This window comes from Kitasatospora sp. NPDC056138, assembly GCF_042264695.1.
Taxonomy (GTDB): Bacteria; Actinomycetota; Actinomycetes; order Streptomycetales; family Streptomycetaceae; genus Kitasatospora.
In genome coordinates this window covers 228715-284160 of sequence record NZ_JBHJVK010000001.1, presented here as the reverse complement: position 1 = coordinate 284160, position 55446 = coordinate 228715, and the positions used below count along the sequence as shown (strand labels likewise).

The window sequence follows — 55446 nt, the reverse complement described above, 5'->3', positions numbered from 1 at the left end:
GCGCCGGCGGCGAGCAGAAGTCCGGCAAGCGGGCCAAGAAGGGCCTGTTCGCCAGGATCGGGCTGTTCTACCGCCAGATCATCGCCGAGCTGCGCAAGGTCGTCTGGCCGAGCCGGACCGACCTGATCCAGTACACCAGCGTCGTGGTGACCTTCGTCGTCGTGATCATGGGCCTGGTGTACGGCCTGGACACCGGCTTCGGCAAGCTCTCGTTCTGGGTCTTCGGCTGATCCGTCGCCCCCCGACACCACCCCCGACCCGGGTCGCCCGCCACTGTGCAGGGTGCCCGGGTCGAGCTGTCGGCGCCGACCGGACGAGCCCGCTACCGTTGACTCGGTACTGTTGAGGTATCCGAGACTTCATCCGCGCGGGCCCGCGAGGGCGCCGGGTGGCCCCGGAGCCGTTCCATCTCCACATCCCAGGAAAGAAGCAGCCACCGTGTCTGAGTCCCCCCTGTACGACGCCGCCGAGCTGGACGCGGCCGATGCCGCCGACGCCGAGGCTGCCGAGCAGATCCTCGACGCGGCGGACGCCGATGCGGACGAGGTCGAGGCTGCGGACGAGACCGAGGCGGGCGTGGCGGCCGAGAGCGCCGCGATGCACGAGGTGACCGAGGACGAGACCGCGGCGGACGAGGCGTTCGCCGAGGCCGTGGCTGAGGCCGGGACCGCCGAGGCCGACGCTGCCGAGGGCGAGGCCGCCGAGGTCGAGACCGCCGAGGCCGTCGAGGTCGAGACCGTCGAGGTCGACCCGGTCGCCGAGTTCCGCGAGAAGCTGCGCTACGCGCCGGGTGAGTGGTACGTCATCCACACCTACGCGGGCTACGAGAACCGGGTCAAGCAGAACCTGGAGCAGCGCGCGGTCTCCCTGAACGTCGAGGAGTACATCTTCCAGGCCGAGGTGCCGCAGGAAGAGGTCGTCCAGATCAAGAACGGCGACCGCAAGACCATCCGCCAGAACAAGCTCCCCGGCTACGTCCTGGTGCGCATGGACCTCACCCCGGAGTCCTGGGGCGTCGTCCGCAACACCCCGGGTGTCACCGGCTTCGTCGGCAACGCGTACGACCCGTACCCGCTGACCCTGGACGAGGTCGTCAAGATGCTCGCCCCCGACGTGGAGCGCCAGGCGGCCAAGGAGGCGGGCAAGCCCTCGCCGGTCAAGCCGAGCGAGATCCAGGTCCTCGACTTCGAGGTCGGCGACTCGGTCACCGTCACCGACGGCCCGTTCGCGACCCTGCAGGCGACCATCAACGAGATCAACCCCGACTCGAAGAAGGTCAAGGGCCTGGTCGAGATCTTCGGCCGCGAGACCCCGGTCGAGCTGTCGTTCGACCAGATCCAGAAGAACTAGAGCGTCAGACCTTCGGGTTCGGGGCGGGGCTTCGGCTCCGCCCCGAATCCGTTTTGGCCCAGCGGCGCATCCGCGTTAGCCTGGTCCGATGTGTGTACTCCCGGCCGGGTGTCGCCCTGGCCGAGCACACATCAGCAATCACCTCTCGGAAGGACCCGGAGAGACATGCCTCCCAAGAAGAAGAAGGTCACGGGGCTTATCAAGCTCCAGATCAAGGCCGGCGCGGCCAACCCGGCTCCGCCGGTCGGCCCGGCGCTGGGTCAGCACGGCGTCAACATCATGGAGTTCTGCAAGGCCTACAACGCTGCGACCGAGTCGCAGCGCGGCATGATCGTGCCGGTGGAGATCACGGTCTACGACGACCGCTCCTTCACCTTCATCACGAAGACGCCGCCGGCCGCTCGCCTCATCCTGAAGGCCGCGGGCATCGAGAAGGGCTCCAGCGAGCCGCACAAGACCAAGGTCGCGAAGCTCACCAGCGCCCAGGTCCGCGAGATCGCCACCACCAAGCTCCCCGACCTCAACGCCAACGACATGGACGCGGCGGAGAAGATCATCGCCGGCACCGCCCGGTCGATGGGCATCACCATCGAGGGCTGAAAGCCCAAGTCCTCACGTGGTAGGGCCAGCGCGGCCCGTACACACCACGACTCCTCCATTCACCTTCAGGAGAAGCAGTGAAGCGCAGCAAGGCTCTCAAGGCCGCGGACGCCCAGGTCGACCGCAGCCGCATCTACGCCCCGCTCGAGGCCATCCGCCTCGCCAAGGCGACCTCCACCACCAAGTTCGACGGCACCGTTGAGGTTGCCATGCGCCTGGGCGTCGACCCGCGCAAGGCCGACCAGATGGTCCGCAGCACCGTGATCCTCCCGCACGGCACCGGTAAGACCGCTCGGGTCCTGGTCTTCGCGACCGGCGAGCGTGCCGAGGCCGCGCGTGCTGCCGGCGCCGACATCGTCGGTGCCGACGAGCTCATCGACGAGGTCGCCAAGGGCAAGCTGGACTTCGACGCCGTCGTCGCCACCCCGGACCTCATGGGCAAGGTCGGCCGCCTCGGCCGCGTGCTCGGTCCCCGTGGCCTGATGCCGAACCCGAAGACCGGCACCGTCACCCCCGATGTCGCCAAGGCTGTCAACGACATCAAGGGCGGCAAGATCGAGTTCCGCGTCGACAAGCACTCGAACCTGCACTTCATCATCGGTAAGGCCTCCTTCACCGACGAGCAGCTGGTCGAGAACTACGCCGCCGCGCTGGACGAGGTCCTCCGGGCCAAGCCCGCCGCCGCCAAGGGCCGCTACATCAAGAAGACCGCGGTCTCCACCACCATGGGCCCCGGCATCCAGGTGGACCCGAACCGCACCCGCAACCTCCTGGTCGAGGAGGACCCGGCGTCGGTCTGACGCTGAGGTAGCTTGCGAGCGAGGCGACAGGACGGCCCGACGGCGCAGCCGCCGCCCGAGCCCACGGGCTCCGGGCGGCCGCGTTCCGGGCACCACTGAAGTCCGTCCGACGGGCCCGTACCCCTCCGGGGGTGCGGGCCCGTCGGCGTACCCCTTGTCCCGCTCTCGGGGGTATCGGTTAGAGTCCGACCCAATCCGATGAGCACGAGATATGAGGGGGGACCACTGTGCGCACCCTGCGCCTTGCCTCAGCCGTTGCCGCCACCGCGCTCCTGGTGGGCGGACTGACCGCCTGCAGCAGCTCCGGGAGCAGTGACGGCAAGGACGCCGCCGCTCCCGCCGGCGCGACGTCCCCGGGCACCGGGGGCCCGGGCACCGCGGCCCAGGGCGGTGGCGGCCCCTCGGCGAGCGCGGACGCCGGCGCCGCCGCGGGGGCGGTGAAGCCGGATCAGAACCAGGACCCGAAGGCCGCCCTGCTGGCCTCGGCCGCCGTGATGGAGAAGGCCAAGGGCGCCAAGCTGACCCGGACCACCGGGGACGGCGGCTCGGGCTCCTACGTCTGGCAGCCGGGTTCGGCCGCCCTCGACCTCTCGCTGAAGGAGAAGGGCACGGAGAGCAGGATGCTGGTCGTCGGCAGCGCGCTCTACACCGGCCTGGACGCCGAGACCGCCGCGCTGATGGACGGCAAGAAGTGGCTGAAGCTGGACCCGAAGTCGGCCGGGGGCGACGGCAAGGCCGGGGGTGCCGAGGACTACGGCTCGATCGCCGGCATGCTCGTGGCCCTCGACCCGGGTGCCCAGCTGGCGGCCAATGCCGGGGCGGGCAGGCTGAGCAGGGTCGGCGAGGAGAAGATCGACGGGGTGGACACCGTCCACTACCGCAGCGAGGCCCCGATCGACCAGGTGGCCAAGCTGCTGCCGATCGGCAAGGACCGGTTCGACCTGGTGTCCGGCCTGCTGAAGAAGGACGGCGACACCTCCACCGTCGACTTCTGGATCAACGGCAAGGGCGAGCTGGTCCAGCAGACCAACACCAACACGGGGGCCGGGCTGGGGGGCCCGCAGACCTTCAAGTACACCGAGATCGGCAGCACCCCGGCGGTCAAGGCGCCCGCCGACAGCGAGGTCATGGACTTCGCCGACATGCTGAAGAGTCCGGGCAACTGACCCGGTCCGACCGCGGGGTGCGGTCGAACGAGCGGAGGAGTACGGGGATGGCACTGGTACGGCGGGCGGTGATCACAGGGCTGGCCGCCGCCCTGCTGGCCGGGTGCGGCACCGGTACGGGCGGCGCGGGGAGCTCCCCGCCGCCCGCCCCGGCCGCCAGCCCGTCCGCCACGGCCACGCCGACCGATCGCTCGCCGCACGGCGTGCTGCTCTCCGCCAAGCTGCAGATGGACACCGCGCGCCGGGCCAGGTTCAGCTACCAGCTGGGTGCCCAGAGTGCGACCGGGATGCTCTTCTGGGCACCGAAGACCGTCCTGGTGCTCAACCGGCTCGGGGTCGCCGAACAGCTGATAGTGCTGGATACCACCGCGTACCTGGGCGGTGACCAGGCCGCCGCGGCCCGGCTGGGCGGCCGGCACTGGGAGAAGTTCACCACCGCCCCGGGCGCGGACGGCCGGCGGGAGATCCCGTACTCCGCCCTGGTGGACCGGCTCAGCCCGATGGTGGCGCTGACCGCGGCGGCGTCCGCCCCCGACCCGGTACTGGTGGGGGAGCAGAAGGACACCGAGGGAACGCTCAAGCACTACCGGGTGACCCTCTCCGCCGAGGCGTACGCCGCCGCGCAGACGCAGCTGAGCCCGGCCCGGCGGACGGCGCTCGGGGCGGCGCTGGGGCCCGGCCCGGTGGTGCTCGACCTGCTGCTGAACGACAAGGACCAGCTGACCGAGGTGCACCGGTCCGGCCCGGGCCCGTCGGGCGGGGCGAACGACACCGTCCGGTACAGCGAGTTCGGCGGCCCGCTCTCGGTGCAGGCCCCCGCCGACGAGGACACCGTGGACGTGGGCACGAAGGGCCTGCCGCCGCTGAATCCATAGCGGGTCATGGCGGGATCGGGCGGATTTGGTGGTTTTCCCGCTGGTCCAGTACGGTGGTGTCTGCCAAAGACCGCTGGCTGTTGCTCTACTTCCGCAAGGAGGCCGGGCAGCCGAAGGATCTGCGACTCGTCGCAGACGGCCCGCGCAGGAGTTTATGGAGCTTGGACTTCCGGTCCGTACGGTTCGCCGTGCGACCGTCGAGGTCTCTACTGGGCCCCGTGCGACTGCGCACTGGGGCTCTCACTGTTTCTGCAGGGCTTCCTTCTCGCCAGCCGGTCCGAGGCGTTGGATGGTCGACTTCGCGGTCGGCCCGACTTCGACATCACGGAAGGAGGCGTAAGCCTATGGCAAGGCCCGACAAGGCTGCTGCCGTCGCCGAGGTCACGGACATGTTCCGTGCTTCGAACGCGGCCGTGCTGACCGAGTACCGCGGTCTGACGGTGAAGCAGATGAAGAATCTGCGTCGCTCGCTGGGTGACAACGCCCAGTACGCCGTGGTGAAGAACACGCTGACCAAGATCGCGGCCAATGAGGCCGGGATCTCCGAGCTGGACGACCTGTTCGCGGGTCCGACGGCTGTCGCCTTCGTCACCGGTGACCCGGTGGAGTCGGCGAAGGCTCTGCGTGACTTCGCCAAGGAGAACCCCGCTCTGATCATCAAGGGCGGTGTCCTTGACGGCAAGGCGCTGTCCGCCGATGACATCAAGAAGCTCGCGGACCTCGAGTCCCGCGAGGTGCTGCTCGCCAAGCTGGCGGGTGCCCTGAAGGCCAAGCAGTCCCAGGCTGCCGCGCTCTTCCAGGCCCTGCCGTCGAAGCTCGTCCGCACCGTGGACGCGCTGCGCGACAAGGTCGAGCAGGGCGGTGCCGGTACGCCGGCTCCCGCCGCCGAGGACGAGGCCGCCGAGTAATTCGGCAGGCTCACGCCTCGCTGCGGGCCCGTGCCCGCCCAACCCGTACATACGGCACCACCTGCCGATTTAGTGGAAGGACGCCATCATGGCGAAGCTGACCCAGGACGAGCTGCTCGCGCAGTTCGAGGAGCTCACCCTCATCGAGCTCGCCGCCTTCGTGAAGGCCTTCGAGGAGAAGTTCGACGTCACCGCTGCCGCCCCGGTCGCCGTGGCCGGCATTGCCGCCCCGGGCGCCCAGGCCGAGGCCGTCGAGGAGCAGGACGAGTTCGACGTCATCCTCGAGTCCGCTGGTGACAAGAAGATCCAGGTCATCAAGGAGGTGCGCGCCCTGACCTCCCTCGGCCTGAAGGAGGCCAAGGACCTCGTTGACGGCACCCCGGCCACCCTCCTGGAGAAGGTTGCCAAGGACGCTGCCGAGAAGGCCAAGGCCCAGCTCGAGGGCGCTGGCGCCAAGGTCACCGTCAAGTGACTCCTCGCCCCCTCTGAGGGGGCGTACGGGCCGGGCCGGCCACCCTTCGGGGTGGCCGGCCCGGCCTGTTTCGTACCCGCGTCCGTCCTGACGGGGTCGGGCCCGGTCGGCTGTGCACTCGGCCACTGTCGGCGGGGACCGGTATGGTGATCGCTGTCGTCACGGACGGCCCCACCACGGGTTCTGTAACGCCCGGGGGGTGCCGGACGATGAGCAGACCGAGGTCCACGCTCTGGCGCGGGCCTTGACGAACGGCACCGGGCGCGCGATTCTCAAGGCGCGCGCCCAGCGTGGAGTGCACGCTCCAAGTCGGAGCGGCCCTGGATGCATATTCAGTGGCCCCGACGGGAAGTGACTGCATGTGAGGTGCGGTGGCCCGGCGTAGTCCGGGCCAAGGTTGTGCGAGGCAGGCGCCGCCCTGCGGCACGGCTCCCCCGTGGGGCCGAGCCGGTTGGGTGGCTACCGGAGGGAGCGTCCGATTCGGTCTCCGAATCAGGGCTTGTCAGCAGTGTGCCTTTTGGCTACACTGTCCCTTTGCGCTGCCTGTTAGCTGCTCCGTGACTCGTCGCCCGGAGTCTGCGTTGCCCTGAAGGGGTCTGGCACCGCCTCCGCAAAGCGGCTCTGACCTGGGATTTCCTTCCCGGCTGAGACCCACGGCGACGGAGGTGGCTCCAAGCCTTTGCAGGCCCGGCTGGTACGCGCGTAGTGAGCTCCGAGCCCTCGGAAGGACCCCCCTCTTGGCCGCCTCGCGCAACGCCTCGAACAATTCCGCCGCATCCACCGCCCCGCTTCGCGTTTCGTTCGCGAAGATCAAGGAGCCCCTTGAGGTCCCGAACCTCCTGGCCCTGCAGACCGAGAGCTTTGACTGGCTGCTCGGCAACGCGGCCTGGAAGTCTCGGGTCGAGGCGGCCCTGGAGAGTGGTCAGGACGTCCCCACCAAGTCCGGTCTGGAGGAGATCTTCGAAGAGATCTCGCCGATCGAGGACTTCAGCGGGTCGATGTCGCTGACCTTCCGCGACCACCGTTTCGAGCCGCCGAAGAACTCCATTGACGAGTGCAAGGACCGCGACTTCACGTACGCGGCTCCGCTCTTCGTCACGGCCGAGTTCACCAACAACGAGACCGGTGAGATCAAGTCTCAGACGGTCTTCATGGGCGACTTCCCGCTCATGACCCACAAGGGCACGTTCGTGATCAACGGCACCGAGCGCGTCGTCGTGTCGCAGCTGGTCCGTTCCCCCGGCGTGTACTTCGACTCCACCCTGGACAAGGTGTCCGACAAGGACATCTACTCCTGCAAGGTCATCCCCTCGCGTGGTGCCTGGCTGGAGATGGAGATCGACAAGCGCGACATGGTCGGTGTCCGCATCGACCGCAAGCGCAAGCAGTCGGTCACCGTGCTGCTCAAGGCCCTCGGCTGGACCAACGAGATGATTCTCGAGGAGTTCGGCGAGTACGAGTCGATGCGCGCCACCCTGGAGAAGGACCACACCCAGGGCCAGGACGACGCACTCCTCGACATCTACCGCAAGCTGCGCCCGGGCGAGCCGCCCACGCGTGAGGCCGCGCAGACGCTGCTCGAGAACCTCTACTTCAACCCGAAGCGCTACGACCTCGCCAAGGTCGGCCGCTACAAGGTCAACCGGAAGCTGGGCAACGCCGAGTCCCTGGACTCCGGCGTGCTCACCGAGCCCGACATCATCGGTGCGATCAAGTACCTGGTGAAGCTGCACGCGGGTGAGACCGAGTGGAGCGACGGCGAGGGCCGCGACATCGTGGTCGAGGTCGACGACATCGACCACTTCGGCAACCGTCGCCTGCGCAACGTCGGCGAGCTGATCCAGAACCAGGTCCGTACGGGTCTCGCCCGTATGGAGCGCGTCGTGCGCGAGCGCATGACCACCCAGGACGTCGAGGCGATCACGCCGCAGACCCTGATCAACATCCGGCCGGTCGTCGCCTCCATCAAGGAGTTCTTCGGCACCAGCCAGCTGTCGCAGTTCATGGACCAGACGAACCCGCTGTCGGGCCTGACCCACAAGCGTCGTCTGTCCGCCCTCGGCCCCGGTGGTCTCTCCCGTGAGCGCGCCGGCTTCGAGGTCCGTGACGTGCACCCCTCGCACTACGGCCGCATGTGTCCGATCGAGACCCCGGAAGGCCCGAACATCGGTCTGATCGGGTCGCTGGCCTCGTACGGCCGGGTCAACGCCTTCGGCTTCATCGAGACCCCGTACCGCAAGGTCATCGACGGTGTGGTCACCGAGCAGGTCGACTACCTCACCGCCGACGAGGAGGACCGCTACGTCATCGCGCAGGCCAACGCCCCGCTGACCGCGGAGCTGACCTTCGCCGAGCCGCGTGTCCTGGTCCGCCGCCGTGGCGGCGAGATCGACTACATCCCCGGCACCGAGATCGACTACATGGACGTCTCGCCGCGCCAGATGGTGTCGGTCGCGACCGCCATGATCCCGTTCCTCGAGCACGACGACGCCAACCGCGCACTCATGGGCTCGAACATGATGCGCCAGGCGGTGCCGCTGCTGAAGAGCGAGGCTCCGCTGGTCGGTACCGGCATGGAGTACCGCTGTGCGGTCGACGCCGCCGACGTGATCACGGCCGAGAAGCCGGGCGTGGTCCAGGAGGTCTCCGCCGACTACGTCACGGTGGCCAACGACGACGGCACCTACACCACGTACCGCGCCGCCAAGTTCACCCGCTCCAACCAGGGCACCTCCTTCAACCAGAAGGTGCTCGTGGACGAGGGCTCCCGTGTGGAGGCCGGCCAGGTCCTGGCCGACGGCCCCTGCACGGACGAGGGCGAGATGGCGCTCGGCAAGAACCTCCTCGTGGCGTTCATGTCGTGGGAGGGCCACAACTACGAGGACGCGATCATCCTGTCGCAGCGCCTCGTGCAGGACGACGTCCTCTCCTCGATCCACATCGAGGAGCACGAGGTCGACGCCCGTGACACCAAGCTGGGCCCCGAGGAGATCACCCGGGACATCCCGAACGTCTCCGAGGAGGTCCTCGCCGACCTCGACGAGCGCGGCATCATCCGGATCGGTGCGGACGTCGTCACCGGCGACATCCTGGTCGGCAAGGTCACCCCGAAGGGTGAGACCGAGCTGACCCCCGAGGAGCGCCTGCTCCGCGCGATCTTCGGTGAGAAGGCCCGTGAGGTCCGCGACACCTCGCTGAAGGTGCCGCACGGTGAGTCCGGCAAGGTCATCGGCGTCCGCGTCTTCGACCGCGAAGAGGGCGACGAGCTGCCCCCGGGCGTGAACCAGCTGGTCCGCGTCTACGTGGCCCAGAAGCGCAAGATCACCAACGGTGACAAGCTCGCCGGCCGCCACGGCAACAAGGGTGTCATCTCCAAGATCCTCCCCGTCGAGGACATGCCGTTCCTCGAGGACGGCACCCCGGTCGACATCATCCTCAACCCGCTGGGTGTCCCGTCCCGAATGAACCCGGGACAGGTCCTGGAGATCCACCTCGGGTGGCTCGCCAAGCAGGGCTGGGACGTCTCCGGCCTCGCCGACGAGTGGGCCAAGCGCCTGCAGGCGATCGGCGCCGACCAGGTCACCGGTGGCACCAACCTCGCCACCCCGGTCTTCGACGGCGCCCGCGAGGACGAGATCACCGGCCTGCTGGACAACACCACCCTCACCCGTGACGGTGAGCGCCTGGTGAACTCCACCGGTAAGGCCCGGCTGTTCGACGGCCGCTCCGGCGAGCCGTTCCCGATGCCGATCTCGGTCGGCTACATGTACATCCTCAAGCTGCACCACCTGGTCGACGACAAGCTGCACGCCCGTTCGACCGGCCCGTACTCGATGATCACCCAGCAGCCGCTCGGTGGTAAGGCGCAGTTCGGTGGTCAGCGCTTCGGTGAGATGGAGGTGTGGGCCCTGGAGGCGTACGGCGCTGCGTACGCACTGCAGGAGCTGCTCACCATCAAGTCCGACGACGTCCTCGGCCGAGTCAAGGTCTACGAGGCCATCGTCAAGGGCGAGAACATCCCCGAGCCCGGCATTCCCGAGTCCTTCAAGGTCCTCATCAAGGAAATGCAGTCGCTCTGCCTCAACGTGGAGGTGCTGTCCTCGGACGGCCAGTCCATCGAGATGCGGGACTCCGACGAAGACGTGTTCCGCGCTGCCGAGGAGCTCGGCATCGACCTGTCCCGGCGCGAGCCGAGCAGCGTCGAAGAGGTCTGACGGAGGTTGGGCCGGCCTGGAGGAACCCAGGCCGGCCCGCCCCCAGGCCCCCTCAGACCACAGATAAACCTCGACTTACGAAAGAGGGCTTGACGACCAGTGCTTGACGTCAACTTCTTCGACGAGCTCCGTATTGGCCTGGCCACGGCCGACGACATCCGCCAGTGGTCGCACGGCGAGGTCAAGAAGCCGGAGACCATCAACTACCGCACCCTGAAGCCGGAAAAGGACGGGCTCTTCTGCGAGAAGATCTTCGGCCCCACCCGGGACTGGGAGTGCTACTGCGGTAAGTACAAGCGCGTCCGCTTCAAGGGCATCATCTGCGAGCGCTGCGGCGTCGAGGTCACCCGCGCCAAGGTGCGCCGTGAGCGGATGGGCCACATCGAGCTGGCCGCCCCGGTCACCCACATCTGGTACTTCAAGGGTGTCCCGTCCCGTCTCGGCTACCTGCTGGACCTGGCGCCGAAGGACCTCGAGAAGGTCATCTACTTCGCCGCCTACATGATCACCTGGGTGGACGACGAGCGTCGCCAGCGCGACCTCCCGTCCCTGGAGGCGCACGTCTCGGTCGAGCGCCAGCAGATCGAGAACCGTCGCGACTCCGACCTGGAGAACCGCGCGAAGAAGGCCGAGTCCGACCTCGCCGAGCTGGAGGCCGAGGGCGCCAAGGCCGACGTCCGCCGCAAGGTGCGTGAGGGCGCCGAGCGCGAGATGAAGCAGCTGCGTGACCGTGCGCAGCGCGAGATCGACCGCCTCGACGAGGTCTGGGCCCGCTTCAAGAACCTCAAGGTCCAGGACCTGGAGGGCGACGAGCTGCTCTACCGCGAGCTGCGCGACCGCTTCGGCACCTACTTCTCCGGCTCGATGGGTGCCGCGGCCCTCAAGGACCGCCTGGAGACCTTCGACCTGGCGGAGGAGGCCGAGCGCCTCCGCGAGATCATCCGCACCGGCAAGGGCCAGAAGAAGACCCGTGCGCTCAAGCGCCTCAAGGTCGTCTCCGCCTTCCTGCAGACCAGCAACAAGCCCAACGGCATGGTGCTGGACTGCGTCCCGGTCATCCCGCCGGACCTGCGTCCGATGGTGCAGCTGGACGGTGGCCGCTTCGCGACCTCCGACCTGAACGACCTGTACCGCCGCGTGATCAACCGCAACAACCGCCTGAAGCGCCTGCTCGACCTCGGTGCCCCCGAGATCATCGTGAACAACGAGAAGCGCATGCTCCAGGAGGCCGTCGACGCGCTCTTCGACAACGGCCGTCGTGGTCGCCCGGTCACGGGCCCCGGCAACCGTCCGCTGAAGTCGCTGTCCGACATGCTCAAGGGCAAGCAGGGTCGTTTCCGTCAGAACCTGCTCGGCAAGCGAGTCGACTACTCGGCCCGTTCGGTCATCGTCGTCGGCCCGCAGCTGAAGCTGCACCAGTGCGGTCTGCCCAAGGCCATGGCGCTGGAGCTCTTCAAGCCGTTCGTGATGAAGCGCCTGGTGGACCTGAACCACGCGCAGAACATCAAGTCGGCCAAGCGCATGGTCGAGCGTGCCCGCCCGGTCGTGTGGGACGTCCTCGAAGAGGTCATCGCCGAGCACCCGGTTCTGCTGAACCGTGCGCCCACCCTGCACCGCCTCGGCATCCAGGCCTTCGAGCCGCAGCTGGTCGAGGGCAAGGCCATCCAGATCCACCCGCTCGTCTGCACCGCGTTCAACGCGGACTTCGACGGTGACCAGATGGCCGTCCACCTGCCGCTGTCGGCAGAGGCGCAGGCCGAGGCCCGCATCCTGATGCTGTCCTCGAACAACATCCTGAAGCCGGCCGACGGTCGCCCCGTCACCATGCCGACCCAGGACATGGTGCTGGGCCTGTTCTTCCTCACCTCGGACCGCGAGAACGTGAAGGGCGCCGGCCGCTCCTTCTCGTCGACCGCCGAGGCGATCATGGCCTTCGACGCCCGCGACCTGGACGTCCAGGCCCCGATCGACCTGCGTCTGCCGGTCGGTACCGTGCCGCCGCGCGGCTGGAGCGCCCCGGTCGACGAGGAGGGCCAGTCCACCTGGTTTGAGGGCGAGTCGTTCCGGCTCACCACGACCCTGGGCCGTGCGCTCTTCAACGAGCTGCTGCCCGAGGACTACCCCTTCGTCGACTACGAGGTCGGCAAGAAGCAGCTGTCGGCCATCGTCAACGACCTGGCCGAGCGCTACCCCAAGGTCGTCGTCGCCGCGACGCTGGACAACCTGAAGGCGGCCGGCTTCCACTGGTCGACCCGTTCCGGTGTCACCGTCTCGATCTCGGACGTCGTCGTCCCGCCGAGCAAGCCCCAGATCCTCGAGGGCTACGAGGCGCAGGCGGAGAAGGTCCAGCGGCAGTACGAGCGCGGTCTGATCACCAACGAGGAGCGCAAGAGCGAGCTCATCGGCATCTGGACCCGGGCGACCAACGAGGTCGCCGAGGCCATGAACGCGAACTTCCCGAAGACGAACCCCATCTTCATGATGGTCGACTCGGGTGCTCGTGGAAACATGATGCAGATGCGTCAGATCGCCGGTATGCGTGGTCTGGTGTCCAACGCGAAGAACGAGACCATCCCGCGACCCATCAAGGCGTCGTTCCGTGAGGGTCTCTCCGTGCTGGAGTACTTCATCTCCACCCACGGTGCCCGTAAGGGTCTCGCGGACACCGCTCTGCGTACCGCCGACTCCGGCTACCTCACCCGTCGTCTGGTCGACGTCTCCCAGGACGTCATCATCCGCGAGGAGGACTGCGGCACCGAGCGCGGCCTGAAGCTGTCGATCGGTTCCGTCGTGGACGGCGTGCTGCGCAAGGCCGACGACGTCGAGACCAGCGTCTACGCCCGGATGCTCGCCGAGGACATCACGGTGGACGGCAAGCTCCTCGCCACCGCCAACACCGACCTCGGTGACGTCCTGATCGACGAGCTGATCCGCCACGGCGTCGGCGACGTCAAGGTCCGCTCGATCCTGACCTGTGAGTCGGCCGTGGGTACCTGTGCCCACTGCTACGGCCGCTCGCTGGCCACCGGCAAGCTGGTCGACATCGGTGAGGCGGTCGGCATCATCGCCGCCCAGTCCATCGGTGAGCCCGGTACCCAGCTGACCATGCGTACCTTCCACACCGGTGGTGTGGCCGGTGACGACATCACCCAGGGTCTGCCGCGTGTCGTCGAGCTCTTCGAGGCCCGTACCCCCAAGGGTGTGGCCCCGATCTCGGAGGCGCAGGGTCGCGCCCGCATCGAGGACACCGAGAAGACCCGCAAGATCGTCATCACCCCGGACGACGGCACCGACGAGATCGCCTACCCGGTCTCCAAGCGTGTCAAGCTCCTGGTGAGCGAGGGCGAGGCGGTCGAGGTCGGCCAGAAGCTGACCGTCGGTGCCACCAACCCGCACGACGTCCTGCGCATCATGGGCCAGCGTGCCGTCCAGGTCCACCTGGTGGCCGAGGTCCAGAAGGTCTACAACTCGCAGGGTGTGTCGATCCACGACAAGCACATCGAGATCATCATCCGGCAGATGCTCCGCCGCGTGACGATCATCGAGTCGGGCGACGCCGAGCTGCTTCCGGGCGAGCTCGTCGAGCGCGGCCGCTTCGAGCAGGAGAACCGTCGCGTGGTCTCCGAGGGCGGTCACCCCGCCTCCGGCCGTCCGCAGCTGATGGGTATCACCAAGGCCTCGCTGGCCACCGAGTCCTGGCTGTCGGCCGCCTCCTTCCAGGAGACGACCCGGGTCCTCACCGACGCGGCGATCCACGCCAAGTCGGACCCGCTGCTGGGCCTCAAGGAGAACGTCATCCTCGGTAAGCTCATCCCGGCCGGTACGGGTCTGCCCCGCTACCGCAACATCCGGGTGGAGCCGACCGAGGAGGCCAAGGCCGCCATGTACTCGGCCGTCGGCTACGACGACTACGACATGTCGCCCTTCGGCGCCGGCTCCGGCCAGGCGGTCCCGCTGGACGACTACGACTACGGCCCGTACACCGGCTGACAGTCGTTCGCACGACGCCGCAGGGCGGCCACCCCACCCGGGGTGGCCGCCCTGCGGCGTTTCGCCCGGCCTGAGGGGATGTCAGTGGCGCCGTCTAGGTTGGGCCCATCAGTCCTCCTGGCTGGCCGAGAGGGGTCGTCCGATGTCCACTGCTGCCGTTCCTGCCGAGCAGGTCACCTACCTGGAGCTGTCCGAGGAGGGCGGTGGCGCGCACAAGTTCTACGAGGTGCGGCTGGCCGGAGCCGAGGTGACCGTGACGTACGGGCGGATCGGGGAGGGCGGGCAGGCGAGGACCACCTCGTACCCGACGGCGGAGAAGGCCGTCGCGGCGGTCTCCAGGAAGGTGGGGGAGAAGGTCAGGAAGGGGTACGCGCCGGCGGTCCGGGGGGTGCGGCAGCGCCGGGCGGTGACGCGTCGGGCGATGGCCAGCAGCGGGTCGACGGCGCGTCAGGCGCCGCTGGTGTGGCGGTTCCGGTCGGGGGCGGCGGCGTTCGGGGTGTTCGTGGGGGAGGAGCACGCCTGGGTGGGGAACGAGGCGGGGGACGTCTACACGCTGACGCACGACGGGGTGGTCACCGGCCGGTACGGCCTGCCGGACGGGGTGAAGTGCATCGTCGCCGACGACTGGTGGATCTACGCGGGCTGCGACAACGGCAAGGTGTACGACCTGGGCGGGAAGGTGCCCCGGGTGGCGTACGAGATCGCCGAGGACGTGGACATCTACTGGCTGGACATCCACGACGGGGTGCTGGGGGTGGCCGACGAGCGCGGCGGGCTCACCACCGTCGACCACGAGGACGAGTTCCAGTGGCGGCGCAAGGCCGAGGGCCGCGAGGGCTGGATGGTGCGCTGCGACCGGGAGGGCGTCTACCACGGGCACACCCGCGGGGTGTCCCGGTACGCGGCGCGCGGCGGCGAGCCGGTGTGGCACACCCGGACGGAGGGCGAGGTGCTCTTCGGCTGGCAGGAGCGGGAGGAGGTCTTCGCGGGGACGTCGCGCGGCTGGGTGCACCGGCTGCGCAAGGCGGACGGCGGGGAGGTCGCCCGCTACCGCTGCGATGCGGCGGTGTTCTCCTGCGCCGCGTCCCCCGACGGCCGTTACGTCTTCGCCGGGGACAACCACTCCTCGGTCTACTGCTTCGCGGCGGACGGGACTCGGCTGTGGAAGCTGGGCACGGGCTGCGGCTCGGCCTACAGCATGCAGTACCGCGACGGACGGCTGTACCTGGTGACCACGGACGGTTCGCTGGCCTGCCTGGACGCGAGCGAGCAGGCGGTCCGCGCGGCACAGGACGGGACACTGCCGCGGACGGCCGAGGTGGACGCGGCCGGCTGGGAGGCGGTGGCCCCGGGGGCCCGGCTGGAGACGGTGACGGCGGCCCGGGCCGGTGCGGGCGTCGAGGTCGAGTGCGTGCAGGACGGCGGCCGGACGCGGGTGAGGGTGGTGTCGGCCGGCTACGACCCGTCCTGGCGGGTGCAGTTCCCGAAGGACGTCCGGGTGCCGGGCGCGCGGTACCTGGTGGCCGAGGTGCTGGAGTCGGGCTCGGGCGGTTTCTACCGGGCGCGGGGTGAGATCAAGCGCCTGCTGTGATCCGGCCCCCGGGAGACGCAAGGGGAGGGACCACCGGACGCGGAGGAGGGGGCCGCGGGCGGTGAACGGGAGGGTGGCCTCCCGGGGGCGACGTGGGGTGGGGGCGGCGGTCGGCGCTGGTCGGCGCCGGGTTCCGGTGGGTGTCGGCGGGGGAGCGCCCGGTTTTTCGGTGGCGCAGGGTGGAGGACGGCCCGTACGGTCCGGGCATGACTGGCGAGCGGCCGCTGATCGCGGTGTTGACGGGGGCGGGGATCTCCACCGATTCGGGGATTCCGGACTACCGGGGGCCCAAGGGGCTGTGGCAACGGGACCCGAAGGCGCAGGAGTTGGTGACGGTCGGGCCGTACCTGGCTGATCCCGAGGTGCGGCGCCGCTCCTGGTTGATGCGACGGGACGTCGGCGCGGTGGCGGCGGAGCCGAACGCGGGGCATCTGGCGCTGGTGGAACTGGAGCGCAGCGGGCTGCCGTTGCGGGTGCTGACGCAGAACGTGGACGGGCTGCACCAGCGTTCGGGGCTGCCGGAGCGGAAGGTGCTGGAGCTGCACGGGACGGCGCAGCAGGTGCAGTGCGTCCGCTGCCGGGAGCGCAGCCCGATGGCTCGGGCGCTGGACCGGGTGGCGGCGGGCGAGCCGGATCCGGCGTGTGCGGCGTGCGGGGGTGTGCTCAAGCCGTGCACGGTGATGTTCGGTGAGGCACTGGACCCGGTGGTGCTGGACCGGGCCGAGGCGATCGCCAAGGCGTGCGAGTTGTTCGTGGCGGTCGGGACGCTGTTGCAGGTGTACCCGGCGGCCGCCCTGCCGCAGGTGGCGTTGGACGCCGGTGCCCGGCTGGTGATCGTGAACGGTGAGCCCACGCCGTACGACCCGGTGGCGCACGAGGTGATCCGGGAGCCGATCTCGGTCGCGCTGCCCGCACTGGTGCGGCGGATCGTCGCGGGGCAGCCGGTGGGAGAGCCTGCGGCTGGGTGAGCGGGGCCGGGTGAGCGCGGCTCGTGCGGGGGAGGGAGGTACTCCCCCGCACGGGGGAGGGAGACGGACCGCTCGGTCGGGGGATCCGGGATGAGGGGGTGGTCGGGCAGTCTTTCGGTGTCGGGTCGCAGAGGCCGGTCCGGCCGGCCGAACAGGAGAACTGCCATGAACCGGATGACCTTCCGCGTACTGACCTACGCCGCCATCACCGCTGCCGTCGTGGGCGGGATGTCCTCCTGCTTCGCGTTCCAGGACGACCGGACCAGGACCGTGGGCTACGGCGTCCCGGAGGCCGTGCGGACCTTGGTGATCGAGGGCGGCACCGGAGACATCCGGGTGGTCGGCGGCGGCACCGGGGTCCAGGTGACGGAGCGCCAGACGTACCGCTCCACCCCGCCCGCCACCACGCACAGCACCGTCGGCGACACGCTCACCCTCGGCTACACCTGCCCGGACGGCGACTGCGGCGTCGGGTACGAGGTGGAGGTCCCGGCGGGCACCGAGGTACGGGTGAAGGACGGCACCGGTGACGTCCACCTGTCCGGGCTCAGCGGCCGGGTCGAGGCGAAGAGCGGTACGGGCAGCATCGAGGCCAAGCGGATGAGCGGTACCGAGGTCAGCCTGAGCACCAGCACCGGCGACGTCTCGGCCGTCTTCACCGCCCGGCCCGAGACGCTCGCGGCGACCTCGAGCACCGGCAGCATCACCGTGAAGGTGCCCGACCAGGACCAGGACCCGTACGCCGTCGCCGCGAAGACGGACACCGGGAAAACCACCGTGACGGTCGGTCAGCGGGCGGGCGCCAAGCACCGCATCACGGCGCAGACCGACACCGGTGATGTGACGGTCACCGGTGTCTGAGCACCCCGCCGGGGCCGGCGGTCGGCTCCCGGCGCCCCTCGGCCGCGCGCCCGGCCCGGCGTTACGGCAGGATCATCCCCCGGAGCACGGCGGGGGAGGAACGGACGTGGAGCGGATATCGCGTGCGCAGGCACGGATCATCGCGCTGGGGCAGCGGTGGGAGGGGCGGTTCGGCGGCGTCGATCCGCGGGTGACGGACATCGGGCTGACGGTGTTCTCGGCCCTGATCTCGGCCTGGGCGGTGTTCTTCGACAACCAGGGCTGGTCCTGGTGGGTCTACCTGCTGGCGGTCTCCACCGCCTTCCCGCTGCCCTGGCGGCGGAGGTTCCCGTGCAGCGTGTTCCTGCTCGGCGGGCTGCCGGCGCTGGCGCTGTCCTACGCCGCGCACTCGGCGCAGCCGCAGGTCTCGATCGCCGGGGTGGTCACGATGTACACCCTGGCCGACCGCGGCCGGGACTGGCAGCGCTGGCCGCTGCTGGTGATCACCGTGGTCGCCAACATCCTCGGCACCCACTCGCCGAACGGCATGCTGTTCAGCCTGATCATGACGGTCGGCAGCTTCACCTTCGGCGCACTGGTGCGCGACTGGCGCAGGCTCGCCCGGACGGAGGCCGAACGGGCCCACCAGCTGGGCCTCCGGGCCGCGAGCGAGGCGGCCCGCGCGGTGGCCGAGGAGCGCAGCCGGATCGCCCGGGAGATGCACGACATCCTGGCGCACGCGGTCTCGCTGATGGTCATTCAGGCGGAGGCCGGTCCGCTGGTGGTGCACAAGGACCCGGACCGGGCGATCCGGGCCTTCGACACCATCGCCGACTCCGGCCGCGACGCGATGGTGCAGCTGCGCCGGGTCCTCGGGGTGCTCAAGGAGGAGGGCGCGAGCCCCGAACTGGCCCCGCAACCCAGGCTGGCCGAACTGCCGGCCGTGGTCGGACGGGTGCGGCAGGCGGGCATCCGGGTGGAGCTGGAGCTGGCCGAGCCCGCGCGCACGATGCCGGCGGACGTCGAGGCGGCGGCCTACCGGATCGTCCAGGAGGCACTGACCAATGTCGTCAAGCACTCCGGGGCGGACAGCGCGGCGGTCCGGATCGTCCGGGTCGGGCGGACGCTGGAGATCGAGGTCCGTGACAACGGCGCCGGGGCGAAGGACGCCGGGCGCACCGGCGGCGCCGAGGGCGGGCGGAGCACGGCGCCCGGCTGGTCGGGCGGGCGCGGGCTGGTCGGTATCCGCGAGCGTGCGGCGGCCTGCGGCGGCAGGGCGAGCGCCGGTCCGGGGCCACAGGGCCGGGGCTTCCTGGTCACCGCGCAGCTGCCGCTGGACGCGGCCGTACTGTGAGCGGCGGCCGGCGTACGGTACGACCGGCCGGGAGAGGGGAGCCGTGGTGAGCAGGGACGCGATACGAGTGGTGGTCGCCGACGACCAGGAGCTGGTGCGGGCCGGGTTCGGGATGATCCTGGACGCCCAGCCGGACATCGAGGTGGTCGCCGAGGCGGCGGACGGCGCGCAGGCCGTCGAGGCGGTCCGGGAGCACCGCCCGGACGTGCTGCTGCTGGACGTCCGGATGCCCGTCATGGACGGCCTGGAGGCGGCCCGCCGGGTCTGCGGCGAGTTCCCCGACACCAAGGTGATCATGCTGACCACCTTCGACATCGACGACTACGTCTACGACGCCCTCTACGCCGGGGCCAGCGGCTTCCTGCTCAAGGACGTCCGCCGGGACGACCTCGCGCACGGTGTCCGGATGGTGGCCTCCGGCGAGGCGCTGCTGGCGCCCTCGGTGACGCGTCGGCTGATCGGCGAGTTCGCCGCCCGCAGGCCCTCGGGGCCGGCCGCGGTGCTGCGCGCGCCCGCGAAGCTGCTCGACCGGCTGACCATCCGTGAGCAGGAGACCCTGCGGCTGCTCGCCCGGGGCCTGTCCAACGCCGAGATCGCGGCCGAGCTGGTGGTCAGCGAGCACACCGTGAAGACGCACGTCAGCAATGTGCTGAGCAAGCTTCAACTGCGCGACCGGGTGCACGCGGTGGTCTTCGCGTACGAGGCGGGAGCGGTGGTCGCGGGAGAGGCGTAGCCGGGCGGAAATCCGGTTGTCCGGTCGAGCGGCGGGGTCTAGCCTGACGACCGCTGATCTCGCGATCACGCGGGTGCCCCGGACGGGGTGCCCGGTCCGGTACGGCCACCGACCGTGGTCCGCGCAGAAGGGAGGCCCGTGGTGTTCACCCCGAACCCGGCGCTTCCGATCGCCCCGTCCACCGCCGTCCGGCTCGCCCGGCTGCGGTAGGCCCACGCCGATCAGGTCGCGCCTCCGGCTTTCCCCGCCTCGGAGGCAACCGTGATTTTCCGTTCCACCGTCGAGTCCGACCTCGGCCGCTCCCTTCCGCTCCTCGTCGCCGACCCGGCCTGTGCCACGATGACGGCGGACGACTACACCCGGAAACTCGCCGGCCGCGAGTACCGCCCCGAATGGACCTGGATCGCCGAGGAGGGCCCCGACGGCCCGCCGCTCGCGCTCGCCGTCTGGTGGGGCGCCCCGGAGCACTCCGAGCCCGGCGCCCTGGACGGCTTCTTCGTCCACGAGTCGGTGGGGTCCGCCGTGGACCGCATCGGCCTGGCCGCCGACCTGCTCACCGCCGCGCACGCCGGGTACGCCGGGGCGGGGGTGGCCGAGGCGCCGGAGTACCACGTCTTCCTGCCCGGCGACTGGCGCGACCGGCCCGCCGTGGCGGCCGCCCTGACCTGGCGCCGGGAGGCCGCCCGGCTGGCCGGGCTCTCCACCGCCCTGGAGCGGCTGCGCTACGAGTGGACGCCGCAGGACGGCCTGCCGGAGCCCTCGGGGCGCCTGCGGTTCCGTGCCGAGCCCGACGACGAGGTCTTCGTCGGCATCCTCCGCCGGGTGCTGGAGGGCACCCTCGACTCGGGCTCCCGGAAGGGGGCCGAGCAGATCGGCGCCGAGCGGCAGGCCCGCGCGGACGTCGCGTTCTACCGGGACCGGATGTCCGGCGAGCGGTCCTGGTGGCGCCTCGCCGAGACCCCGGACGGCGAGGTGGTCGGCTTCGGCCTCCCCTCGCACAACCCCGCCTTCCCCGTGGTCGGCTACCTCGGGGTGCTGCCGGAGCAGCGGGGCCGCGGGTACGTGGACGAGATCCTCGCCGAGATCACCCGGATCCTCGCGGTCGAGGCCGGCGCCGAACGGATCCGCGCCGACACCGACCTGGCGAACGTGCCGATGGCGGCGGCCTTCGAGCGCGGCGGCTACCGCAACTTCGCCCGCCGCCTGGTCCTTTCGGCGGGCTGAACCAGCGGCTGCGGCGGCCGGCCGGCGGCCCCCGAGGCGCGGTCCGCCGAACCGGGCTCCGCGCCACGGGGGTTGCCGGTGCGGTGCGTGCTCCGGTGCGGCCGTGCTCGCCGCCGCCGGTGCTGCTCGGCCGCGCCGCCCGGCGAGCCCGTCGCTTGTCCGTACGGCCCGTACGGACAGGCAACGGGCAGGCGGTGCCCGCCCGTTCCGGGCTGCCGCCGGTCCGACTACCATGGCCACCCGACCAGCAGGAGTGATCATGGATGCTCAGTTCGACCCCTGGTCCGCCGAGTTCGTGGCGCACCCCTACGAGGCGTACGCGGCGCTGCGCGAGCAGGCACCGGTCAGTTACTACGAGCCGAGCGGCCAGTGGCTGGTCTCCCGGTACGAGGACGTCAGCGCCCTGCTCCGGGACCGCCGCCTCGGCCGCACCTACACCCACCGCCACACCCACGAGGAGTTCGGCCGTCCGGCGCCCGACCCCGCGCACGAGCCGTTCCACACGCTGAACGAGCACGGGCTGCTCGACCTGGAGGCCCCCGACCACACCCGGATCCGGCGGCTGGTCTCCAAGGCGTTCACCCCGCGGATGGTGGAGTCGCTGCGGCCCACCGTGACCCGGCTCGCGGACGAACTGGTCGGCGGACTGCTGGCGGACGGCGGCGGCGACCTGATCGCCCGGGTCGCCGAACCGCTGCCGGTCGCGGTGATCGCCGAGATGCTGGGTGTGCCCGAGGGCGACCGGGGCCTGCTGCGTCCCTGGTCCGCCGACATCACCGGGATGTTCGAGCTCAACCCGTCGGCGGAGGCGGCGGCGCGGGCCGTGCGGGCGAGCGTCGAGTTCTCGACGTACCTGCGCGGGCTGATCGCCGAGCGGCGGGCCGCACCGGGCGACGACCTGATCAGCGCACTGGTCCAGGTCGCCGACGGTTCGGACGCGCTGAGCGAGCAGGAGATGGTCTCGACCTGTGTCCTGCTGCTCAACGCCGGGCACGAGGCCACCGTCAACACCACCGGGAACGGCTGGTGGGCGCTCTTCCGCAACCCCGGCGAACTCGCCCGGCTGCGCGGTGCGGTGGACGAACTGCTGCCCACCGCCGTCGAGGAGCTGATGCGCTACGACACCCCGCTGCAGATGTTCGAACGCTGGGTGCTGGAGGACGTCGAGATCGCCGGGGTGCGCGTCCCGCGCGGCGCCGAGGTCGCCCTGCTGTTCGGCTCCGCCAACCGCGACCCGGCCCGCTTCACCGACCCCGACCGCCTCGACCTGGGCCGCAGCGACAATCCGCACATCACCTTCGGTGCCGGAATTCACTTCTGTCTCGGTGCCTCGCTCGCCAGACTGGAGCTCACCGAGTCCTACGGCGCGCTGCTGCGCCGGGCCCCCGGACTGCGGCTGGTCCGCGAGCCGCAGTGGCGGCCCGGGTACGTCATCCGGGGCCTGCGGGAACTGATCGTCGAGGTCTGAGGGGGCAGTCGACGGGCAGGGCGACCGGAGCGCTGCCGGGCCTGGCGATCGGCGACGGGCTCGGCCACCGGACCGAGTTCGAGGAGACCGAGCACATCGCGGCCTGGTGCCCGAGCTGGCGTGAACTCCCGCTGTCCGAGCCCGCGTTGGTCACCGACGACACCCGGATGACGCAGGCCCCGGCCCGGGGCCTGCGGACCGCACCGGCCGCCGGCCCGCTCGAACCGTCGGGGCTGGAGCCACCGGTCCGGGCGGAGTTCGTCGCCCGGTACCGCCCGGAGGAGAACGACCGCGCCCCGGGCCGGACCTGCCTCACGGCCTGCCGGCGCCTCGGCGAGCCCCCGCTGCGCCGGCAGCAGGCCGGCGAGGTCGGCTCCAAGCGCCGCGGTGCCGACAACATGCGGGTCGCCCCGGTCGGGTCGGTCCCGGAGCCCCGCGCCGCACGGGCTCCCGCTCCGGGGCGCACCGGCGCTCAGGAGCGGATGGCGCCCGCCCGGCCGTGCAGGGAGGCCCGGTCGGCGGCGGCCCGGCCGGCCGCCCAGCCCTCGCCGTCGCTGACCCGCACCCGCTGGGCGGTCAGCTTCGGGAACATCCGGCCGACCGCGCCGTCCACCGCCTCCTCGCGGGCGGCGAGCGCGGGCAGCAGCCGCTCGTCGGGGACCAGCTGCTCGGAGCTGCCGTCCTCGCGCAGGTGCCGCCCTGCGGCGGCGTCACTGGTGGCCTGCTCGGTGGCGGCCGCCAGCCGCTCCCGGATCCGGGCGGCGTACGCCACCAGGAACGACTGCCGGAAGGACTTCGTCCGGGAGGCGCCGTCCAGGTGCTGACGGCTGCCCGCGCGGTTCATCGCGGACGTCGCCTGGACCAGCAGCGAGGTGTAGAGCAGCTCGACCGCGTCCAGGTCCGGGTCGAAGCCGACGATGGTGCAGAAGCCGAACTCCTTCGCCCACACCACCCGGCAGCGGTTCGCCGCCGCGACGGCGTCCAGCAGCATCGTCTTCGGGCCCTCGTACGGGTTGTCCACTCCGATCCGCAGCGCCGCCGGGGCGTCCGCGGCCGGCCGGGCGGCCGCCAGCAGCGCCTCGTCGATGCTGTGCTGGGCCATCAGCTGCTGGGCCTTCGCGGTCAGCGCCTCGGCCTCCTCCGGGTACTCCGTGGACTCCGCCTTCGCCAGTAGCGCCCGGATCCGCGACAGCATCCTCGGCTCGCCCTGCACCGGGCCGCTCGGCCGCTGCGGTGCGGCCCCGGGAACGGGTCCGACCGGCGCGATCGGCGGCAGGTGGCTCCAGGCCCGCAGCAGCTCCAGGGCGGTGGTGGCCAGGGCGAAGCGGTCCAGGCGGTGGCGGTGCGCGAAGCCCGGCAGGTAGCCCTCGTCGCCCTCCCACCACACCTCGGCGGACAGCTCACGCAGCTGCTCCTGCCAGCGGCGGTCCAGGGTGGCGGCGGGGTGCCGGCGCCCCTCGGCGGCGATCAGGTCGACCGCCAGCGCCTGGTGCACCGGACCGAGCCGGCGCCGGACCACCCGGGCCAGATCCGCCGGGCGCCAGCCGCCGGCCCAGGCGCGCGCGACCGTACGCTCCGCGAAGGCCAGCACCGCCCGGCTCACCTCGGGCCACCGGTCGGCCGAGGCCGCCAGCAGCGAGGCCCCGGTGTCCAGCGCCAGGTCGAGCCCCTCTGCGGGCGCCCCGATCACCTGGTGCGCCGCCTGCTCCACCAGTCCGTCCATACCGGGACCCCGTTCGCCCTTGTGCCTGCCCACGGTGTCCCGCCTCCGCCTAGTCCGAACCTCCGGTCCATGATGCCGGACCTCCCCGGTCGGCCGACGACACCGGCCCGGCCGCCCGGCTGGCTCCTCGGTCGCCGCAGCCCGGTCGCGACGCCCTCGTCGGCACCCGGGGGACCCCTGCCGTCGCCCGGCCCCGTGGGCCGGCCTCAGCGTTCGACGGCCGTGCCGAGGATCTCCGGGAGGCGGCGGAGGAGGCGGGGAGTGGCGATGCGCAGGCCGATGGCGGCGAGGGCGGCGCCGTAGGCGGGGCCGATCGCCAGCACGGTCCAGCTCGGGCCGTGCGAGACCAGCAGCCAGGCGAGCAGGCCGCTGAGCGGCAGGTTCAGCAGGAGGACGCCGACCATCGAGCCGAACCCGTTGAGCAGGACCAGCCCGCCCTGCCCCGGTGCGGCGTTGCGCATCGGGTTGCTGTCCGCGGGCATGGCGTACGGCGCGAGGACGCTCAGGACCGCGCCGAGGCCGATGCCCGTGCCCAGGAGGGCGAAGGTGACGCCGAGGGCGGGGGCGAGGTTTGCCCAGTCGTTGTTGGCGGCGGCCAGCCCGACCCCGACGACGAGCGAGACCGGGACCGCGTACGAGAGCACGGCGCAGGCGCGCCCGAGCAGTTCGGCCCGGGCGTCGGCGCGGGTGCTCAGGGTGGCGGCGACCATCCAGAACGCGGAGCCGTCCATGCCGAAGAGGTTGACCATCTGCAGTCCGAGCATCACTCCGGCGATGGCCACCACGTAGACCGAGGCCCAGCCCTGCACCACGGACAGGACGCAGAACACCAGGGTCATGCCGATGCCAGTGAAGACGGCCGCCTTGGCCCGGGGTTCACGCCAGGCGTACCGCAGGTGACGCTGCATCACCGCACCGGTCCGGCCCCCGGGCAGCAGCCCGGCGCCGCGTGGGCGGCCGACGCTCCTGACGGTGATCTGGGTGGAGGCGTCAGCGGTCACCATCAGCTGCTGGAGGCTGCCGCGCCACCAGCGCAGCAGCAGGAACAGCAGGCCGCCGGTGAGCGCGAGCTGCAGCACGGCGGCGGCGTACGAGCCGTCCCCGGCCGAGCGGACGGCGTCGACCGAACTGATCGGCGGCACCCAGCGGAGCACCGCGGCGAAGGGCCGCAGCGGTGTGAGGTCGAGCGCGCCGTGCTCGCCGGGACGGCCGAAGACGCTCTGCGAGGCGATGTTCCCGAGCTGGACCAGCAGCGCGAAGAGCAGTCCGCCGAGCACGGCGAAGTCCTTGCCGCGACGGCTGGAGAGCAGCCGGGCGTTCCCGGCCGCGACCGCCCGGGACAGCGCGACGAAGGCCACCACCGTCAGCGGTACGCCCACCAGGGCCGCCGGGAGCGACGCCGCGCCGCCGGACGCGGCCACCGCGGCACCGGTCAGCAGCACCAGTGCCAGCAGTGGTCCCGGGCCGATCAGCGAGGCCAGCAGGGTGCCGCGGAGCAGCGGTTTTGGGCGCAGCGGCAGCATGGTGAGCCGGGTCGGGTCGGAGCTCTCGTCGGTGCTGAACAGGAAGAGCGGCAGGGCGGCCCAGCCGATGGCGAGTCCGGTGGTGAGCATCACGGCGGCGTCGCCGGCCCCCTGGCGGCCGTGCAGCAGGGACAGGGCGAATGCCATCACGAGGGCGAAGCCGAGCCCGAGCACCGTGCCGAGGACGAACACGGCCTTGCGCCGGGGGCTGCGCCTGAGCCCGTTGGCGAGCAGCCGGAGCCTGAGCGAGACGATGGCCCGGACGACCACCCTGTCCTCAGGGACGGCGGGGTTCATCGCTCGGTCCCGTCCACCGCAGCGCCGTCCACCGCAGCGCCGTCGGGCGCCGCCGCGCCGAGCCAGCCGAGGGCCCGGCCGTCGTCCTCTCGGACCCCGATCAGCTCCAGGAAGACCGTGTGCAGCGAGCGTTCACCGCGCACCGAGTCCAGCGGGCCCTGGGCTATCACCTTGCCGGCGTTCATCACGGCGACCCAGTCGCAGAGCTGCTCGACCAGCTCCATCACGTGGCTGGAGAACACGACGGTCGAGCCGGCCGCCGCGTACCGCCTGAGGACGCCCCGGATGGTCTGGGCGGAGACCGGGTCGACGCCCTCGAAGGGCTCGTCCAGGAACAGCACGTCCGGGTTGTGCAGCAGCGCGGCGGCGAGGCCGATCTTCTTGCGCATACCGGTGGAGTAGTCGGCGACCAGTTTGTCGGCGGAGGCGAGCAGGTCGAGCACGGTGAGGAGTTCCTCGGCCCGGCGGTCGACCTCGGCGCCGGGCAGTCCGCGCAGCCGACCGCTGTACTGGAGCAGTTCGCGCCCGCTCAGCCGCTCGAACATCCGCAGGCCCTCGGGCAGGATGCCGATCCGCGCCTTGACCGCGACCGGGTCGGTCCAGACGTCCGCGCCGTGGATCAGAACGGTGCCGTGGTCGGGGCGGAGCAGGCCGGTGACCATCGAGAGGGTGGTGGTCTTGCCGGCGCCGTTGGGGCCGACCAGTCCGATGAAGGACCCGGCCGGGAGTTCGAGATCGAGGCCGGACACCGCCGCCTGTCGGCCGAAGGTCTTCCACAGGTCGCGGATGCTCACGGCGGAGGTGGACGCCGGACCGGCCGGCGCGGACTGGGGGGTGGACGCCTGCATTGCGGGGGTCTCCTGCGGTGCACGGGTACGTGTGTGCCGCCAGCCTCTCACTTCCGGGGTAACAGGCCCAGGGTGCCTGGGAATCGGGCGTTTCTGGGCTGAATGAGTGATATTTCGCCCTCGTCCTCGGCATTGGGCGCGCGGATCGGCAACTAGTACGCGGCCTGGTTCGTCCTGCTCAGTGACGAAGCGGTGCGCACCCGGCGCGCCGGGTGTCGGGAGGTGGCCTGGTGGCCGTGGAGCCGTGGGAGATGAAGCAGCCGTCCGACTCGCCCTTCGCCGGTAGCCGGCCGCCCGTCGGCCATCCGCCGGAGCACCGCCAGTCCTGGCCGCAGCCCCCGGCAGCCCAGCCTGCGGCCGCCCAGCCCGCGGTCTCCGCGCAGGCCGGGATGCGCGCCGCGCACACCGACCGCGAGCGCACGGTGGACGTGCTGAAAGCGGCATTCGCGGAGGGGCGGCTGGACACCGAGGAGTACGCGCAGCGCTTCGACGCGGCGAACCGGGCGAAGACGTACGGGGAGCTGAGCCGGCTGGTCGCCGACCTGCCGGCCGGGCCGTTCGTCGCGCCGCAGGGAGCCCCGGCGCCCGCGGTGCCGTCGACCTTCCTGCCCCCGCCGGTCTTCCTGGCCCCGCCGAAGCCGCGCACCAACCCGCTGGCGGTCACCTCGATGGTCCTGGGCCTGCTCACCATCCCGACCATGGGGGCGACCGGAGTCCCCGCCGTGGTGACCGGCCACGTCGCCAGGGCGCAGCTGCGCAGCCGGGACGAGCCGGGGGACGGGATGGCCACCGTCGGGCTGGTGCTCGGCTGGCTGTCGATCGCGGCCTGGGCGCTGATGATCCTCGCGATCCTGATCGCGGCGTCCGGCCCGGCCCCCGGCTGACCGGTCGGCGGCCTCCCGGTTCGCCGCCGTGGGCCATCTGTGGTAAGACGGCAGAGCCTCGGCTACGCCGTCCGGGTGTCCAGCCCCGTTCAGGGCTGAGCTGCGGCGTTGCATTTGTTTTGACCGGCGCCGATGCGCTAGGTACGCTCTGACCTTGTGCCTGGGGTGTCCCCGGGTCCTTGTGCGTGCATGCACACCGGCCGCCGCGCCACACCGGAGCGTCGCAAAACGCTCTGTACGCGCGAGCGCCGTCGCTGCACATCAGCATCATGGGATTCCGCGATTCCTCCATCAAAGAGGCTCAACACACCCGACCGCGTGGGTCGGCCAGTTGGGGTCACCGCAGGTTAGTTTGACGCAGCCTTGGCACACAGAAAACGGAGAAACGGTGCCTACGATCCAGCAGCTGGTCCGAAAGGGCCGGCAGGACAAGGTCGAGAAGAACAAGACTCCCGCACTGAAGGGTTCCCCTCAGCGTCGCGGTGTCTGCACGCGTGTGTACACGACCACCCCGAAGAAGCCGAACTCGGCGCTTCGTAAGGTCGCCCGTGTGCGCCTCACCAGCGGGATCGAGGTCACCGCTTACATCCCGGGCGAGGGCCACAACCTGCAGGAGCACTCCATCGTGCTGGTTCGCGGTGGACGTGTGAAGGACCTTCCTGGTGTCCGCTACAAGATCATCCGCGGCTCGCTCGACACCCAGGGTGTCAAGAACCGCAAGCAGGCTCGCAGCCGCTACGGCGCCAAGAAGGAGAAGTAAGAATGCCTCGTAAGGGCCCCGCCCCGAAGCGCCCGGTCATCATCGACCCGGTTTACGGCTCCCCGCTGGTGACCTCGCTGGTCAACAAGATCCTGCTGCACGGCAAGCGCTCCACCGCCGAGCGGATCGTCTACGGCGCCCTCGAGGGCGTCCGTGAGAAGACCGGCGCCGACCCCGTGGTCGCCCTCAAGCGCGCGCTTGAGAACGTCAAGCCGACCCTTGAGGTCAAGTCCCGCCGCGTCGGTGGCGCCACCTACCAGGTGCCGGTCGAGGTCCGCCCGGGCCGCGCCAACACCCTGGCGCTGCGCTGGCTGGTCGGCTACTCGCGCGCTCGTCGCGAGAAGACCATGACCGAGCGTCTGCTGAACGAGATCCTGGACGCCAGCAACGGTCTGGGCGCCTCGGTCAAGCGTCGCGAGGACACCCACAAGATGGCCGAGTCCAACAAGGCCTTCGCGCACTACCGCTGGTAGTCCGTACCCCGTCACTAGACAGAGAGAGAACGAGCCACCATGGCTGCAACCTCCCTTGACCTCGCCAAGGTCCGCAACATCGGGATCATGGCGCACATCGACGCGGGCAAGACCACCACCACCGAGCGGATCCTGTTCTACACCGGTGTCTCGTACAAGATCGGTGAGGTCCACGATGGCGCTGCCACCATGGACTGGATGGAGCAGGAGCAGGAGCGCGGCATCACGATCACGTCGGCCGCGACGACCTGCCACTGGACGCTGGACAACAGCGACCACACCATCAACATCATCGACACCCCGGGCCACGTCGACTTCACCGTCGAGGTGGAGCGTTCGCTGCGCGTCCTCGACGGTGCCGTGACGGTGTTCGACGGTGTTGCCGGTGTCGAGCCCCAGTCCGAGACCGTGTGGCGGCAGGCTGACCGCTACGGCGTCCCGCGCATCTGCTTCATCAACAAGCTGGACCGCACGGGCGCGAACTTCTTCTTCTGCGTCCAGACCATCGTGGACCGCCTCGGCGCGACCCCGCTGGTCATGCAGCTCCCGATCGGCGCGGAGTCCGACTTCGTCGGCGTCGTCGACCTGGTGAAGATGAAGGCCCTGGTCTGGTCCGCCGAGGCCACCAAGGGCGAGATGTACGACACCGTCGACATCCCGGCCGAGCTGGCCGAGCAGGCCGCCGAGTACCGCGAGGCCCTGATCGACACCGTGTCGAACATCAGCGACGAGGTGATGGAGCTCGCCCTCGAGGGCGAGGACATCCCCGAGGAGCTGCTGGTCGCCGCGATCCGCCAGGGCACCCTGAACTCGGACTTCACCCCGATCTTCTGCGGCACCGCGTTCAAGAACAAGGGCGTTCAGCCCCTGCTCGACGCCGTCGTGAAGTACCTGCCGTCGCCGCTGGACATCGAGTCCATCAAGGGCCACAAGCCCGGCGACGAGTCGGTGGAGATCGCCCGCAAGGCCTCCGACGACGAGCCGCTGGCCGCCCTCGCGTTCAAGATCATGTCTGACCCGCACCTGGGCAAGCTGACCTTCGTCCGCGTGTACTCCGGCCGCCTGGAGTCCGGCACCTCGGTGCTGAACTCCGTCAAGGGCAAGAAGGAGCGCATCGGCAAGATCTACCGCATGCACGCGAACAAGCGTGAGGAGATCGAGTCGGTCGGCGCCGGCGACATCATCGCCGTCATGGGTCTGAAGCAGACCACCACCGGTGAGACGCTGTCGGACGAGAAGAACCCGGTCATCCTGGAGTCCATGGACTTCCCGGCCCCGGTCATTCGCGTCGCCATCGAGCCCAAGTCCAAGGGTGACCAGGAGAAGCTGGGTGTTGCCATCCAGCGTCTCGCCGAGGAGGACCCGTCCTTCCAGGTCAACACGGACGAGGAGACCGGCCAGACCATCATCGCGGGTATGGGCGAGCTGCACCTCGAGGTGCTGGTCGACCGTATGAAGCGTGAGTTCAAGGTCGAGGCCAACGTCGGCAAGCCGCAGGTCGCGTACCGCGAGACGATCCGCAAGGCCGTCGAGCGCATCGACTACACGCACAAGAAGCAGACCGGTGGCTCCGGCCAGTTCGCGAAGATCCAGATCGCGATCGAGCCGATCGAGTCCGGCGAGGGCTACGAGTTCGTCAACAAGGTCACCGGTGGCCGCGTGCCGAAGGAGTACATCCCTTCGGTCGACGCCGGTTGCCAGGAGGCCATGGAGTTCGGTGTGCTCGCCGGCTACCCGCTCCAGGGTGTCCGCGTGACCCTGCTCGACGGTGCCTCGCACGACGTCGACTCCTCCGAGCTGGCGTTCAAGATCGCCGGTTCGATGGCCTTCAAGGAAGGCGCCCGCAAGGCCGGTCCGGCCCTGCTGGAGCCGATGATGGCCGTCGAGGTCACCACGCCCGAGGACTACATGGGCGATGTGATCGGCGACATCAACTCTCGCCGTGGCCAGATCCGGTCCATGGACGAGCGTCACGGTGCCCGCGTCGTCACGGCGCTGGTCCCGCTCTCCGAGATGTTCGGCTACGTCGGTGACCTGCGCAGCAAGACCTCTGGTCGCGCAAGCTACTCGATGCAGTTCGACTCGTACGCCGAGGTTCCGCGGAACGTGGCGGACGACATCATCGCCAAGGCCAAGGGCGAGTAAGGACCGGCGCGAGCCGACTCCTTGCTTGCGGTCCGAGTACGTCCCGGCTTTCGGGACGAATCAGACCCCTTAGGCTATTAGGAGGCAAACCTGGGGGGATCCACCCAGATCCCCCCAGGGCCTCCGGCCCCAATCCGCGGGACGGCATGGAGTGCGACGAGCACTCCGTACCAAACCCGATCAAAGACCAACTGACGTCGTACGGCGTACAGAACTGTCCTCAGGAGGACTGCAGTGGCGAAGGCGAAGTTCGAGCGGACGAAGCCCCACGTCAACATCGGCACCATCGGTCACATCGACCACGGTAAGACCACGCTGACCGCGGCGATCACCAAGGTGCTGCACGACGCGTACCCGGAGATCAACCCCTTCACGCCGTTCGACCAGATCGACAAGGCGCCGGAGGAGCGTCAGCGCGGTATCACCATCTCGATCGCGCACGTCGAGTACCAGACCGAGGCGCGTCACTACGCCCACGTTGACTGCCCGGGTCACGCGGACTACATCAAGAACATGATCACCGGTGCGGCCCAGATGGACGGTGCGATCCTCGTCGTCGCCGCCACCGACGGCCCGATGCCGCAGACCAAGGAGCACGTCCTCCTGGCCCGCCAGGTCGGCGTCCCCTACATCGTTGTCGCCCTGAACAAGGCCGACATGGTGGACGACGAGGAGATCCTGGAGCTCGTCGAGCTCGAGGTCCGCGAGCTCCTCTCGGAGTACGAGTTCCCGGGCGACGACCTGCCGGTCGTCCGCGTCTCCGCGCTGAAGGCGCTGGAGGGCGACAAGGAGTGGGGCGAGAAGCTCCTCGGCCTCATGCACGCCGTCGACGAGGCCATCCCGACCCCGGCTCGCCTCACCGACCAGCCGTTCCTGATGCCGATCGAGGACGTCTTCACGATCACCGGTCGTGGCACCGTCGTCACCGGTCGTATCGAGCGTGGCATCCTCAAGGTCAACGAGACTGTCGACATCATCGGCATCAAGGAGACCAAGACCACCACCACGGTCACCGGCATCGAGATGTTCCGCAAGCTGCTCGACGAGGGCCAGGCCGGTGAGAACGTCGGTCTGCTGCTCCGTGGCATCAAGCGCGAGGATGTCGAGCGCGGCCAGGTCATCATCAAGCCGGGCACCGTCACCCCGCACACCGAGTTCGAGGCCCAGGCCTACATCCTGTCGAAGGACGAGGGTGGCCGCCACACCCCGTTCTTCAACAACTACCGCCCGCAGTTCTACTTCCGTACCACGGACGTGACCGGCGTTGTGACCCTCCCCGAGGGCACCGAGATGGTCATGCCGGGCGACAACACCGCCATGTCGGTCGTGCTGATCCAGCCGATCGCCATGGAGGAGGGCCTCAAGTTCGCCATCCGTGAGGGTGGCCGCACCGTCGGCGCCGGCCAGGTCACCAAGATCGTCAAGTAATTCCGACGCTCTGACCTGAGCCCTGCACCGCAGGCTCGACGAGAGGGCCTCCCCGTCCACCAGGACGGGGAGGCCCTCTCGCGTTTCCCGCTACCGGCTCGCGGTGTAGGCCTTGCAGGCCCGGTAGTCGGGAAGCAGTCCGCCGGCGAGTGCCTCGGCGAGGCCGGGTGCGGCCTCGTCCTTCGCGGAGAGCTGCGGAGCCTCGGCCGGCCATTCGATCGCCAGCTCGGGGTCGAGCGGATGGACGCCGTGCTCACCGGCCGGGTTGAAGGTCTCCGAGCACAGGTACGAGAGCGTGGCGTCGTCGGTCAGCGCGCAGAAGCCGTGACCGATCCCCTCCGGAACGTAGACCGCGCGGCGGTCCACGTCGTCCAGCCGGACCCCCTCCCAGCGGCCGAAGGTGGGGGAGCCCACCCGCAGGTCCACCAGGACGTCGAGGACCGCGCCGCGCACGCAGGTCACGTACTTCGCCTGGCCCGGCGGCACGTCGGCGAAGTGGATGCCGCGCACCACGCCCCGGGCCGAGACCGAGAGGTTGGCCTGGGCGAGGCGCAGCGGGTGGCCGACCACCTCGGCCAGCCGGTCGAAGCGGTACCACTCGGTGAACAGGCCGCGCGGGTCGCCGTGCAGCTGCGGGGTGACCTCGAAGACGTCCTCGATGGTCAACTCGCGGAATTTCACTGGGAGTTCTCCTCGTCCAACAGGTCCAGCAGGTACTGGCCGTACCCGCTCTTGAGCAGTGGTTCGGCCAGCGTGCGGAGCTGGGCGTCGTCGATCAGTCCGGCGCGCCAGACCGTCTCCTCCAGGCAGCCGATCTTCAGGCCCTGGCGCTCCTCGATCACCTGGACGAAGTCGGAGGCCTGCATCAGCGAGGCGAAGGTGCCGGTGTCCAGCCAGGCGGTGCCCCGGTCGAGCCGGGTGACGTGCAGCTCGCCGGCCTTCAGGTAGGCCTCGTTGACCGCGGTGATTTCCAGCTCGCCGCGCGGGCTGGGGTGCAGGCCGCGGGCGATCTCCACCACCCGGTTGTCGTAGAAGTACAGTCCGGGCACGGCGTAGCGCGACTTGGGGAACGCGGGTTTCTCCTCGATCGAGATCACCTGGCCCTCCTCGTCGAACTCGACCACTCCGTACGCCCGCGGATCGGCGACCTGGTAGGCGAAGACCAGGCCGCCGGTGAGTTCGGTGTGGTCGGCCAGCCGGGTGCCGAGCCCGCTGCCGTGGAAGATGTTGTCGCCCAGGATCAGCGCCACCGGCTCGTCGCCGATGAACTCGGCGCCCAGCACGAAGGCCTGGGCGATCCCCTCCGGACGTTCCTGGACGGCGAACTCCAGCCGCAGTCCGAACTGGGAGCCGTCGCCGAGCAGTCGGCGGAACTGGGCCTGGTCCTCCGGGGTGGTGACGATCAGTATCTCGCGGATCCCCGCCATCACCAGCGTGGAGAGCGGATAGTAGATCATCGGCTTGTCGAACACCGGCAGGAGCTGCTTCGAGACCGCGCGGGTGAGCGGCCACAGTCGTGAACCGGTGCCCCCCGCCAGGAGAATTCCTCGCATGTGAGGCAGGTTATGCGTCCTGGTGCGCGAAGTCGCTACATGATTTCGCCGATCTTCACCGGGAGGTACACTTCCCGCACTATGCGCATCCTCGTAACCGGCGGTGCCGGGTTCATCGGTTCGGAGTTCGTCCGGTCGCAGCTCGGCGCGGACGGCGGGGCCAGGATCACCGTCCTGGACAAGCTCACCTATTCGGGCGTGGAGGCCAACCTCGCCCCGGTGGCCGGGCATCCCGGGTACGTCTTCGTGCAGGGCGACATCTGCGACCCCGAGGTGGTCGACGGTGTGATGCCGGGTCACGACGTGGTGGTGCACTTCGCCGCCGAGTCCCACGTGGACCGGTCGATCGCGGGGGCGGGCCCGTTCGTGCAGACCAATGTGATGGGCACTCAAGTCCTGCTGGACGCCGCGCGGAAGCACGGTGTGGCGCGATTCGTCCACGTCTCCACCGACGAGGTCTACGGATCGATCGCCGAGGGGTCCTGGACGGAGGACTGGCCGCTGGCCCCCAACTCCCCGTACTCCGCGTCGAAGGCGGGGAGCGACCTGCTGGCGCTGGCCTACCACCGCACGCACGGCATGGACGTGGTGGTGACCCGCTGCTCCAACAACTACGGGCACTACCAGTTCCCGGAGAAGGTCATCCCGCTGTTCACCACCAACCTGATCGACGGGAAGAAGGTGCCGCTGTACGGCGACGGCGCCAACATCCGCGACTGGCTGCACGTTTCGGACCACTGCCGGGGCATCGACCTGGTCCTGCGCGGTGGCCGGGCCGGGCAGGTCTACAACATCGGCGGCGGCACCGAGGTCACCAACAAGGAGCTGACCGGCCTGCTGCTGGAGGCGGCGGGCTGCGGCTGGGAGATGGTCGAGCGGGTGCCCGACCGCAAGGGGCACGACCTGCGCTACTCGCTGGACATCGGCCGGATCCGCACCGAGCTCGGCTACGAGCCGCAGGTCTCCTTCGCCGACGGGCTGGCCGGAACCATCGACTGGTACCGGGAGAACCGGGCCTGGTGGGAGCCGCTCAAGGCGGGCCGCAAGCCCGCGGTGGTGCAGGGGTGACCCGCTGGCTGGTCACGGGTGCGGGCGGGATGCTCGGGCGGGACCTGCTGGAGGTGCTGGCCGGGGAGCAGGTCACCGCGCTCGACCGGGCCGCGCTCGACATCACCGACGCGGGGGCCGTCCGAGCCGCCGTCGCCGGGCACGACGTGGTGGTCAACTGCGCCGCCTGGACGGACGTGGACGGCGCCGAGAGTGCCGAGGAGGCCGCAACCGCCGTGAACGGCACGGCGGTTGCCGGGCTGGCCGGGGCCTGCGCGCACAGCGGCGCACGGCTGCTGCAGGTCTCGACCGACTACGTGCTGCCCGGCGACGCGGAGCACCCGTACCCCGAGGACGCCGCCACCGGGCCGCTCAACGCGTACGGGCGCGGCAAGCTCGAAGGGGAGCGCGCGGTGGCCCGGCTGCTGCCCGGGGCCGGGTACGTCGTCCGCACCGCCTGGCTGTACGGCGAGCACGGGCGCAACTTCGTCACCACCATGCTCTCGCTGGCCGGCCGTCAGGAGAGCGTCCAGGTCGTCGACGACCAGTTCGGCCAGCCCACCTGGTCGTACGAACTGGCCCTGCGGCTAGCCGAGTTGGGGCGCTCCGCGACCGCCCCGCCCGGGGTCTACCACGGCACCGCGGCCGGACGGGCCAGCTGGTACGAGCTGGCGCGGGCCGCGTACGAGCTGGCCGGCCTGGACCCGGCGCGGGTGCGGCCGACGGACTCGACGGCCTTCCGCCGTCCGGCGGCCCGGCCGGGCTACAGCGTGCTGGGCCACGCCCGGTGGGCCGAGGCCGGGCTGCCGCCGATGCCGCAGTGGCGGGAGTCGCTGGCCAAGGCGCTCCAGCGGCCCGCCTTCCAGGCACTGAGGGCCGGGTAGAGCGCGAGGGGCTCCCGCGCGCCGCGCCGCGCGGTTCCCCGCGCGCCTCCCCGCGTGCCTCCCCGCGCCCGTCCTGCGGCCTTCCGCACCAGGGATCGTCCGCACCCGGACGGGTTCACCCGTTCGCCGCGTTACCTCGAATCCGTGACCGGCGTTCCCCTTCCGGGGACCGCTCTGGCCACGGAAGGCAGCAACGGCTGTGCAACTCTCGACCCTCACCTCGATCACCGGCATCGTGGTGCTGGCCTACATCCTGGAACTGCTCCGCAGGCAGCAGCTGCGCGAGAAGTACGCGGCCATCTGGCTCTGCATCGGCCTGGTGGTGGCCCCGCTCGGGTTCTGCCCCTCGCTGCTGGACTCCACCGCGCGCAGCGTCGGGGTGGCCTCCGGGGTGAGCCTGGTGCTGTTCGCCGGGTTCGTCCTGGTGCTGCTGGTCAGCCTCCACCTCAGCTGGGAGGCCAGCCGGCTGGAGGCCAAGACCCGCACCCTGGCCGAGGACGTCGCGCTGATCCGGTCCAGGCTCGCCGAGCTCCCGGACGGCGCCGAGGGCGGAGGGGCCCGGTGACCCCGGACGGCCGACGTGTCCTGATCATCCTCCCGGCCTGGAACGAGGCCGACGGGCTCTGCGCCGTCCTCGGCGAGATCAAACGGCAACTGCCGTACGTGGAAACCCTGGTGGTGGATGACGGGTCGTCGGACCGGACCGCCGAGGTCGCCGCGGCCGCGGGGTCGGCGGTGGCCCGGCTGCCGTTCAACCTCGGGGTCGGCGGTGCGATGCGGCTCGGCTACCGCTACGCCCGCGAGCACGGCTACGACGTGGCCGTCCAGGTGGACGCGGACGGTCAGCACGACCCGGCCTACGTCCCCGCCCTGCTGGCCCACCTCGGCGAGGCCGACCTGGTGATCGGCGCCCGCTTCGACGGCGAGGGCGAGTACCGGGCGCGCGGCCCCAGGCGCTGGGCGATGGGGCTGCTCTCGGTGATCCTCTCCCGGCTCACCCGCACCCGCCTCACCGACACCACCTCCGGATTCCGCGCCTGCAACCGCCCGTTGATCGAGTTCTTCGCGCGCTGGTACCCCGTCGAGTACCTCGGCGACACCGTGGAGAGCCTGGTCGGCGCTGCCCGCTGCGGCTTCACGGTCCGCCAGGTCCCGGTGGCGATGCGGGCCCGCACCACCGGGCGGCCGAGCGCCTCACCCGTCAAGGCGATGATCTATCTGGTCCGGGCCGGCCTGGTGCTGCTGCTCGCGGTGATCCGGCGGATGCCCGGCGAGCTGAAGGAGCTGGCGCCCGGCTCACCCTCCTACGCCGCCTACCTGGAAGAGCAGTTGGCGCGGCGTCAGCTGGCGGCGGAGGGGTGAGGGAGCGCGATGTCCCGCTTCGAGATCACCCTGCCCTACTACGGCGACGTCGCCCTGATGCAGGCCGCCGTCCGCAGCGTGCTCGCGCAGGACGGCACCGACTGGCGGCTCACCGTGGTGGACGACGGCCGCGAGCCCGGCGTCCCCGAGTGGTTCGGGCGGCTCGCCGACCCCCGGGTCCGGTACTACCGGAACGAGCGCAACCTCGGGGTCACCGGCAACTTCAACCGCTGCGTCGACCTCGCCGAGTACGAGTACCTGGTCCTGATGGGCAGCGACGACCTGATGCACCCCGACTACCTCTCCGTCGTCCGCCGGGCCGCCGACCGGGAGCCCGGGGCCGCGATGATCCAGCCGGGCGTCCAGGTGATCGGCAGCGACGGACTCCCGTACGACACCCTCGCCGACCGCGCCAAACGCAGGCTGTACGCCCCCGGAGGGCCCGGGCGCGCCCTGCTCGGCGGCGAGCGGCTGGCCGTCAGCCTGCTGCGCGGCAACTGGCTGTACTTCCCCTCCGTCTGCTGGCGCACCGAGGCCGTCCGGCGGTTCGGTTTCCGGGCCGACCTCGGGGTGATCCAGGACCTGGCCCTGGTGATCGACCTGCTGGTGGCGGGGGAGGGCCTGGCCACCACCCCCGAGGTCTGCTTCGGCTACCGGAGGCACGCGGCCAGCGAGTCCTCGGCCACGGCGTACACCGGACACCGCTTCGAGGAGGCCGAACGCTTCTTCCGGGAGACCGCCGACCGGCTCGCCGCCCTCGGCTGGCCGCGCGCCTCCCGGGTCGCCCGCCGCCACCTCTCCTCCCGCCTGCACGCCCTCACCCTGCTGCCCGCCGCCGCCCGCCACGCCGGCGCCCCGGGAGCGGCGGCGATGCTCAGGCACGCCCTCCGGTAGCACCGACCCATGAACCCGACAGCCAGGCTGCGCACCGCACTCCCGCCCGGCACCCAGGCCGTGGCCGCCGGGACGGTGGTGCTCGGAGCCGCCTCCTACCTGCACCTCGCCGTCGCCGGGCACAGCCTCTCCACCCGGGACATGGCGGGCGTCTCGGTGCTCTGGACCATCGTGATGTCGGTCGGCATCGGCCTGTTCTTCCCGATCGAGCAGGAGCTCACCCGGACCGTCGCCGCCCGCGCGGTCCGCGGCGAGGGCGCGGGAGGGGTGCTGCGCCGCGCCGCACTGCTCACCGGCGGCGTCCTGGCCGTGGTGCTCGGCCTGATGGCCGCCGCCGCCCGCCCGCTGGCCGGCCTGCTCTTCCACGGCGACCTGACCCTGCTCGCCGCCCTCGGCGCCGCCTTCGCCGCGATGGCCTGCTGCTACCTGACCAGGGGCGTGCTCGCCGGGCTCGGCCGCTTCGGCGCGTACGGGACCCAGCTCGGCCTCGACGGCGGCGCACGGATCCTGCTCGCCCTCGGCTGCGCCGTCGCCGGGCCGCACTCCGCACTCGCGTTCAGCCTGATCCTGACGGCGGCGCCGCTGCTCGCCCTGCTCGCCACCCTGCCGCTCACCGTGCGCGCCGCCCGTCCGGGCCCGCCGGTCGGCTGGGCCGAACTCCTGCGCGGGCTCGGCCTGTTGGTCTGCTCGACGCTGCTCGCGCAGTGGATGGTCAGCGCCGCCGTGGTCAGCGTCCAGCTGCTCGAACCGGGGGCCGTCGACCTGATCACCGCGCTGCTCAGCGCCCTGGTGCTGGCCCGGGTGCCGATCTTCGTCTTCGGGGCGCTCCAGGCATCGCTGCTCTCCGGCCTGGCCGGCTCCGCCGCGCAGGGGCGGTACGCCGCCTTCACCGCGCTGCTGCGCAGGGCCGCACTGGCGGTCGGGCTGCTCTCGCTCGCCCTGGGGCTGCCCGCGGTCGCGCTCGGCCCCTGGCTGATCCGTCTGCTGTTCGCCGCACCACCCGTGCTGACCAGGCCGGACTTCCTCTGGCTTGCCCTGGGCACGCTCTGCTACCTGCTGGCGATGGTGCTCGGCCAGGGGCTGATCGTGCTGCACCGGCACCGGGTCCAGCTCGCCTGCTGGGCACTGGGAGCGGCGGTCCTGGCCGCCGTGACGCTGCTGCCCGGCCCGCTCGGCACCCGGGTCTGCCTCGCCTACGCCGCCGGGACGGCCGGCACCGCCGCCGGCATGGCGGCCGGGCTGCTGCGCCGCCCCGGGGCGGCCGTCCGGACCAACGGGGCCACCCGGACGCTCGACACGGTTTGACAGTCTGTGCCACCTGGGTAGTGTTCTGGACCCCGATTGGCGTTCGGGCCCCTTCCTGTGGCAGTATGTCCAAGTTGCTCGGTTGAGTTGCCGATGCTGCGCGCCTCCCGCCGGGAGGACCGGAAGCGAGTCCCATGTACTCGTCGTTCCCGTGATGGCCGTTCATGTGTTCACGTGCTCTGTGTGAATGCAGTGGTGTGTAAGCGACACCGCGGCAGCTGCGGGGCGAAAGTACGGGAATCTTCCGGGAAGCGTGGGCGGGGCCTCGACCCGGCGCCTGGTGGGTGCAAGACCTCACCGATCGAGAGTCGAAATCCGAACAAGAGAGCATCTTGTCCGGTTTTTTGCAAGCGGAAGGGCGACACGCCCGACCGCGTGGGTCGGAGAGAGTAACCATCCAGGGGTGCCACCGGACCAGTCCACCCGGACGAATCCGGCCGTAGAGGCAACAGACGACACAAAGGACTACTGAGTAGCCATGGCGGGACAGAAGATCCGCATCCGGCTCAAGGCCTACGACCACGAGGTCATCGACTCCTCGGCGAAGAAGATCGTCGAGACGGTGATTCGTACTGGTGCGCAGGTCGCAGGCCCGGTGCCGCTGCCCACTGAGAAGAACGTGTACTGCGTCATCCGCTCGCCGCACAAGTACAAGGACTCGCGCGAGCACTTCGAGATGCGTACTCACAAGCGTCTGATCGACATCCTCGACCCCACGCCGAAGACGGTTGACTCGCTGATGCGTCTCGACCTGCCGGCCGGCGTCGACATCGAGATCAAGCTCTGAGAGGCGCACCGAAGATGGCTAAGCAGATTAAGGGCATCCTGGGCGAGAAGCTCGGCATGACCCAGGTCTGGGACGAGAACAACCGGGTTGTCCCGGTGACCGTCGTCAAGGCTGGGCCGAATGTCGTGACCCAGGTCCACACCGCCGACAGCGCCGCCGGCTACAGCGCCGTGCAGCTCGGCTTCGGCGAGATCGACCCCCGCAAGGTGAACAAGCCCCTCGCGGGTCACTTCGCCAAGGCCGGTGTCACCCCGCGCCGCCACCTGGTCGAGATCCGTACCGCGGACGCCTCCGAGTACACCCTCGGCCAGGAGATCACCGCTGAGCTGTTCGAGGCGGGTGTCAAGGTCGACGTGACCGGCACCTCCAAGGGCAAGGGCTTCGCCGGTGTCATGAAGCGTCACAACTTCAAGGGCCTCGGCGCCGGTCACGGCACCCAGCGCAAGCACCGTTCGCCCGGTTCCATCGGTGGCTGCGCCACCCCGGGCCGCGTGTTCAAGGGCCTGCGCATGGCTGGTCGGATGGGCCACGAGCGTGTGACCACCCAGAACCTGACCGTGCACGCGGTCGACGCGGAGAAGGGCCTGCTGCTCATCAAGGGCGCAATCCCGGGTCCGAACGGCGGCCTCGTCCTCGTCCGCACCGCGGCGAAGGGGCTGTGAGGAAATGAGCACCATTGACATCCTGTCGCCGGCTGGCGACAAGGCCGGCAGCATCGAGCTGCCCGCCGAGATCTTCGACGCCAAGGTCAGCATCCCGCTGATGCACCAGGTCGTCGTGGCGCAGCTCGCTGCGGCCCGTCAGGGCACTCACAAGGTCAAGAACCGTGGCGAGGTCCGTGGTGGCGGCAAGAAGCCGTACCGCCAGAAGGGCACCGGCCGCGCCCGTCAGGGCTCGACCCGCGCGCCGCAGTTCGCCGGTGGTGGCGTTGTGCACGGTCCCGTGCCGCGTGACTACTCGCAGCGGACCCCGAAGAAGATGATCGCTGCCGCTCTGCGTGGCGCGCTCACCGACCGGGCCCGCCACGAGCGGATCCACGTGATCACCGCCGTGACCGCGACCGAGGCGCCGTCGACCAAGGCCGCCAAGGGCCTGTTCGGCAAGATCACCGAGCGCAAGAACGTCCTTCTGGTCGTTGAGCGCGAGGACGAGCTGGGCCTCAAGTCCGCTCGCAACCTGCCGAACGTCCACATCCTGGACGCCGGCCAGCTGAACACCTACGACGTGCTCGTCTCCGACGATGTGGTCTTCACCCAGGCCGCCTTCGAGCGTTTCGTGGCCGGTCCGGCCGCGTCCGCCAAGGCCGTTGCCGCTGAGGGCGAGCTCGAAGGGAGCGCCGCCTGATGAGCGACGTTACGAGCAAGACGTTCACGGACCCCCGTGACGTCCTGGTGAAGCCGGTTATCTCGGAGAAGAGCTACTCGCTCCTCGACGAGAACAAGTACACGTTCATCGTGTCGCCGGGCGCCAACAAGACCCAGATCAAGCAGGCCGTCGAGGCGGTCTTCTCGGTCAAGGTCGAGGCCGTCAACACGATCAACCGTCAGGGCAAGCGCAAGCGCTCCAAGACGGGCTTTGGCAAGCGCAAGGACACCAAGCGCGCCATCGTGACGCTGGCCGAGGGCAACCGCATCGACATCTTCGGTGGTCCGGTCTCCGCCTGACGGAGATCGTGATCGTCGATAAGGACGAGGACGAGAGAAGCCAATGGGCATCCGCAAGTACAAGCCGACTACGCCGGGCCGTCGTGGCTCCAGCGTGGCCGACTTCGTCGAAATCACGCGGTCCACGCCGGAGAAGTCGCTGGTTCGCCCGCTGCACAGCAAGGGCGGCCGTAACAACACCGGTCGTATCACCGCTCGCCACCAGGGTGGCGGTCACAAGCGCGCCTACCGCGTGATCGACTTCCGTCGTCACGACAAGGACGGCGTGCCGGCGAAGGTCGCTCACATCGAGTACGACCCGAACCGCACCGCGCGCATCGCGCTCCTGCACTACGCGGACGGCGAGAAGCGCTACATCATCGCCCCGCGCGGTGTTGCTCAGGGCGACCAGATCGAGAACGGTCCGGCCGCCGACATCAAGCCCGGCAACAACCTGCCGCTGCGCAACATCCCGGTCGGTACCACCATCCACGCGGTGGAGCTGCGTCCCGGTGGCGGTGCCAAGATGGCCCGCTCCGCCGGTTCCGGCATCCAGCTGCTCGCCCGTGAGGGTCGCATGGCGCACCTGCGCATGCCCTCCGGTGAGATCCGCCTGGTCGACGCGCGCTGCCGCGCCACCGTCGGCGAGGTCGGCAACGCCGAGCAGTCGAACATCAACTGGGGCAAGGCCGGCCGTATGCGCTGGAAGGGCGTCCGCCCGACCGTGCGTGGTGTCGCCATGAACCCGATCGACCACCCGCACGGTGGTGGTGAGGGTAAGACCTCCGGTGGTCGCCACCCGGTCTCGCCGTGGGGTAAGCCCGAGGGCCGTACCCGTCGCCCGAACAAGGCGTCGGACAAGCTCATCGTGCGCCGCCGCAAGACCAACAAGAAGCGCTAGGAGCAGGTCAGATGCCGCGCAGTCTTAAGAAGGGCCCCTTCATCGACGGCCACCTCATCAAGAAGGTGGACGCTCAGAACGAGGCGGGTACCCAGAACGTCATCAAGACCTGGTCCCGTCGTTCCGTGATCTCGCCGAGCATGCTCGGTCACACGATCGCGGTTCACGATGGCCGCAAGCACGTCCCGGTGTTCGTCACCGAGTCGATGGTCGGCCACAAGCTCGGCGAGTTCGCTCCGACCCGTACCTTCCGTGGCCACGTCAAGGAAGACCGCAAGTCGAAGCGTCGCTAAGCGCCTGAGCTTCAAGCGCCAGAACGACTCAATGACTTACTCCATTAAGGGGACAACCATGGAAGCCAGGGCCCAGGCGCGGTACATCCGCGTCACGCCCATGAAGGCCCGCCGCGTGGTGGACCTCATTCGTGGCCTCAACGCCACGGAGGCCCAGGCCGTCCTGCGTTTCGCTCCGCAGGCAGCCACCGTGCCGGTCGGCAAGGTGCTCGACAGCGCCATTGCCAACGCCGCGCACAACTACAACCACTCCAACGTGGACGACCTCGTGATCAGCGAGGCGTACGTTGACGAGGGCCCGACCCTGAAGCGGTTCCGTCCGCGTGCCCAGGGCCGTGCCTACCGGATCCGCAAGCGGACCAGCCACATCACCGTGGTCGTCAGCAGCAAGGAAGGGACCCGGTAATGGGCCAGAAGGTTAACCCGCACGGGTTCCGCCTCGGCATCAGCACGGACTTCAAGTCCCGCTGGTACGCCGACAAGCTGTACAAGGACTACGTCAAGGAAGACGTTGCCATTCGTCGCATGATGACGAAGGGCATGGAGCGGGCCGGCATCTCGAAGGTCGAGATCGAGCGCACCCGCGACCGCGTCCGCGTTGACATCCACACCGCTCGCCCCGGCATCGTCATCGGCCGCCGTGGCACCGAGGCCGACCGCATCCGCGGCGACCTCGAGAAGCTGACCGGCAAGCAGGTCCAGCTGAACATCCTCGAGGTCAAGAACCCCGAGCTGGACGCCCAGCTCGTGGCTCAGGGCGTCGCGGAGCAGCTGTCCTCCCGCGTGTCGTTCCGCCGTGCCATGCGCAAGTCGATGCAGGGCACCATGAAGTCCGGCGCCAAGGGCATCAAGGTCCAGTGCTCCGGTCGTCTCGGCGGCGCCGAGATGAGCCGTTCGGAGTTCTACCGCGAGGGTCGCGTGCCGCTGCACACCCTGCGTGCGAACGTCGACTACGGCTTCTTCGAGGCCAAGACCACCTTCGGCCGCATCGGCGTGAAGGTCTGGATCTACAAGGGCGACGTCAAGAACATCGCCGAGGTCCGCGCTGAGAACGCCGCTGCCCGCTCGGGCAACCGCCCGGCCCGTCCCGAGGGTGGTCGTCCCGCCCGCGGTGGCGAGCGCCGTGGTGGCGAGCGCGGTGGCCGCGGCCGTCGTCCCGCCGCTGCCGAGGCCACTGCGGCCCCGGTGACCGAGGCGCCGGCTGCCGAGAACACCGGAACGGAGGCCTGACCCCATGCTGATCCCTCGTAGGGTCAAGCACCGCAAGCAGCACCACCCCAAGCGTCGTGGCGCTGCCAAGGGTGGCACCGAGCTCGCGTTCGGCGAGTACGGCATCCAGGCCGTGACCCCGGCCTACGTGACGAACCGTCAGATCGAGTCCGCTCGTATCGCGATCACCCGTCACATCCGCCGTGGTGGCAAGGTCTGGATCAACATCTACCCGGACCGCCCGCTCACCAAGAAGCCTGCCGAGACCCGCATGGGTTCCGGTAAGGGTTCGCCGGAGTGGTGGATCGCGAACGTGCACCCGGGTCGGGTCATGTTCGAGCTGTCGTACCCCAACGAGAAGGTGGCTCGTGAGGCGCTGACCCGCGCAGCTCACAAGCTCCCGATGAAGTGCCGGATTGTCCGGCGCGAGGCAGGTGAGAGCTGATGTCGGCCGGCACCAAGGCTGCTGAGCTGCGCGAGCTGGACAACGAGGCTCTCGTTGCCAAGCTGCGCGAGGCCAAGGAGGAGCTGTTCAACCTCCGCTTCCAGGCGGCGACCGGGCAGCTCGACAACCACGGACGGCTCAAGCTCGTCCGTAAGGACATCGCGCGGATCTACACCCTGATGCGCGAGCGCGAGCTGGGCATCGAGACGGTGGAGAGCGCCTGATGACTGAGAACACCAACGAGACGCGCGGTTTCCGCAAGACCCGTGAGGGTCTCGTCGTCAGCGACAAGATGGACAAGACCGTCGTCGTCGCCGTCGAGGACCGCGTCAAGCACGCTCTGTACGGCAAGGTCATCCGCCGTACGAACAAGCTGAAGGCGCACGACGAGCAGAACGCCTGCGGCGTGGGCGACCGGGTTCTCCTGATGGAGACCCGCCCGCTGTCCGCGACGAAGCGCTGGCGCGTCGTCGAGATCCTCGAGAAGGCCAAGTAACGAAGCCGATGTGGTACGGCCGTATGTGCAGCGGGTCCCTCACGGGACGCCGGTGTGAGCAGCGGCCGGCCCGTCGTCTCTCGTTGACGATCAGGAGAAAGCTGTGATCCAGCAGGAGTCGCGACTGCGCGTCGCCGACAACACGGGTGCCAAGGAGATCCTCTGCATCCGCGTTCTCGGTGGCTCCGGTCGCCGCTACGCCGGTATCGGGGACGTCATCGTCGCCACCGTCAAGGACGCGATCCCCGGTGGTTCGGTGAAGAAGGGTGACGTCGTCAAGTGCGTCGTCGTCCGCACCGTGAAGGAGCGCCGTCGTCCGGACGGTTCCTACATCCGTTTCGACGAGAACGCCGCTGTCGTTCTCAAGAACACCGATGGTGACCCCCGTGGTACCCGCATCTTCGGCCCGGTGGGCCGCGAGCTGCGTGACAAGAAGTTCATGAAGATCATCTCGCTGGCGCCGGAGGTGCTCTAACCCATGGCGAACAGCATGAAGATCAAGAAGGGTGACCTGGTTCAGGTCATCACCGGCAAGGACAAGGGCAAGCAGGGCAAGGTCATCCAGGCCATGCCGGCTGAGAACAAGGTCCTGGTCGAGGGTGTGAACCGGGTCAAGAAGCACACCAAGCCGGGCCCGGGCACCCAGGGTGGCATTGTCACCGTCGAGGCTCCCGTGCACGTCTCCAACGTCCAGCTGGTCGTGGAGAAGGACGGCAAGAAGGTCGTCACCCGCGTTGGTTACCGCTTCGACGACGAGGGCAACAAGATCCGCGTTGCCAAGCGAACCGGTGAGGACATCTGATGTCTGAGACGACTGTTGAGAAGGTGGCCCCCCGCCTCAAGGAGCGTTACAACTCCGAGATCAAGGGCCAGCTGCAGGAGCAGTTCTCGTACGAGAACGTCATGCTGATCCCCGGCCTGGTCAAGGTCGTGGTCAACATGGGTGTCGGCGAGGCCGCCCGTGACAGCAAGCTGATCGAGGGCGCGATCCGCGACCTGACCGCGATCACCGGTCAGAAGCCGGCCGTGACCAAGGCTCGCAAGTCCATCGCGCAGTTCAAGCTGCGCGAGGGCCAGCCGATCGGCACCCACGTCACCCTCCGTGGTGACCGCATGTGGGAGTTCCTGGACCGTCTGGTGTCGCTGGCTCTGCCGCGTATCCGCGACTTCCGTGGTCTCTCCCCCAAGCAGTTCGACGGCCGTGGCAACTACACCTTCGGTCTGACCGAGCAGGTTATGTTCCACGAGATCGACCAGGACAAGGTCGACCGTCAGCGCGGTATGGACATCACCGTCGTGACCACCGCTCAGACCGACGACGAGGGCCGGGCGCTCCTGCGCGCTCTGGGCTTCCCGTTCAAGGAGGCGTGAGCCAATGGCGAAGAAGTCCCTCATCGCAAAGGCCGAGCGTAAGCCGAAGTTCGCGGTCCGGGCGTACACCCGGTGCCAGCGCTGCGGCCGTCCGCACTCGGTGTACCGCAAGTTCGGCCTGTGCCGTGTGTGCCTCCGTGAGATGGCCCACCGCGGCGAGCTGCCGGGCGTGACCAAGAGCTCCTGGTAGTCACCTACTAGAGCTCTGGGCATCCAGCGACGCAGAGGTGCCCGGCCCCACTCCCTGCTCCTGCCTTCGGGCGGAGTTTGGGCTCCCGCCAGGGATCCCGTAAGGTGGTGGGGTCGGGCCCCCTGCCGCGGCATTCCCTATGAATGCTCGCGGCTCTCGTTTGAGGGCTCGCAACCCAGTCTTACTACGTCGTAGGTCCCCTGCGCTTGTGCCCCTTTCGCACTCTGACGAGTGCGCGGAGGGGGACCTGGTGCGGAGAAACCATGGCGAGAGAGGCCTGAGGCCACCATGACCATGACCGACCCCATCGCAGACATGCTCACGCGTCTGCGTAACGCTAACTCGGCGTACCACGACTCCGTGGCGATGCCGGCTAGCAAGATCAAGGCGCACGTCGCCGAGATCCTGCAGCAGGAGGGGTACATCTCCTCCTACAAGGTTGAGGACCCCACTGAGGGCGAGGTCGGCAAGAAGCTGACCATCGAGCTCAAGTTCGGCCCCAACCGTGAGCGCTCCATCGCCGGCATCAAGCGCATCAGCAAGCCGGGTCTGCGCGTTTACGCAAAGTCCACCAACCTGCCGAAGGTTCTCGGCGGCCTGGGCGTGGCGATCATCTCCACGTCCTCCGGCCTCCTGACCGACAAGCAGGCCGCCAAGAAGGGCGTAGGCGGAGAAGTTCTCGCCTACGTCTGGTAATTCGGGAAACGGAGGTACAGCAATGTCGCGCATTGGACGGCTGCCCATCTCGGTTCCCGCCGGCGTGGACGTCACCATCGATGGCCAGGCGGTCTCGGTGAAGGGCCCGAAGGGCTCCCTCACCCACGTTGTCGCCGCGCCGATCGAGATCGGCAAGGGCGAGGACGGCACCCTGCTCGTCACGCGTCCGAACGACGAGCGTCAGTCGAAGGCCCTGCACGGCCTGACCCGCACGCTGGTGGCGAACATGATCACCGGCGTGACCGCGGGCTACCGCAAGTCGCTCGAGATCAGCGGTGTTGGTTACCGAGTCGCAGCGAAGGGCTCCTCGATGGAGTTCCAGCTCGGCTACAGCCACCCGATCCTGGTCGAGGCGCCGGAGGGCATCTCCTTCGTCGTCGAGTCCGCCACCAAGTTCCACGTGGACGGCATCGACAAGCAGAAGGTCGGCGAGGTCGCCGCCAAGATCCGCAAGCTGCGTAAGCCTGACCCGTACAAGGCCAAGGGCGTCAAGTACGCGGGCGAGGTCATCCGCCGCAAGGTCGGAAAGAGTGGTAAGTAAGCGATGAGCGTCTCTGTCAAGATCGGCAAGGGCAACGCCTACAAGAGCGCCGCTCGCAAGCGCCGCGCGATCCGCGTTCGCAAGCGCGTCGTCGGCACCGAGGTGCGTCCGCGCCTCGTTGTGACGCGCTCGAACCGTCACATGGTCGCCCAGGTCATCGACGACGCCAAGGGTCACACCCTGGCGTCGGCGTCCACCCTCGACGTGTCCATCAAGGGCACCGAGGGCGACAAGACCGAGCTGGCCAAGAAGGTCGGGAGCCTGGTCGCCGAGCGCGCCAAGGCCGCCGGCATCGAGTCGGTCGTCTTCGACCGCGCGGGCAACCGGTACGCCGGCCGCATCGCCGCTCTGGCGGACGCGGCTCGTGAGGCCGGGCTCGACTTCTAAGCCGCTCGTCGGCTCTGTCGACGGACGTAAACGAGAGAGGTAATTCCAATGGCTGGACCCCAGCGCCGCGGTAGCGGCGCCGGCGGTGGCACCGGCGGCGAGCGGCGCGACCGTAAGCGTGACGACCGGGGCGCTGCCCAGGTCGTCGAGAAGACGGCTTACGTCGAGCGCGTCGTTGCGATCAACCGTGTCGCCAAGGTTGTCAAGGGTGGTCGTCGTTTCAGCTTCACCGCGCTGGTCGTGGTGGGCGACGGTGACGGCACCGTGGGTGTCGGTTACGGGAAGGCGAAGGAGGTTCCGGCCGCCATCGCCAAGGGTGTTGAGGAGGCCAAGAAGAACTTCTTCAAGGTCCCCCGTATCCAGGGCACCATCCCGCACCCGATCCAGGGCGAGAAGGCCGCCGGCGTCGTGCTGCTGAAGCCGGCGTCCCCCGGTACCGGTGTTATCGCCGGTGGCCCGGTGCGTGCCGTCCTGGAGTGCGCCGGCGTTCACGACATCCTGTCGAAGTCGCTCGGCTCGGACAACGCGATCAACATCGTGCACGCCACCGTGGCTGCTCTGAAGGGCCTCGTGCGCCCCGAGGAGATCGCCGCCCGCCGTGGCCTGCCGCTGGAGGACGTGGCTCCCGCCGCTCTGCTGCGGGCTCGTGCTGCCGGGGTGAGCGCCTGATGGCTCGCCTGAAGATCACGCAGACCAAGTCCTACATCGGTAGCAAGCAGAACCACCGTGACACCCTGCGTTCGCTTGGTCTCAAGCGCATGCACGACGTGGTCGTGAAGGAGGACCGTCCCGAGATCCGCGGGATGGCCCACACCGTCCGCCACCTCGTCACGGTCGAGGAGGTTGACTGACATGGCGGACTCTCCGCTGAAGGTCCACAACCTGAAGCCTGCCCCGGGTGCCAAGACCGCCAAGATCCGTGTTGGTCGTGGTGAGGGCTCCAAGGGTAAGACCGCAGGTCGTGGTACCAAGGGCACCAAGGCCCGTTACCAGGTTCCGCAGCGCTTCGAGGGTGGGCAGATGCCCCTCCACATGCGCCTGCCGAAGCTGAAGGGCTTCAAGAACCCGGCCCACAAGCAGTTCCAGGTCGTGAACCTGGAGAAGCTGGCCGAGCTCTTCCCGCAGGGTGGCGAGGTCACCGTCGCGGCTCTGGTCGAGAAGGGCGCCGTTCGCAAGAACGAGCTCGTCAAGGTCCTCGGCCAGGGCGACATCGCGGTTGCGCTGCAGGTGACGGTCGACGCCGTCTCCGCCTCGGCCGCCGAGAAGATCGTCGCCGCCGGCGGCTCCGTGACCGAGCTCATCTGAGACCGGTGACTCACGGGCCCGGTACTTCCCGAAAGGGAGGTACCGGGCCCGTTCTCTTTGTGTGTCAAATCCGGGCATCCCGTACCCCATAAGTAGGGGAGCGGCGGCACACGCTTTTTCCGAGTGGCCACACACTGTTAGAGTCCGTGAAGTTCCCTTGTACGCTGGCGCGAGGTTTGCCTGCGCTGCTCGTGCCGGGGATCGCAAACTCCCCCATCAGGACCGACCCTCCCGCCGACGATGCGCGGGAGGCGCAGGAGGCACCGTGCTCAGTGCGTTCGCGCGGGCGTTCCAGACGCCCGACCTGCGCAAAAAGCTGCTGTTCACGCTGGGCATCATGGTGCTGTTCCGGCTGGGCGCACACATCCCAGTGCCGGGCGTCAACTTCGTCGCCGTCAACCAGTGCGTGGCCCAGACCAAGAGCAGTGGACTCTTCGGCCTGGTCAACCTGTTCAGCGGCAACGCGCTGCTGCAGCTGACGATCTTCGCGCTCGGCATCATGCCGTACATCACGGCCAGCATCATCCTCCAGCTCCTCACCGTGGTGATCCCGCGGCTCGAGGCGCTGAAGAAGGAGGGCCAGGCCGGTACCGCGAAGATCACCCAGTACACCCGCTACCTGACCATCGCGCTCGCGGTGCTGCAGGGCACCGGCATCGTGGCGACGGCCTCCAGCGGCGCGCTCTTCTCGGGCTGCCCGCTCGCCACCCAGATCGTGCCGGACCAGTCGATCTTCCGGATCGCGGTCATGGTCATCACGATGACCGCCGGTACCACCGTGATCATGTGGCTGGGTGAGCTGATCACCGACCGCGGCATCGGCAACGGCATGTCCATCCTGATCTTCACCTCCATCGCGGCCGGCTTCCCGGGCTCGATGTGGGCGATCAAGCAGTCCGGCAAGCTGTTCGGCGGCTGGGGCGAGTTCTTCAGCGTCATCCTGGTCGGCGTCGTCGTGGTGGTGCTGGTCATCTTCGTCGAGCAGGCCCAGCGCCGGATCCCGGTCCAGTACGCGAAGCGCATGATCGGCCGCCGCGCCTTCGGCGGCACCTCGACGTACATCCCGCTGAAGGTGAACCAGGCCGGTGTCATCCCGGTCATCTTCGCCTCGTCGCTGCTCTACATCCCGGCACTGGTGGTCCAGCTGACCAACAGTCAGGCGGGCTGGGCGACCTGGATCCGCACCAACTTCGTCAAGGGTGACCACCCGATCTACATGGTCACGTACTTCGTGCTGATCGTGTTCTTCGCCTTCTTCTACGTCGCCATCTCCTTCAACCCCGAAGAAGTTGCCGACAACATGAAGAAGTATGGTGGGTTCATCCCGGGCATCCGGGCAGGCCGCCCGACGGCCGAGTACCTTAACTACGTGCTGACCCGTATCACGTGGCCAGGTGCGCTCTATCTGGGCCTGATCGCGTTGATCCCGATGATCGCCCTGGTCGCCTTCGGACAGCAGACCAACTTCCCGTTCGGCGGCACCAGCGTCCTCATCGTCGTCGGCGTCGGACTCGAAACTGTGAAGCAGATCGAGAGCCAGCTCCAGCAGCGTAATTACGAAGGGTTCCTCCGCTGATGCGTATCGTCCTCGTCGGACCTCCCGGGGCCGGGAAGGGTACTCAGGCGCACGTGCTCGCCAAGACCCTGTCCATCCCCCACATCTCCACCGGTGACCTGTTCCGCGCCAACATCAGCCAGGGCACCCCGCTGGGGCTCGAGGCCAAGGCGTACATGAACGAGGGCCGCCTGGTGCCGGATGAGGTCACCATCGGCATGGCCAAGGACCGGATGCTGCAGCCGGACGCCGCGCACGGCTTCCTGCTGGACGGCTTCCCCCGCAACCTGGGCCAGGCCAAGGCACTGGACGAGTTCCTGACCGAGCAGGGCATCACCCTGGACGGCGTGCTCGATCTGGAGGTCTCCGAGGACGAGGTCGTCAAGCGGATCGCCGGCCGCCGGCTGTGCCGCAACGACGGCGGTCACGTCTACCACGTGATCTACAACCCGCCGAAGGCCGAGGACGTCTGCGACGAGTGCGGCGGCGAGCTGTACCAGCGCTCGGACGACACCGAGGACAAGGTGCGGACCCGGCTGGAGGTCTACCACACGGAGACCGAGCCGATCATCGACTACTACGCGCAGCAGGGCGTCCTGGTGACCATCCCGGCGCTGGGCAAGGTGGACGAGGTGACCGCGCGCGCGGTCGCCGCCCTGGAGCAGAAGAAGAACGGCTGACCGAAGAGCAGTCGGTCCGTACGGCCGCGGAGCCCCTGGCGGGGTACCGCGGCCGTACGGCGTCGTACGGCGTCGTACGGTGGAATGAGCACGGCCGCCCGGCAAGGACCGGGCGCGCGACGAACAGTGGAAGGCGTGACCAGATGGTGGAGATCAAGACCCCCGAGCAGATCGCGAAGATGCGGGCGGCCGGGCTGGTCGTCGCCGAAGCGCTCAAGGCCTGCCGGGAGGCGGTCGCCCCCGGCATCACCACGGGCGAGCTCAACGACATCGCGGACAAGGTCATCACCTCGCACGGTGCCACCTCGAACTTCCGCGCCGACCACGGTGGCCTCTGGTTCCCGGGCGTGATCTGCGCCTCGGTCAACAACGAGGTGGTGCACGGCATCCCCGGCGACCGGGTGCTGCAGGAGGGCGACCTGATCTCGATCGACTGCGGCGCGATCGTGGACGGCTGGCACGGCGACGCGGCCATCTCCGTCCCGGTCGGTGAGGTCCGCCCCGAGGTGGCGATGCTCAGCCGGGTCACCGAGGGCTCGATGTGGGCCGGCATCGCGCAGATGAAGAAGGGCAACCGCCTGGTCGAGGTCTCCAAGGCGATCGAGGGCTTCATCCGCCGTCAGCCGCTGCCCCCGAAGGGCAAGTGGGGCATCACCGAGGGGTACGGCGGCCACGGCATCGGCACCGCGATGCACATGGAGCCGCACGTGCTGAACTACGTGGAGGGCCGCCGGGGCAAGGGCGTCAAGCTGGTCCCCGGCACCGTGCTGGCGATCGAGCCGATGGTCTCGCTGGGCACCCCGCACACCGCGATCCTGGAGGACGACTGGACGGTCGTCACCAACGACGGCACCTGGGCCGCGCACTGGGAGCACTCGGTGGCCGTCACCGAGCAGGGCCCGCTGGTCCTCACCGCCTTCGACGGCGGCCGGGCCGAACTCGCGAAGCTCGGCATCACCGCAGCTCCGGACCCCCTCGCCTGATCCGATGGCCCGTCAGGGGCCTGGCGGCCGATGCCGCCAGGCCCTTTGTCCTATTTTGCGGCTGATATGCTCCCAGGCTTGGCCAGGGCAGGTCAGCAGAACAGGACTGAGGGAGCAGAAGTGCTCAAGGGTTTCCGTGACTTCATGATGCGCGGCAACGTCATCGACATGGCGGTCGGTGTCGTCATCGGTGCGGCCTTCACCGCGGTGGTGACCGGCTTCGTCTCGGCCTTCCTCACCCCGCTGGTGGGTGTGGTGGTCGGTGCGGCCGGCGACTTCAGCAGCTACAAGTTCACGGTGATGGACGTCACCTTCCCGTACGGCCAGTTCCTCAACGTGCTGATCGCCTTCGTCATGACCGCCGCGGTGCTGTACTTCTGCGTGGTGCTCCCGGTGACCAAGGCGACCGCCCGCTACCTGCCCAAGAAGCCCAAGGTGGCCAAGCGGCCCTGCCCCGAGTGCCTGACCGAGATCCCCGAGGCGGCCCGCCGCTGCTCGGCGTGCACCGCGCACGTGGAGCCGCTGGCCTACGCCCCGCAGCGCTGATTTCGCCTTGGTGCGGTGCTTGGTTTACGATGGTGCGTCGGCTCACTCGTAGCGTGCTTCGGCACGCCCTCTTCCCACAGGGCTAGTCCCTGCTAGGGGTGGGGTGGACCCAGGCTCGCACGAGCGTGCCGCATGCGGTAGCCGGCCCCGGAAGGTGGATCTCGCAGTTCATGGCAAAGAAGCAAGGCGCCATTGAGATCGAGGGCACCGTGATCGAGTCTCTTCCGAACGCCATGTTCAAGGTCGAGCTGCAGAACGGTCACAAGGTCCTCGCGCACATCAGCGGCAAGATGCGTATGCACTACATCCGCATCCTCCCGGACGACCGGGTCGTTGTAGAGCTCAGCCCTTACGACCTGACTCGCGGCCGGATCGTCTACCGGTACAAGTAAGCAACTGTCAGATCTAGACCCGGAGAACCTGAACCATGAAGGTCAAGCCGAGCGTCAAGAAGATCTGCGACAAGTGCAAGGTGATCCGCCGCCACGGTCGGGTCATGGTGATCTGCGACAACCTGCGCCACAAGCAGCGCCAGGGCTGATCTCTCCCCAGCATTTCTCGTAGTACTTCGCGCGACGCGAAAACGTCATAAGCGGGCCGTCCGATCCAGCCGAGAGGCTGGACTGCCACCCCCGGTCAGAGGCCGGGGCTCCCACACCGAGAGGTGTCGGAGTAGGCGGCGCGTAAGACCTCTGAAGAAACACAGGAGCCTTGAATGGCACGCCTCGCCGGCGTTGATCTCCCCCGTGAAAAGCGGATCGAGATCGCCCTCACCTACGTCTACGGCATCGGCCGTACCCGCGCCCAGCAGACGCTGGCCGAGACCGGTGTGAACCCGGACGTCCGCGTCCGCGACATCACCGAGGACGACCTCGTCAAGCTGCAGAAGTGGATCGACGCCAACTTCACGGTCGAGGGTGACCTCCGCCGCGAGGTGGCCGCCGACATCCGCCGCAAGGTCGAGATCGGCTGCTACGAGGGTCTGCGTCACCGCCGTGGCCTCCCGGTCCGCGGTCAGCGCACCCACACCAACGCGCGTACCCGCAAGGGCCCGCGTCGCGCGATTGCCGGCAAGAAGAAGCCGGGCAAGAAGTAGTCCGCCCGTTAACCGGACATCCCTCCGGCCCGCGGGTTAGCGGACCGACCACCTCAGTAGGAGAACAGACTTATGCCCCCCAAGGGTCGTCAGGCTGCCGGCGCGAAGAAGATCCGCCGCAAGGAAAAGAAGAACGTCGCTCACGGCCACGCGCACATCAAGAGCACGTTCAACAACACCATCGTTTCGATCACCGACCCCGCGGGCAACGTGATCTCCTGGGCCTCCGCCGGCCACGTCGGCTTCAAGGGCTCGCGCAAGTCCACCCCGTTCGCCGCGCAGATGGCCGCCGAGGCCGCTGCCCGTCGCGCGCAGGAGCACGGCATGCGCAAGGTCGACGTCTTCGTCAAGGGTCCGGGCTCCGGCCGTGAGACCGCGATCCGCTCGCTCCAGGCCACCGGCCTGGAGGTGGGCTCGATCCAGGACGTCACCCCCACCCCGCACAACGGCTGCCGTCCGCCGAAGCGCCGCCGCGTCTGACGCAGCGCCTTCGGGCACGCAGTCGAGTTAAACCTGGTACGGGGTCCTGTTTCGCGCAGGACCCCGTACTCTTGGTCCTGTCGGCATCAAATAGTGGGTGCCGAAGACAACTGGAGGAACACCTCTCATGCTGATCGCTCAG

63 protein-coding genes and 1 pseudogene (2 of these 64 cut by a window edge) are annotated in these 55446 nt (G+C 69.4%); 59 read left to right on the top strand and 5 right to left on the bottom strand.

Annotated elements, in window-relative coordinates:
• The 18 genes and pseudogenes from secE to ACFC1R_RS01165 all read left to right on the top strand — a co-directional run.
• Window positions 1-230, top strand: partial view of a preprotein translocase subunit SecE gene (gene secE / locus ACFC1R_RS01250; protein ID WP_375930738.1) — the 3' portion only. Its footprint begins 130 nt before the window's first position; 230 of the gene's 360 nt are visible here — the last part of the coding sequence; its start codon lies off the left edge, out of view; the stop codon is at window positions 228-230.
• A gap of 208 nt (window positions 231-438) precedes the next feature.
• The gene (gene nusG, locus ACFC1R_RS01245) at window positions 439-1350 is read left to right on the top strand and encodes a transcription termination/antitermination protein NusG (protein WP_375930735.1); all 912 of its coding nucleotides are present in this window, start codon (window positions 439-441) and stop codon (window positions 1348-1350) included.
• A 165-nt stretch (window positions 1351-1515) separates the two neighbouring features.
• A complete protein-coding gene (gene rplK / locus ACFC1R_RS01240) occupies window positions 1516-1950 on the top strand; it encodes a 50S ribosomal protein L11 (protein WP_375930732.1) in 435 nt (144 codons plus the stop codon).
• 77 nt (window positions 1951-2027) lie between these two features.
• Entirely contained in the window at window positions 2028-2750 is a 723-nt protein-coding gene (gene rplA / locus ACFC1R_RS01235; RefSeq protein WP_045304349.1) for a 50S ribosomal protein L1, read from the top strand.
• Window positions 2751-2977: 227 nt separating this feature from the next.
• Window positions 2978-3916 (top strand): hypothetical protein, encoded by a 939-nt coding sequence (locus ACFC1R_RS01230; protein WP_375930729.1) that lies wholly within the window; start codon window positions 2978-2980, stop codon window positions 3914-3916.
• A 47-nt stretch (window positions 3917-3963) separates the two neighbouring features.
• On the top strand, window positions 3964-4791 hold the full coding sequence (locus tag ACFC1R_RS01225; RefSeq protein ID WP_375930726.1) for a hypothetical protein: 828 nt from the start codon (window positions 3964-3966) through the stop codon (window positions 4789-4791).
• A 344-nt stretch (window positions 4792-5135) separates the two neighbouring features.
• Window positions 5136-5699: a 50S ribosomal protein L10 gene (rplJ, locus tag ACFC1R_RS01220; RefSeq protein ID WP_045304569.1), complete on the top strand. Its 564-nt coding sequence runs from the start codon at window positions 5136-5138 to the stop codon at window positions 5697-5699.
• Between the two features lie 88 nt (window positions 5700-5787).
• Window positions 5788-6171, top strand: a complete 384-nt coding sequence (gene rplL / locus ACFC1R_RS01215) for a 50S ribosomal protein L7/L12 (protein WP_375930723.1) — start codon at window positions 5788-5790, stop codon at window positions 6169-6171.
• Between the two features lie 737 nt (window positions 6172-6908).
• Window positions 6909-10385 carry a DNA-directed RNA polymerase subunit beta gene (gene rpoB, locus ACFC1R_RS01210; protein ID WP_375930720.1) on the top strand — a complete coding sequence of 1159 codons (3477 nt, stop codon included), beginning with the start codon at window positions 6909-6911 and terminating at the stop codon, window positions 10383-10385.
• 99 nt (window positions 10386-10484) lie between these two features.
• Window positions 10485-14375: a DNA-directed RNA polymerase subunit beta' gene (locus ACFC1R_RS01205; RefSeq protein WP_375930717.1), complete on the top strand. Its 3891-nt coding sequence runs from the start codon at window positions 10485-10487 to the stop codon at window positions 14373-14375.
• 142 nt (window positions 14376-14517) lie between these two features.
• Complete coding sequence (locus ACFC1R_RS01200; RefSeq protein ID WP_375930714.1) at window positions 14518-15966, top strand: WGR domain-containing protein; 1449 nt, start codon at window positions 14518-14520, stop codon at window positions 15964-15966.
• Window positions 15967-16172: 206 nt separating this feature from the next.
• Entirely contained in the window at window positions 16173-16934 is a 762-nt protein-coding gene (locus tag ACFC1R_RS01195) for an NAD-dependent deacetylase (RefSeq protein ID WP_375930711.1), read from the top strand.
• 165 nt (window positions 16935-17099) lie between these two features.
• Window positions 17100-17795 (top strand): DUF4097 family beta strand repeat-containing protein, encoded by a 696-nt coding sequence (locus ACFC1R_RS01190; RefSeq protein WP_375930708.1) that lies wholly within the window; start codon window positions 17100-17102, stop codon window positions 17793-17795.
• A 106-nt stretch (window positions 17796-17901) separates the two neighbouring features.
• The gene (locus ACFC1R_RS01185) at window positions 17902-19128 is read left to right on the top strand and encodes a sensor histidine kinase (protein WP_375930705.1); all 1227 of its coding nucleotides are present in this window, start codon (window positions 17902-17904) and stop codon (window positions 19126-19128) included.
• A 112-nt stretch (window positions 19129-19240) separates the two neighbouring features.
• Window positions 19241-19861, top strand: a complete 621-nt coding sequence (locus tag ACFC1R_RS01180) for a response regulator (RefSeq protein WP_375930909.1) — start codon at window positions 19241-19243, stop codon at window positions 19859-19861.
• 261 nt (window positions 19862-20122) lie between these two features.
• Entirely contained in the window at window positions 20123-21085 is a 963-nt protein-coding gene (locus ACFC1R_RS01175) for a GNAT family N-acetyltransferase (protein WP_375930702.1), read from the top strand.
• 259 nt (window positions 21086-21344) lie between these two features.
• The gene (locus ACFC1R_RS01170) at window positions 21345-22553 is read left to right on the top strand and encodes a cytochrome P450 (RefSeq protein ID WP_375930699.1); all 1209 of its coding nucleotides are present in this window, start codon (window positions 21345-21347) and stop codon (window positions 22551-22553) included.
• Window positions 22499-22969 (top strand): annotated as a pseudogene (locus ACFC1R_RS01165) (ADP-ribosylglycohydrolase family protein); the annotation flags it as partial. The gene ACFC1R_RS01170 and the pseudogene ACFC1R_RS01165, both read left to right, overlap by 55 nt.
• Window positions 22970-23025: 56 nt before the next feature.
• On the opposite strand, the gene ACFC1R_RS01160 reads toward ACFC1R_RS01165, so the two are convergent.
• The 3 genes from ACFC1R_RS01160 to ACFC1R_RS01150 all read right to left on the bottom strand — a co-directional run bounded on the left by ACFC1R_RS01160 (window position 23026) and on the right by ACFC1R_RS01150 (window position 26944).
• On the bottom strand, window positions 23026-24276 hold the full coding sequence (locus tag ACFC1R_RS01160) for a DUF2786 domain-containing protein (RefSeq protein ID WP_375930696.1): 1251 nt from the start codon (window positions 24274-24276) through the stop codon (window positions 23026-23028).
• A 206-nt stretch (window positions 24277-24482) separates the two neighbouring features.
• The gene (locus ACFC1R_RS01155; protein WP_375930693.1) at window positions 24483-26096 is read right to left on the bottom strand and encodes a transporter; all 1614 of its coding nucleotides are present in this window, start codon (window positions 26094-26096) and stop codon (window positions 24483-24485) included.
• A complete protein-coding gene (locus ACFC1R_RS01150; RefSeq protein ID WP_375930691.1) occupies window positions 26093-26944 on the bottom strand; it encodes an ABC transporter ATP-binding protein in 852 nt (283 codons plus the stop codon). Before ACFC1R_RS01150 ends, ACFC1R_RS01155 begins: the two co-directional genes overlap by 4 nt.
• A 230-nt stretch (window positions 26945-27174) precedes the next feature.
• Here ACFC1R_RS01150 and ACFC1R_RS01145 point away from each other — a divergent pair, with 230 nt between their 5' ends.
• The 5 genes from ACFC1R_RS01145 (at window position 27175) to tuf (ending at window position 32634) form a co-directional block, all read left to right on the top strand.
• Window positions 27175-27828 (top strand): DUF1707 and DUF4190 domain-containing protein, encoded by a 654-nt coding sequence (locus ACFC1R_RS01145; RefSeq protein ID WP_375930688.1) that lies wholly within the window; start codon window positions 27175-27177, stop codon window positions 27826-27828.
• Window positions 27829-28216: 388 nt separating this feature from the next.
• Window positions 28217-28588: a 30S ribosomal protein S12 gene (gene rpsL / locus ACFC1R_RS01140; RefSeq protein ID WP_014144289.1), complete on the top strand. Its 372-nt coding sequence runs from the start codon at window positions 28217-28219 to the stop codon at window positions 28586-28588.
• A 2-nt stretch (window positions 28589-28590) separates the two neighbouring features.
• A complete protein-coding gene (gene rpsG, locus ACFC1R_RS01135) occupies window positions 28591-29061 on the top strand; it encodes a 30S ribosomal protein S7 (RefSeq protein WP_030457432.1) in 471 nt (156 codons plus the stop codon).
• Window positions 29062-29100: 39 nt separating this feature from the next.
• Window positions 29101-31206 carry an elongation factor G gene (fusA, locus tag ACFC1R_RS01130; RefSeq protein ID WP_375930685.1) on the top strand — a complete coding sequence of 702 codons (2106 nt, stop codon included), beginning with the start codon at window positions 29101-29103 and terminating at the stop codon, window positions 31204-31206.
• Between the two features lie 234 nt (window positions 31207-31440).
• The gene (gene tuf / locus ACFC1R_RS01125) at window positions 31441-32634 is read left to right on the top strand and encodes an elongation factor Tu (protein ID WP_045304580.1); all 1194 of its coding nucleotides are present in this window, start codon (window positions 31441-31443) and stop codon (window positions 32632-32634) included.
• Between the two features lie 90 nt (window positions 32635-32724).
• Here tuf and rfbC read toward each other — a convergent pair whose 3' ends face one another.
• Window positions 32725-33315 carry a dTDP-4-dehydrorhamnose 3,5-epimerase gene (gene rfbC / locus ACFC1R_RS01120; RefSeq protein ID WP_375930682.1) on the bottom strand — a complete coding sequence of 197 codons (591 nt, stop codon included), beginning with the start codon at window positions 33313-33315 and terminating at the stop codon, window positions 32725-32727.
• Window positions 33312-34187 (bottom strand): glucose-1-phosphate thymidylyltransferase RfbA, encoded by an 876-nt coding sequence (gene rfbA / locus ACFC1R_RS01115; RefSeq protein WP_375930679.1) that lies wholly within the window; start codon window positions 34185-34187, stop codon window positions 33312-33314. The genes rfbC and rfbA overlap by 4 nt, the downstream gene beginning before the upstream one ends.
• Window positions 34188-34268: 81 nt before the next feature.
• On the opposite strand from rfbA, the gene rfbB reads away from it, so the two are divergent.
• The 36 genes from rfbB to ACFC1R_RS00935 all read left to right on the top strand — a co-directional run.
• On the top strand, window positions 34269-35255 hold the full coding sequence (gene rfbB / locus ACFC1R_RS01110; protein WP_375930676.1) for a dTDP-glucose 4,6-dehydratase: 987 nt from the start codon (window positions 34269-34271) through the stop codon (window positions 35253-35255).
• The gene (gene rfbD, locus ACFC1R_RS01105) at window positions 35252-36118 is read left to right on the top strand and encodes a dTDP-4-dehydrorhamnose reductase (RefSeq protein WP_375930673.1); all 867 of its coding nucleotides are present in this window, start codon (window positions 35252-35254) and stop codon (window positions 36116-36118) included. Before rfbB ends, rfbD begins: the two co-directional genes overlap by 4 nt.
• Before the next feature lie 199 nt (window positions 36119-36317).
• Window positions 36318-36683: a DUF2304 family protein gene (locus tag ACFC1R_RS01100; RefSeq protein ID WP_375930670.1), complete on the top strand. Its 366-nt coding sequence runs from the start codon at window positions 36318-36320 to the stop codon at window positions 36681-36683.
• Complete coding sequence (locus tag ACFC1R_RS01095) at window positions 36680-37480, top strand: glycosyltransferase family 2 protein (protein ID WP_375930667.1); 801 nt, start codon at window positions 36680-36682, stop codon at window positions 37478-37480. The genes ACFC1R_RS01100 and ACFC1R_RS01095 overlap by 4 nt, the downstream gene beginning before the upstream one ends.
• Window positions 37481-37489: 9 nt before the next feature.
• Window positions 37490-38374, top strand: a complete 885-nt coding sequence (locus ACFC1R_RS01090; RefSeq protein ID WP_375930664.1) for a glycosyltransferase family 2 protein — start codon at window positions 37490-37492, stop codon at window positions 38372-38374.
• Between the two features lie 9 nt (window positions 38375-38383).
• A complete protein-coding gene (locus tag ACFC1R_RS01085) occupies window positions 38384-39679 on the top strand; it encodes a lipopolysaccharide biosynthesis protein (RefSeq protein ID WP_375930661.1) in 1296 nt (431 codons plus the stop codon).
• 478 nt (window positions 39680-40157) lie between these two features.
• The gene (rpsJ, locus tag ACFC1R_RS01080) at window positions 40158-40466 is read left to right on the top strand and encodes a 30S ribosomal protein S10 (RefSeq protein WP_012785157.1); all 309 of its coding nucleotides are present in this window, start codon (window positions 40158-40160) and stop codon (window positions 40464-40466) included.
• Between the two features lie 14 nt (window positions 40467-40480).
• Complete coding sequence (gene rplC / locus ACFC1R_RS01075; protein ID WP_375930658.1) at window positions 40481-41128, top strand: 50S ribosomal protein L3; 648 nt, start codon at window positions 40481-40483, stop codon at window positions 41126-41128.
• 4 nt (window positions 41129-41132) lie between these two features.
• Window positions 41133-41810: a 50S ribosomal protein L4 gene (gene rplD / locus ACFC1R_RS01070; protein WP_375930655.1), complete on the top strand. Its 678-nt coding sequence runs from the start codon at window positions 41133-41135 to the stop codon at window positions 41808-41810.
• Entirely contained in the window at window positions 41810-42130 is a 321-nt protein-coding gene (gene rplW / locus ACFC1R_RS01065) for a 50S ribosomal protein L23 (protein ID WP_045304591.1), read from the top strand. Before rplD ends, rplW begins: the two co-directional genes overlap by 1 nt.
• Before the next feature lie 43 nt (window positions 42131-42173).
• Window positions 42174-43010 carry a 50S ribosomal protein L2 gene (gene rplB, locus ACFC1R_RS01060; RefSeq protein WP_045304592.1) on the top strand — a complete coding sequence of 279 codons (837 nt, stop codon included), beginning with the start codon at window positions 42174-42176 and terminating at the stop codon, window positions 43008-43010.
• 11 nt (window positions 43011-43021) lie between these two features.
• Window positions 43022-43303 carry a 30S ribosomal protein S19 gene (gene rpsS / locus ACFC1R_RS01055; protein WP_030280772.1) on the top strand — a complete coding sequence of 94 codons (282 nt, stop codon included), beginning with the start codon at window positions 43022-43024 and terminating at the stop codon, window positions 43301-43303.
• A gap of 58 nt (window positions 43304-43361) precedes the next feature.
• Window positions 43362-43709, top strand: coding sequence for a 50S ribosomal protein L22 (rplV, locus tag ACFC1R_RS01050; RefSeq protein ID WP_045304593.1), 348 nt, complete (start codon window positions 43362-43364; stop codon window positions 43707-43709).
• Entirely contained in the window at window positions 43709-44533 is an 825-nt protein-coding gene (gene rpsC, locus ACFC1R_RS01045) for a 30S ribosomal protein S3 (RefSeq protein WP_375930650.1), read from the top strand. The genes rplV and rpsC overlap by 1 nt, the downstream gene beginning before the upstream one ends.
• A 4-nt stretch (window positions 44534-44537) precedes the next feature.
• Window positions 44538-44957 carry a 50S ribosomal protein L16 gene (rplP, locus tag ACFC1R_RS01040; protein ID WP_033824227.1) on the top strand — a complete coding sequence of 140 codons (420 nt, stop codon included), beginning with the start codon at window positions 44538-44540 and terminating at the stop codon, window positions 44955-44957.
• Window positions 44957-45181, top strand: a complete 225-nt coding sequence (rpmC, locus tag ACFC1R_RS01035) for a 50S ribosomal protein L29 (RefSeq protein WP_375930647.1) — start codon at window positions 44957-44959, stop codon at window positions 45179-45181. Before rplP ends, rpmC begins: the two co-directional genes overlap by 1 nt.
• Entirely contained in the window at window positions 45181-45453 is a 273-nt protein-coding gene (rpsQ, locus tag ACFC1R_RS01030) for a 30S ribosomal protein S17 (RefSeq protein ID WP_014136278.1), read from the top strand. Before rpmC ends, rpsQ begins: the two co-directional genes overlap by 1 nt.
• A gap of 103 nt (window positions 45454-45556) precedes the next feature.
• Window positions 45557-45928 carry a 50S ribosomal protein L14 gene (gene rplN / locus ACFC1R_RS01025; protein WP_030300391.1) on the top strand — a complete coding sequence of 124 codons (372 nt, stop codon included), beginning with the start codon at window positions 45557-45559 and terminating at the stop codon, window positions 45926-45928.
• A 15-nt stretch (window positions 45929-45943) separates the two neighbouring features.
• Window positions 45944-46255, top strand: a complete 312-nt coding sequence (gene rplX, locus ACFC1R_RS01020) for a 50S ribosomal protein L24 (protein ID WP_030232484.1) — start codon at window positions 45944-45946, stop codon at window positions 46253-46255.
• Window positions 46255-46824 carry a 50S ribosomal protein L5 gene (gene rplE, locus ACFC1R_RS01015; RefSeq protein WP_030280779.1) on the top strand — a complete coding sequence of 190 codons (570 nt, stop codon included), beginning with the start codon at window positions 46255-46257 and terminating at the stop codon, window positions 46822-46824. The genes rplX and rplE overlap by 1 nt, the downstream gene beginning before the upstream one ends.
• Before the next feature lie 4 nt (window positions 46825-46828).
• Window positions 46829-47014, top strand: a complete 186-nt coding sequence (locus tag ACFC1R_RS01010; RefSeq protein ID WP_045305888.1) for a type Z 30S ribosomal protein S14 — start codon at window positions 46829-46831, stop codon at window positions 47012-47014.
• A gap of 288 nt (window positions 47015-47302) precedes the next feature.
• A complete protein-coding gene (gene rpsH, locus ACFC1R_RS01005; protein WP_045305887.1) occupies window positions 47303-47710 on the top strand; it encodes a 30S ribosomal protein S8 in 408 nt (135 codons plus the stop codon).
• A 22-nt stretch (window positions 47711-47732) separates the two neighbouring features.
• A complete protein-coding gene (gene rplF / locus ACFC1R_RS01000) occupies window positions 47733-48272 on the top strand; it encodes a 50S ribosomal protein L6 (RefSeq protein WP_045305886.1) in 540 nt (179 codons plus the stop codon).
• Window positions 48273-48275: 3 nt separating this feature from the next.
• On the top strand, window positions 48276-48659 hold the full coding sequence (rplR, locus tag ACFC1R_RS00995) for a 50S ribosomal protein L18 (RefSeq protein ID WP_031063032.1): 384 nt from the start codon (window positions 48276-48278) through the stop codon (window positions 48657-48659).
• Window positions 48660-48707: 48 nt separating this feature from the next.
• A complete protein-coding gene (gene rpsE, locus ACFC1R_RS00990; RefSeq protein ID WP_045305885.1) occupies window positions 48708-49328 on the top strand; it encodes a 30S ribosomal protein S5 in 621 nt (206 codons plus the stop codon).
• On the top strand, window positions 49328-49510 hold the full coding sequence (gene rpmD, locus ACFC1R_RS00985; RefSeq protein WP_030055835.1) for a 50S ribosomal protein L30: 183 nt from the start codon (window positions 49328-49330) through the stop codon (window positions 49508-49510). The genes rpsE and rpmD overlap by 1 nt, the downstream gene beginning before the upstream one ends.
• A 1-nt stretch (window position 49511) precedes the next feature.
• On the top strand, window positions 49512-49964 hold the full coding sequence (gene rplO, locus ACFC1R_RS00980) for a 50S ribosomal protein L15 (protein WP_375930639.1): 453 nt from the start codon (window positions 49512-49514) through the stop codon (window positions 49962-49964).
• 265 nt (window positions 49965-50229) lie between these two features.
• Complete coding sequence (gene secY, locus ACFC1R_RS00975; protein ID WP_045305883.1) at window positions 50230-51540, top strand: preprotein translocase subunit SecY; 1311 nt, start codon at window positions 50230-50232, stop codon at window positions 51538-51540.
• Window positions 51540-52199 (top strand): adenylate kinase, encoded by a 660-nt coding sequence (locus ACFC1R_RS00970; protein WP_375930636.1) that lies wholly within the window; start codon window positions 51540-51542, stop codon window positions 52197-52199. Before secY ends, ACFC1R_RS00970 begins: the two co-directional genes overlap by 1 nt.
• A gap of 143 nt (window positions 52200-52342) precedes the next feature.
• Window positions 52343-53182 (top strand): type I methionyl aminopeptidase, encoded by an 840-nt coding sequence (gene map, locus ACFC1R_RS00965; protein WP_375930633.1) that lies wholly within the window; start codon window positions 52343-52345, stop codon window positions 53180-53182.
• 120 nt (window positions 53183-53302) lie between these two features.
• Window positions 53303-53728, top strand: coding sequence for a large conductance mechanosensitive channel protein MscL (mscL, locus tag ACFC1R_RS00960; RefSeq protein WP_375930630.1), 426 nt, complete (start codon window positions 53303-53305; stop codon window positions 53726-53728).
• A 170-nt stretch (window positions 53729-53898) separates the two neighbouring features.
• Window positions 53899-54120 (top strand): translation initiation factor IF-1, encoded by a 222-nt coding sequence (gene infA, locus ACFC1R_RS00955; RefSeq protein ID WP_003956442.1) that lies wholly within the window; start codon window positions 53899-53901, stop codon window positions 54118-54120.
• Between the two features lie 35 nt (window positions 54121-54155).
• The gene (gene rpmJ / locus ACFC1R_RS00950) at window positions 54156-54269 is read left to right on the top strand and encodes a 50S ribosomal protein L36 (protein WP_003956441.1); all 114 of its coding nucleotides are present in this window, start codon (window positions 54156-54158) and stop codon (window positions 54267-54269) included.
• A gap of 174 nt (window positions 54270-54443) precedes the next feature.
• On the top strand, window positions 54444-54824 hold the full coding sequence (rpsM, locus tag ACFC1R_RS00945) for a 30S ribosomal protein S13 (RefSeq protein ID WP_045305879.1): 381 nt from the start codon (window positions 54444-54446) through the stop codon (window positions 54822-54824).
• A gap of 72 nt (window positions 54825-54896) precedes the next feature.
• Window positions 54897-55304, top strand: coding sequence for a 30S ribosomal protein S11 (gene rpsK / locus ACFC1R_RS00940; protein WP_030232513.1), 408 nt, complete (start codon window positions 54897-54899; stop codon window positions 55302-55304).
• Window positions 55305-55431: 127 nt separating this feature from the next.
• Window positions 55432-55446, top strand: the beginning of a protein-coding gene (locus tag ACFC1R_RS00935; RefSeq protein ID WP_030263446.1) for a DNA-directed RNA polymerase subunit alpha. 1008 nt of this gene lie beyond the right edge of the window; 15 of the gene's 1023 nt are visible here — the first part of the coding sequence; the start codon lies at window positions 55432-55434; its stop codon lies off the right edge, out of view.

Bases quoted from the DNA above. Each gene is read 5' to 3' on its own strand.
- rplK (WP_375930732.1), top strand. From the start codon at position 1,516: ATGCCTCCCAAGAAGAAGAAGGTCACGGGGCTTATCAAGCTCCAGATC.
- ACFC1R_RS01225 (WP_375930726.1), top strand. From the start codon at position 3,964: ATGGCACTGGTACGGCGGGCGGTGATCACAGGGCTGGCCGCCGCCCTG.
- rplJ (WP_045304569.1), top strand. From the start codon at position 5,136: ATGGCAAGGCCCGACAAGGCTGCTGCCGTCGCCGAGGTCACGGACATG.
- rplL (WP_375930723.1), top strand. From the start codon at position 5,788: ATGGCGAAGCTGACCCAGGACGAGCTGCTCGCGCAGTTCGAGGAGCTC.
- ACFC1R_RS01200 (WP_375930714.1), top strand. From the start codon at position 14,518: ATGTCCACTGCTGCCGTTCCTGCCGAGCAGGTCACCTACCTGGAGCTG.
- ACFC1R_RS01195 (WP_375930711.1), top strand. From the start codon at position 16,173: ATGACTGGCGAGCGGCCGCTGATCGCGGTGTTGACGGGGGCGGGGATC.
- ACFC1R_RS01190 (WP_375930708.1), top strand. From the start codon at position 17,100: ATGAACCGGATGACCTTCCGCGTACTGACCTACGCCGCCATCACCGCT.
- ACFC1R_RS01180 (WP_375930909.1), top strand. From the start codon at position 19,241: ATGATCCTGGACGCCCAGCCGGACATCGAGGTGGTCGCCGAGGCGGCG.
- ACFC1R_RS01170 (WP_375930699.1), top strand. From the start codon at position 21,345: ATGGATGCTCAGTTCGACCCCTGGTCCGCCGAGTTCGTGGCGCACCCC.
- ACFC1R_RS01160 (WP_375930696.1), bottom strand. From the start codon at position 24,276: ATGGACGGACTGGTGGAGCAGGCGGCGCACCAGGTGATCGGGGCGCCC.
- ACFC1R_RS01155 (WP_375930693.1), bottom strand. From the start codon at position 26,096: ATGAACCCCGCCGTCCCTGAGGACAGGGTGGTCGTCCGGGCCATCGTC.
- ACFC1R_RS01150 (WP_375930691.1), bottom strand. From the start codon at position 26,944: ATGCAGGCGTCCACCCCCCAGTCCGCGCCGGCCGGTCCGGCGTCCACC.
- rpsG (WP_030457432.1), top strand. From the start codon at position 28,591: ATGCCTCGTAAGGGCCCCGCCCCGAAGCGCCCGGTCATCATCGACCCG.
- fusA (WP_375930685.1), top strand. From the start codon at position 29,101: ATGGCTGCAACCTCCCTTGACCTCGCCAAGGTCCGCAACATCGGGATC.
- rfbA (WP_375930679.1), bottom strand. From the start codon at position 34,187: ATGCGAGGAATTCTCCTGGCGGGGGGCACCGGTTCACGACTGTGGCCG.
- rfbB (WP_375930676.1), top strand. From the start codon at position 34,269: ATGCGCATCCTCGTAACCGGCGGTGCCGGGTTCATCGGTTCGGAGTTC.
- ACFC1R_RS01090 (WP_375930664.1), top strand. From the start codon at position 37,490: ATGTCCCGCTTCGAGATCACCCTGCCCTACTACGGCGACGTCGCCCTG.
- ACFC1R_RS01085 (WP_375930661.1), top strand. From the start codon at position 38,384: ATGAACCCGACAGCCAGGCTGCGCACCGCACTCCCGCCCGGCACCCAG.
- rpsJ (WP_012785157.1), top strand. From the start codon at position 40,158: ATGGCGGGACAGAAGATCCGCATCCGGCTCAAGGCCTACGACCACGAG.
- rplC (WP_375930658.1), top strand. From the start codon at position 40,481: ATGGCTAAGCAGATTAAGGGCATCCTGGGCGAGAAGCTCGGCATGACC.
- rplD (WP_375930655.1), top strand. From the start codon at position 41,133: ATGAGCACCATTGACATCCTGTCGCCGGCTGGCGACAAGGCCGGCAGC.
- rplW (WP_045304591.1), top strand. From the start codon at position 41,810: ATGAGCGACGTTACGAGCAAGACGTTCACGGACCCCCGTGACGTCCTG.
- rplB (WP_045304592.1), top strand. From the start codon at position 42,174: ATGGGCATCCGCAAGTACAAGCCGACTACGCCGGGCCGTCGTGGCTCC.
- rpsS (WP_030280772.1), top strand. From the start codon at position 43,022: ATGCCGCGCAGTCTTAAGAAGGGCCCCTTCATCGACGGCCACCTCATC.
- rplV (WP_045304593.1), top strand. From the start codon at position 43,362: ATGGAAGCCAGGGCCCAGGCGCGGTACATCCGCGTCACGCCCATGAAG.
- rpsC (WP_375930650.1), top strand. From the start codon at position 43,709: ATGGGCCAGAAGGTTAACCCGCACGGGTTCCGCCTCGGCATCAGCACG.
- rplP (WP_033824227.1), top strand. From the start codon at position 44,538: ATGCTGATCCCTCGTAGGGTCAAGCACCGCAAGCAGCACCACCCCAAG.
- rpmC (WP_375930647.1), top strand. From the start codon at position 44,957: ATGTCGGCCGGCACCAAGGCTGCTGAGCTGCGCGAGCTGGACAACGAG.
- rpsQ (WP_014136278.1), top strand. From the start codon at position 45,181: ATGACTGAGAACACCAACGAGACGCGCGGTTTCCGCAAGACCCGTGAG.
- rplX (WP_030232484.1), top strand. From the start codon at position 45,944: ATGAAGATCAAGAAGGGTGACCTGGTTCAGGTCATCACCGGCAAGGAC.
- rplE (WP_030280779.1), top strand. From the start codon at position 46,255: ATGTCTGAGACGACTGTTGAGAAGGTGGCCCCCCGCCTCAAGGAGCGT.
- ACFC1R_RS01010 (WP_045305888.1), top strand. From the start codon at position 46,829: ATGGCGAAGAAGTCCCTCATCGCAAAGGCCGAGCGTAAGCCGAAGTTC.
- rpsH (WP_045305887.1), top strand. From the start codon at position 47,303: ATGACCATGACCGACCCCATCGCAGACATGCTCACGCGTCTGCGTAAC.
- rplF (WP_045305886.1), top strand. From the start codon at position 47,733: ATGTCGCGCATTGGACGGCTGCCCATCTCGGTTCCCGCCGGCGTGGAC.
- rplR (WP_031063032.1), top strand. From the start codon at position 48,276: ATGAGCGTCTCTGTCAAGATCGGCAAGGGCAACGCCTACAAGAGCGCC.
- rpsE (WP_045305885.1), top strand. From the start codon at position 48,708: ATGGCTGGACCCCAGCGCCGCGGTAGCGGCGCCGGCGGTGGCACCGGC.
- rpmD (WP_030055835.1), top strand. From the start codon at position 49,328: ATGGCTCGCCTGAAGATCACGCAGACCAAGTCCTACATCGGTAGCAAG.
- rplO (WP_375930639.1), top strand. From the start codon at position 49,512: ATGGCGGACTCTCCGCTGAAGGTCCACAACCTGAAGCCTGCCCCGGGT.
- ACFC1R_RS00970 (WP_375930636.1), top strand. From the start codon at position 51,540: ATGCGTATCGTCCTCGTCGGACCTCCCGGGGCCGGGAAGGGTACTCAG.
- map (WP_375930633.1), top strand. From the start codon at position 52,343: ATGGTGGAGATCAAGACCCCCGAGCAGATCGCGAAGATGCGGGCGGCC.
- infA (WP_003956442.1), top strand. From the start codon at position 53,899: ATGGCAAAGAAGCAAGGCGCCATTGAGATCGAGGGCACCGTGATCGAG.
- rpmJ (WP_003956441.1), top strand. From the start codon at position 54,156: ATGAAGGTCAAGCCGAGCGTCAAGAAGATCTGCGACAAGTGCAAGGTG.
- rpsM (WP_045305879.1), top strand. From the start codon at position 54,444: ATGGCACGCCTCGCCGGCGTTGATCTCCCCCGTGAAAAGCGGATCGAG.
- rpsK (WP_030232513.1), top strand. From the start codon at position 54,897: ATGCCCCCCAAGGGTCGTCAGGCTGCCGGCGCGAAGAAGATCCGCCGC.